The sequence below is a fragment of the Nocardioides turkmenicus genome, assembly GCF_011045035.1.
In the GTDB taxonomy this organism is placed as follows: domain Bacteria; phylum Actinomycetota; class Actinomycetes; order Propionibacteriales; family Nocardioidaceae; genus Nocardioides; species Nocardioides turkmenicus.
Genome location: NZ_JAALAA010000009.1, coordinates 56,761 through 112,533, shown reverse-complemented (window position 1 = coordinate 112,533; position 55,773 = coordinate 56,761). Strand labels below are relative to the sequence as shown.

The 55,773-nt window shown below is 69.3% G+C and carries 55 protein-coding genes and 1 tRNA gene (2 of these 56 cut by a window edge); 27 read left to right on the top strand and 29 right to left on the bottom strand.

The genetic code is table 11. The features are described 5' to 3' along the window. From G5C66_RS12410 to G5C66_RS12375, 8 genes are all read left to right on the top strand, one after another. Positions 1-139 carry the end of a dihydrofolate reductase family protein gene (locus G5C66_RS12410; protein WP_206444049.1) on the top strand. The gene continues 527 nt to the left of window position 1, outside the view, so 139 of the gene's 666 nt are visible here — the last part of the coding sequence; its start codon lies beyond the left edge, outside the window; the stop codon is at positions 137-139. Positions 140-236: 97 nt separating this feature from the next. Then, the gene (locus tag G5C66_RS12405; RefSeq protein ID WP_165111278.1) at positions 237-1,151 is read left to right on the top strand and encodes a carbohydrate ABC transporter permease; all 915 of its coding nucleotides are present in this window, start codon (positions 237-239) and stop codon (positions 1,149-1,151) included. Next, positions 1,148-2,002: a carbohydrate ABC transporter permease gene (locus G5C66_RS12400; protein ID WP_165111277.1), complete on the top strand. Its 855-nt coding sequence runs from the start codon at positions 1,148-1,150 to the stop codon at positions 2,000-2,002. Before G5C66_RS12405 ends, G5C66_RS12400 begins: the two co-directional genes overlap by 4 nt. 30 nt (positions 2,003-2,032) lie before the next feature. Continuing rightward, positions 2,033-3,409: an ABC transporter substrate-binding protein gene (locus G5C66_RS12395; RefSeq protein WP_165111276.1), complete on the top strand. Its 1,377-nt coding sequence runs from the start codon at positions 2,033-2,035 to the stop codon at positions 3,407-3,409. A 48-nt stretch (positions 3,410-3,457) separates the two neighbouring features. Next, positions 3,458-4,216, top strand: a complete 759-nt coding sequence (locus G5C66_RS12390; RefSeq protein ID WP_165111275.1) for an enoyl-CoA hydratase-related protein — start codon at positions 3,458-3,460, stop codon at positions 4,214-4,216. A 49-nt stretch (positions 4,217-4,265) separates the two neighbouring features. Further along, positions 4,266-5,024: a DinB family protein gene (locus G5C66_RS12385; RefSeq protein ID WP_165111274.1), complete on the top strand. Its 759-nt coding sequence runs from the start codon at positions 4,266-4,268 to the stop codon at positions 5,022-5,024. Between the two features lie 79 nt (positions 5,025-5,103). Further along, positions 5,104-6,486: a cytochrome ubiquinol oxidase subunit I gene (locus G5C66_RS12380; protein WP_165111273.1), complete on the top strand. Its 1,383-nt coding sequence runs from the start codon at positions 5,104-5,106 to the stop codon at positions 6,484-6,486. Beyond that, entirely contained in the window at positions 6,486-7,484 is a 999-nt protein-coding gene (locus G5C66_RS12375; RefSeq protein ID WP_165111272.1) for a cytochrome d ubiquinol oxidase subunit II, read from the top strand. The genes G5C66_RS12380 and G5C66_RS12375 overlap by 1 nt, the downstream gene beginning before the upstream one ends. Here the strand turns inward: G5C66_RS12375 and G5C66_RS12370 are convergent. The 12 genes from G5C66_RS12370 to typA form a co-directional block, all read right to left on the bottom strand. After that, positions 7,460-8,200, bottom strand: coding sequence for a helical backbone metal receptor (locus tag G5C66_RS12370; RefSeq protein ID WP_420901740.1), 741 nt, complete (start codon positions 8,198-8,200; stop codon positions 7,460-7,462). The genes G5C66_RS12375 and G5C66_RS12370 overlap by 25 nt on opposite strands. 29 nt (positions 8,201-8,229) lie before the next feature. Continuing rightward, positions 8,230-11,346, bottom strand: a complete 3,117-nt coding sequence (gene icmF / locus G5C66_RS12365) for a fused isobutyryl-CoA mutase/GTPase IcmF (RefSeq protein WP_165111270.1) — start codon at positions 11,344-11,346, stop codon at positions 8,230-8,232. Positions 11,347-11,435: 89 nt separating this feature from the next. Then, positions 11,436-11,918, bottom strand: a complete 483-nt coding sequence (locus G5C66_RS12360) for a MarR family winged helix-turn-helix transcriptional regulator (protein WP_206444013.1) — start codon at positions 11,916-11,918, stop codon at positions 11,436-11,438. 35 nt (positions 11,919-11,953) lie between these two features. Continuing rightward, on the bottom strand, positions 11,954-12,505 hold the full coding sequence (locus G5C66_RS12355; protein ID WP_165111268.1) for a hypothetical protein: 552 nt from the start codon (positions 12,503-12,505) through the stop codon (positions 11,954-11,956). A gap of 37 nt (positions 12,506-12,542) precedes the next feature. After that, positions 12,543-12,872 carry a DUF4333 domain-containing protein gene (locus tag G5C66_RS12350; RefSeq protein ID WP_165111267.1) on the bottom strand — a complete coding sequence of 110 codons (330 nt, stop codon included), beginning with the start codon at positions 12,870-12,872 and terminating at the stop codon, positions 12,543-12,545. A 26-nt stretch (positions 12,873-12,898) separates the two neighbouring features. Beyond that, entirely contained in the window at positions 12,899-13,897 is a 999-nt protein-coding gene (locus G5C66_RS12345; protein ID WP_165111396.1) for a LacI family DNA-binding transcriptional regulator, read from the bottom strand. 2 nt (positions 13,898-13,899) lie between these two features. After that, positions 13,900-15,357, bottom strand: a complete 1,458-nt coding sequence (locus G5C66_RS12340) for a GH1 family beta-glucosidase (RefSeq protein WP_165111266.1) — start codon at positions 15,355-15,357, stop codon at positions 13,900-13,902. After that, positions 15,354-16,184, bottom strand: coding sequence for a carbohydrate ABC transporter permease (locus G5C66_RS12335; protein WP_165111265.1), 831 nt, complete (start codon positions 16,182-16,184; stop codon positions 15,354-15,356). Before G5C66_RS12335 ends, G5C66_RS12340 begins: the two co-directional genes overlap by 4 nt. Continuing rightward, positions 16,181-17,173: a carbohydrate ABC transporter permease gene (locus tag G5C66_RS12330; protein ID WP_165111264.1), complete on the bottom strand. Its 993-nt coding sequence runs from the start codon at positions 17,171-17,173 to the stop codon at positions 16,181-16,183. The genes G5C66_RS12335 and G5C66_RS12330 overlap by 4 nt, the downstream gene beginning before the upstream one ends. Before the next feature lie 3 nt (positions 17,174-17,176). Beyond that, positions 17,177-18,481 carry an extracellular solute-binding protein gene (locus tag G5C66_RS12325; protein WP_165111263.1) on the bottom strand — a complete coding sequence of 435 codons (1,305 nt, stop codon included), beginning with the start codon at positions 18,479-18,481 and terminating at the stop codon, positions 17,177-17,179. Positions 18,482-18,617: 136 nt separating this feature from the next. Next, positions 18,618-19,478, bottom strand: coding sequence for a ketose-bisphosphate aldolase (locus G5C66_RS12320; protein ID WP_165111262.1), 861 nt, complete (start codon positions 19,476-19,478; stop codon positions 18,618-18,620). 134 nt (positions 19,479-19,612) lie between these two features. Continuing rightward, positions 19,613-21,502, bottom strand: coding sequence for a translational GTPase TypA (typA, locus tag G5C66_RS12315; protein WP_165111261.1), 1,890 nt, complete (start codon positions 21,500-21,502; stop codon positions 19,613-19,615). A 98-nt stretch (positions 21,503-21,600) separates the two neighbouring features. Between typA and G5C66_RS12310 the strand changes: the two genes are divergently transcribed. Then, complete coding sequence (locus G5C66_RS12310; RefSeq protein WP_165111260.1) at positions 21,601-22,902, top strand: protealysin inhibitor emfourin; 1,302 nt, start codon at positions 21,601-21,603, stop codon at positions 22,900-22,902. Positions 22,903-23,031: 129 nt separating this feature from the next. Here G5C66_RS12310 and G5C66_RS12305 read toward each other — a convergent pair whose 3' ends face one another. Together G5C66_RS12305 and G5C66_RS12300 are read right to left on the bottom strand one after the other, a co-directional pair. Further along, positions 23,032-23,721, bottom strand: coding sequence for an amino acid racemase (locus tag G5C66_RS12305; RefSeq protein ID WP_165111259.1), 690 nt, complete (start codon positions 23,719-23,721; stop codon positions 23,032-23,034). A gap of 92 nt (positions 23,722-23,813) precedes the next feature. Then, positions 23,814-24,557 carry an SDR family NAD(P)-dependent oxidoreductase gene (locus G5C66_RS12300; protein WP_165111258.1) on the bottom strand — a complete coding sequence of 248 codons (744 nt, stop codon included), beginning with the start codon at positions 24,555-24,557 and terminating at the stop codon, positions 23,814-23,816. A 138-nt stretch (positions 24,558-24,695) separates the two neighbouring features. Here G5C66_RS12300 and mshA point away from each other — a divergent pair, with 138 nt between their 5' ends. Further along, positions 24,696-25,952 (top strand): D-inositol-3-phosphate glycosyltransferase, encoded by a 1,257-nt coding sequence (gene mshA, locus G5C66_RS12295; RefSeq protein ID WP_165111257.1) that lies wholly within the window; start codon positions 24,696-24,698, stop codon positions 25,950-25,952. After that, positions 25,949-26,479, top strand: coding sequence for a type III secretion system chaperone family protein (locus tag G5C66_RS12290; RefSeq protein ID WP_165111256.1), 531 nt, complete (start codon positions 25,949-25,951; stop codon positions 26,477-26,479). Before mshA ends, G5C66_RS12290 begins: the two co-directional genes overlap by 4 nt. Here G5C66_RS12290 and G5C66_RS12285 read toward each other — a convergent pair. Beyond that, positions 26,476-27,378: an EamA family transporter gene (locus G5C66_RS12285; RefSeq protein WP_165111255.1), complete on the bottom strand. Its 903-nt coding sequence runs from the start codon at positions 27,376-27,378 to the stop codon at positions 26,476-26,478. The genes G5C66_RS12290 and G5C66_RS12285 overlap by 4 nt on opposite strands. Positions 27,379-27,549: 171 nt before the next feature. Continuing rightward, positions 27,550-28,539 (bottom strand): GlxA family transcriptional regulator, encoded by a 990-nt coding sequence (locus G5C66_RS12280; RefSeq protein WP_165111254.1) that lies wholly within the window; start codon positions 28,537-28,539, stop codon positions 27,550-27,552. Positions 28,540-28,610: 71 nt separating this feature from the next. Here G5C66_RS12280 and G5C66_RS12275 point away from each other — a divergent pair, with 71 nt between their 5' ends. Continuing rightward, the gene (locus tag G5C66_RS12275) at positions 28,611-29,948 is read left to right on the top strand and encodes an MFS transporter (RefSeq protein ID WP_165111253.1); all 1,338 of its coding nucleotides are present in this window, start codon (positions 28,611-28,613) and stop codon (positions 29,946-29,948) included. 68 nt (positions 29,949-30,016) lie between these two features. On the opposite strand, the gene G5C66_RS12270 is transcribed toward G5C66_RS12275, so the two are convergent. Together G5C66_RS12270 and G5C66_RS12265 are read right to left on the bottom strand one after the other, a co-directional pair. Beyond that, the gene (locus tag G5C66_RS12270) at positions 30,017-30,694 is read right to left on the bottom strand and encodes a response regulator transcription factor (protein ID WP_008360778.1); all 678 of its coding nucleotides are present in this window, start codon (positions 30,692-30,694) and stop codon (positions 30,017-30,019) included. Next, the gene (locus G5C66_RS12265; protein ID WP_165111252.1) at positions 30,691-31,848 is read right to left on the bottom strand and encodes an ATP-binding protein; all 1,158 of its coding nucleotides are present in this window, start codon (positions 31,846-31,848) and stop codon (positions 30,691-30,693) included. The genes G5C66_RS12270 and G5C66_RS12265 overlap by 4 nt, the downstream gene beginning before the upstream one ends. Positions 31,849-31,968: 120 nt before the next feature. Between G5C66_RS12265 and phoU the strand changes: the two genes are divergently transcribed. Continuing rightward, on the top strand, positions 31,969-32,619 hold the full coding sequence (phoU, locus tag G5C66_RS12260) for a phosphate signaling complex protein PhoU (RefSeq protein ID WP_165111251.1): 651 nt from the start codon (positions 31,969-31,971) through the stop codon (positions 32,617-32,619). A gap of 79 nt (positions 32,620-32,698) precedes the next feature. Here phoU and G5C66_RS12255 read toward each other — a convergent pair whose 3' ends face one another. Genes G5C66_RS12255 through G5C66_RS12245 form a run of 3 tightly spaced genes read right to left on the bottom strand, consistent with a single transcriptional unit; the run spans position 32,699 to position 35,140 of the window. Then, positions 32,699-33,439, bottom strand: coding sequence for a phosphoglyceromutase (locus G5C66_RS12255; protein ID WP_165111250.1), 741 nt, complete (start codon positions 33,437-33,439; stop codon positions 32,699-32,701). After that, positions 33,439-34,251 (bottom strand): prolipoprotein diacylglyceryl transferase, encoded by an 813-nt coding sequence (locus G5C66_RS12250; protein WP_165111249.1) that lies wholly within the window; start codon positions 34,249-34,251, stop codon positions 33,439-33,441. The genes G5C66_RS12255 and G5C66_RS12250 overlap by 1 nt, the downstream gene beginning before the upstream one ends. Positions 34,252-34,294: 43 nt before the next feature. Continuing rightward, positions 34,295-35,140, bottom strand: coding sequence for a UbiA family prenyltransferase (locus tag G5C66_RS12245; protein ID WP_165111248.1), 846 nt, complete (start codon positions 35,138-35,140; stop codon positions 34,295-34,297). 235 nt (positions 35,141-35,375) lie between these two features. Here G5C66_RS12245 and G5C66_RS12240 point away from each other — a divergent pair, with 235 nt between their 5' ends. Together G5C66_RS12240 and G5C66_RS12235 are read left to right on the top strand one after the other, a co-directional pair. Then, positions 35,376-35,861 (top strand): CarD family transcriptional regulator, encoded by a 486-nt coding sequence (locus tag G5C66_RS12240; protein WP_008360791.1) that lies wholly within the window; start codon positions 35,376-35,378, stop codon positions 35,859-35,861. A gap of 79 nt (positions 35,862-35,940) precedes the next feature. After that, entirely contained in the window at positions 35,941-36,540 is a 600-nt protein-coding gene (locus G5C66_RS12235; RefSeq protein WP_206444012.1) for a glycosyltransferase family protein, read from the top strand. Positions 36,541-36,544: 4 nt separating this feature from the next. On the opposite strand, the gene G5C66_RS12230 is transcribed toward G5C66_RS12235, so the two are convergent. After that, positions 36,545-37,237, bottom strand: a complete 693-nt coding sequence (locus tag G5C66_RS12230; RefSeq protein ID WP_165111246.1) for a 2-C-methyl-D-erythritol 4-phosphate cytidylyltransferase — start codon at positions 37,235-37,237, stop codon at positions 36,545-36,547. 169 nt (positions 37,238-37,406) lie between these two features. On the opposite strand from G5C66_RS12230, the gene nirD reads away from it, so the two are divergent. Genes nirD through G5C66_RS12205 form a run of 5 tightly spaced genes read left to right on the top strand, consistent with a single transcriptional unit; the run spans position 37,407 to position 42,228 of the window. Further along, positions 37,407-37,769 (top strand): nitrite reductase small subunit NirD, encoded by a 363-nt coding sequence (gene nirD / locus G5C66_RS12225; RefSeq protein WP_165111245.1) that lies wholly within the window; start codon positions 37,407-37,409, stop codon positions 37,767-37,769. Between the two features lie 24 nt (positions 37,770-37,793). After that, the gene (ispF, locus tag G5C66_RS12220; RefSeq protein WP_165111244.1) at positions 37,794-38,276 is read left to right on the top strand and encodes a 2-C-methyl-D-erythritol 2,4-cyclodiphosphate synthase; all 483 of its coding nucleotides are present in this window, start codon (positions 37,794-37,796) and stop codon (positions 38,274-38,276) included. Between the two features lie 30 nt (positions 38,277-38,306). Then, positions 38,307-39,695 (top strand): cysteine--tRNA ligase, encoded by a 1,389-nt coding sequence (gene cysS / locus G5C66_RS12215; protein WP_165111243.1) that lies wholly within the window; start codon positions 38,307-38,309, stop codon positions 39,693-39,695. Next, complete coding sequence (rlmB, locus tag G5C66_RS12210; protein WP_165111242.1) at positions 39,695-40,651, top strand: 23S rRNA (guanosine(2251)-2'-O)-methyltransferase RlmB; 957 nt, start codon at positions 39,695-39,697, stop codon at positions 40,649-40,651. Before cysS ends, rlmB begins: the two co-directional genes overlap by 1 nt. A 50-nt stretch (positions 40,652-40,701) precedes the next feature. Beyond that, positions 40,702-42,228: a metallophosphoesterase gene (locus G5C66_RS12205; protein ID WP_165111241.1), complete on the top strand. Its 1,527-nt coding sequence runs from the start codon at positions 40,702-40,704 to the stop codon at positions 42,226-42,228. A 3-nt stretch (positions 42,229-42,231) separates the two neighbouring features. Here the strand turns inward: G5C66_RS12205 and G5C66_RS12200 are convergent, their stop codons facing one another. Then, positions 42,232-43,749, bottom strand: a complete 1,518-nt coding sequence (locus tag G5C66_RS12200) for an alanine/glycine:cation symporter family protein (RefSeq protein WP_206444011.1) — start codon at positions 43,747-43,749, stop codon at positions 42,232-42,234. A gap of 186 nt (positions 43,750-43,935) precedes the next feature. Between G5C66_RS12200 and G5C66_RS12195 the strand changes: the two genes are divergently transcribed. Further along, positions 43,936-44,011: transfer RNA gene (locus tag G5C66_RS12195), tRNA-Thr, on the top strand. A gap of 13 nt (positions 44,012-44,024) precedes the next feature. Here G5C66_RS12195 and pdxY read toward each other — a convergent pair. Genes pdxY through G5C66_RS12175 form a run of 4 tightly spaced genes read right to left on the bottom strand, consistent with a single transcriptional unit; the run spans position 44,025 to position 46,832 of the window. After that, entirely contained in the window at positions 44,025-44,873 is an 849-nt protein-coding gene (pdxY, locus tag G5C66_RS12190) for a pyridoxal kinase PdxY (protein ID WP_165111239.1), read from the bottom strand. 23 nt (positions 44,874-44,896) lie between these two features. Continuing rightward, positions 44,897-45,514, bottom strand: coding sequence for a rhomboid family intramembrane serine protease (locus tag G5C66_RS12185; protein ID WP_165111238.1), 618 nt, complete (start codon positions 45,512-45,514; stop codon positions 44,897-44,899). Between the two features lie 14 nt (positions 45,515-45,528). After that, positions 45,529-46,101, bottom strand: a complete 573-nt coding sequence (locus G5C66_RS26820) for a hypothetical protein (RefSeq protein WP_165111237.1) — start codon at positions 46,099-46,101, stop codon at positions 45,529-45,531. Positions 46,102-46,142: 41 nt separating this feature from the next. After that, positions 46,143-46,832, bottom strand: a complete 690-nt coding sequence (locus G5C66_RS12175; RefSeq protein WP_165111236.1) for a uracil-DNA glycosylase — start codon at positions 46,830-46,832, stop codon at positions 46,143-46,145. A gap of 54 nt (positions 46,833-46,886) precedes the next feature. Between G5C66_RS12175 and G5C66_RS12170 the strand changes: the two genes are divergently transcribed. Both G5C66_RS12170 and G5C66_RS12165 read left to right on the top strand, forming a co-directional pair. Then, positions 46,887-47,882: an LLM class F420-dependent oxidoreductase gene (locus tag G5C66_RS12170; RefSeq protein WP_165111235.1), complete on the top strand. Its 996-nt coding sequence runs from the start codon at positions 46,887-46,889 to the stop codon at positions 47,880-47,882. Between the two features lie 64 nt (positions 47,883-47,946). After that, entirely contained in the window at positions 47,947-49,497 is a 1,551-nt protein-coding gene (locus G5C66_RS12165) for an FMN-binding glutamate synthase family protein (RefSeq protein WP_165111234.1), read from the top strand. 3 nt (positions 49,498-49,500) lie between these two features. Here G5C66_RS12165 and G5C66_RS12160 read toward each other — a convergent pair whose 3' ends face one another. Further along, positions 49,501-50,523: a Gfo/Idh/MocA family oxidoreductase gene (locus G5C66_RS12160; protein WP_165111233.1), complete on the bottom strand. Its 1,023-nt coding sequence runs from the start codon at positions 50,521-50,523 to the stop codon at positions 49,501-49,503. A gap of 28 nt (positions 50,524-50,551) precedes the next feature. Further along, the gene (locus G5C66_RS12155; RefSeq protein ID WP_165111395.1) at positions 50,552-51,994 is read right to left on the bottom strand and encodes a trehalose-6-phosphate synthase; all 1,443 of its coding nucleotides are present in this window, start codon (positions 51,992-51,994) and stop codon (positions 50,552-50,554) included. Positions 51,995-52,149: 155 nt separating this feature from the next. On the opposite strand from G5C66_RS12155, the gene G5C66_RS12150 reads away from it, so the two are divergent. The 4 genes from G5C66_RS12150 to lon all read left to right on the top strand — a co-directional run. Then, positions 52,150-52,446 carry a DUF3263 domain-containing protein gene (locus tag G5C66_RS12150; protein WP_091046051.1) on the top strand — a complete coding sequence of 99 codons (297 nt, stop codon included), beginning with the start codon at positions 52,150-52,152 and terminating at the stop codon, positions 52,444-52,446. Continuing rightward, positions 52,447-52,965 (top strand): LytR C-terminal domain-containing protein, encoded by a 519-nt coding sequence (locus tag G5C66_RS12145; protein WP_165111232.1) that lies wholly within the window; start codon positions 52,447-52,449, stop codon positions 52,963-52,965. It abuts the gene before it with no gap. A 92-nt stretch (positions 52,966-53,057) separates the two neighbouring features. Then, complete coding sequence (otsB, locus tag G5C66_RS12140) at positions 53,058-53,912, top strand: trehalose-phosphatase (protein ID WP_165111231.1); 855 nt, start codon at positions 53,058-53,060, stop codon at positions 53,910-53,912. A 181-nt stretch (positions 53,913-54,093) separates the two neighbouring features. After that, positions 54,094-55,773: the 5' portion of an endopeptidase La gene (gene lon / locus G5C66_RS12135; RefSeq protein WP_165111230.1), read on the top strand. 645 nt of this gene lie beyond the right edge of the window; 1,680 of the gene's 2,325 nt are visible here — the first part of the coding sequence; its start codon is at positions 54,094-54,096; its stop codon lies beyond the right edge, outside the window.

Here is a 55,773-nt window from a genome sequence, read left to right as displayed (position 1 = left end):
CCACACGATCACGCCCAAGCTCCTCGCCGGCGACGGCCGGCGGATCGTGACCGGGCCGCCCATCGACGTACCGGTGTCTCTGGCGTCGCTCATCGAGCACGACGGCACGTTGCTCGGGCGTTGGCTCGTCAGCACCTGATGTTCACGGTCAGTTTCCGGTAACGAAATCTTGAGACCAAGAGTTTTACTCTTGACGGGGTCCGACCCAGCCGCTTGACTCACCGGTCGTGCCAGGTATGACGGCAGTCACCACCAAGCGACCACGTCAGGCACTCTCGGGAAGACGCGTACGGGAGTGGCTGATCTTTCTGGCGTTCGTCCTCCCCAACGTCGCGCTGATCGCGGTCTTCATCTACCGGCCGCTCTTCCAGAACATCTACTACTCGACGCTCAACTGGACGCTGGGCTCGAAGTTCGCGACCCCGGTCGGGCTGGGCAACTACCGCGACTTCTTCACCTCCGGTGAGGCCGGCAAGGTCCTGACGACCACCGGCATCTTCACGGTCGCCACCGTCGGGCTCACCCTCGCGCTCGGCCTCGGCGTCGCGCTGGCGCTCAACCGCAGGCTCCCGGGCGCCGGTTTCGCGCAGGCCACGGTCTTCGCGCCCTACATCCTCTCCGGCTACGGCGTCGGGCTCGCCTGGCTCTACATCTTCGACCCCAACATCGGCGCGCTCTCCGCGATCCTGCGCGACATCGGGCTGAACAGCCCGGAGTGGATCAACTCGCCACCATGGACGCTGACGATGGTGATCATCGTCTACGTCTGGAAGAACCTCGGCTACGCCGCGGTCGTCTACCTCGCCGGTCTGCAGGCCGTGCCAGGCGACCTGCTGGAGGCCGCCGACCTCGACGGCGCCGGGCCGGTGCGGCGGTTCTTCACGGTGACGCTGCCGCTGCTGTCGCCGACCACGTTCTTCCTGATGGTCACCACGATCCTCAACAGCCTGCAGGCCTTCGACCTGCTGATCGCGATGGACAAGCTCGGCCGCGGCGCCCGCACGCTGATCTTCGACGCCTACCTGACGGGCTTCAAGGAGCAGAGCCAGGCCGGCTACTCCGCGATGCTCTCCACGGTGCTCTTCGCGATCCTCGTGGTCCTCACGCTCGTCCAGCTGATCGTCGTGGAGAGGCGGGTCCACTACCGATGAGCGCCACTGCTCCCTCCCGCAGAGTGCGGCTGACGCCGCTGACCGTACGTGACTACCTGGTGCTGCTGCTCGCGGTGCTCGTCGTCGTGCTGCCGCTCGGCTACATGATCCTGGCCTCCTTCAAGGGCCCGGGGGATCTGGCGACCACCGACCTCGTCGTCTTCCCCGAGGTCTGGCAGCCGGAGAACTACTCCGAGGCCGCGCAGAAGGTCCCCTTCGGGCGGCTCTTCCTCAACTCCGGCATCGTCACGGTCGTCGGCGCCGGACTGAAGGTGCTGCTCGCGATCCTGACGGCGTACGGGCTGGTCTTCTGCGAGTTCCCCGGCAAGAAGTACGTCTTCTGGGGCGTGCTCGCCACGATGATGGTGCCTCCCCAGGTGACCGCGCTGCCCAACTACGTCTTCATCAGCAGCCTCGGCGGCGAGAACACCTACTGGGGCCTCATCCTGCCCGGCCTCGGCACCGGCTTCGGTACGTTCCTCCTCCGCCAGGCATTCCTGCAGCTGCCCTACGAGGTGATCGAGGCGGCCCACCTCGACGGCGCCGGCCACTGGCGGCGGCTGTGGCACTGCGTGGTCCCGATGGCCCTGCCGAGCATCGCGACCGTGGCGCTGGTCAACGTGGTCTACGAGTGGAACGACTACCTGTGGCCGCTGATCATCATCACCGACCCCGAGATGATGACCCTGCCGCGCGGTCTGACGCTGCTGCAGAACAGCGAGTCCGCGGCCAGCTCGTTCGGAGTCCTGATGGCCGGCACGGTGATGGTGCTGCTGCCGATCCTCGTCGTCTTCGCGCTCCTTCAGCGCCACATCGTCAACGGCTTCACCCAAGGCGGCGTCAAAGGCTGACGTCTTGCCACGACAGGGAAGGGATGCTCCATGAACACCTCGTCCAACCTGCATCGCTCGGGCCTGATCCTGGACCGACGGCGGTTCCTCGGCCTCAGCGCCCTGGGCATCTCCGCGGCGGCGCTCTCCGCCTGCGGCGGCGGCCCCTCGACCAGCGGCGGCGGAGGCGGCGCGAGCGCCGTCGAGCAGATCGACTTCACCGGGGTGAAGCCGGCCAAGGAGATCACCTTCTGGACCTCCAACCCCGGTGACTCGATCAAGGTCAGCACGGAGATCGTCAACGCCTTCAACGCCTCGCAGCCCGACATCACCGTCAAGCTCGTCACGGCCGGCGCCGACTACGAGGAGATCGCGCAGAAGTTCCAGACCGCGCAGACCGGCGGAGACCTGCCCGACATCATCAACCTGTCGGACGTGTGGTGGTTCCGCTACAAGATGAACGACCAGATCATCCCGCTCGACTCCCTCTTCGAGGCGCTCGAGTTCGACACCGACGACTACGTCGACTCGCTGCTGGGCGACTACCTCTACGACGACGCCCACTGGGCGGTGCCGTGGGCCCGCTCGACGCCGCTCTTCTACTACAACAAGGACCACTGGAAGAAGGCCGGACTTCCCGAGCAGGGTCCGGAGTCCTGGGAGGAGTTCGGCGAGTGGAAGACCAAGCTCGCCCAGGCCAGCGGCGCGAAGTTCGCCTTCCAGTTCCCGGCCCTGGCGGGCTACGCCGGGTGGACCCTGCAGAACAACCTGTGGGGCTGGGGTGGCGGCTGGTCGAAGGAGGAGTCCTTCGACATCACCTGCAACTCGGCCGAGTCGGTCGAGGCGCTCTCCTTCCTCAAGGACTGGGTCTACAAGGACAAGGTCGCCGGGGTCGCGGGCGTCGACCAGATCCAGGACTTCGCGGCGGGCGTCGCCAGCGCCACCGTGGGCTCCACCGGTGACCTGATCACCGCGATCACCTCGGCGAAGTTCGACGTCGGCGTCGCTCCGCTGCCCGCCGGGCCGGTGGAGACCGAGAAGATCTGCCCGACCGGTGGCTCGGGAGTCGGGATCCCGAAGGACATCAGTCCCGAGCGGCAGCTCGCGGCCGGCACCTTCATCAAGTTCCTCACCGAGCCCGAGCAGGCCATCAAGTTCTCCGAGGCGACCGGCTACGTGCCGATCCGCAAGTCGGCGGATCCGGCGGCGATCCTGAAGAAGACGCCCCAGGCCCAGGTCGCGATCGACCAGCTCCCCAACACCCGCTCGCAGGACTACGCCCGCGTCTTCCTGCCCGGCGGCGACCTGGAGATGGCCAACCACATGGCCTCGATCCTCACCGAGAACAAGGACGTCCAGACCGAGATGGACAGCTTGAAGACGGCTCTGGAGAAGATCTACACCGACCAGGTGAAGCCGCACGTGTGACGAACGCCACCGTAGGGCACCCGTGGGGGTGCCCTACGCTCGGTTCCCGTGAGCGAGGACTTGGTAGTGGAGCGGCGCCCCGGCGTCGTGCAGGTGACCTTCAACCGCCCCCAGAAGCACAACGCCTTCACCGCAGAGATGTACGGCGCGCTGCACGATCTGTGCGACGAGCTCGCGACTGACGAGTCGGTGAAGGTACTGGTGCTGACCGGGACCGGCGGGCGGGCGTTCGCGGCCGGCAACGAGATCTCCGACTTCCTCTCCCGCGACGCGGTGGACTACGAGGACTGGATCCGCTCGCTGCTCGAGAAGCTCTTCGCCCTCCCGCAGGTCACCATCGCCGCGGTCGACGGGGTCTGCGTCGGGGGCGGGCTCGCGGTCGCCACCCACTGCGACCTGCGGGTCGCGACGCCCCATTCCCGCTTCGGCTACCCGATCGCGAAGACGCTCGGCAACGCGCTCGCGGCCTCCATCGTCTACCGCGCGGCCGCCGTCTTCGGCGAACCGGTCGTGCGGGAGATGCTCCTCGCCGCCCGCCTGATCACCGCCGACCGCGCCTACGCCACCGGTGCCCTGACCGCCGTCACCGACTCGCTGAGTGACGAGGTCGACGCCCTGGTCGAGGGCATCCTGCCGCTGTCCGGCGTCACCGTGCGCGCCACCAAGAGCCAGCTCGCGACGTACGCCGCCCGCACCGAGGCCTCGCCGGACGGTGACGAGGACCTGCTGCGCGAGGTCTACACCGGCGCCGACTTCAAGGAGGGCGTCCGCGCCTTCCTGGCCAAGGAGAAGCCCGCCTTCCGGTAGGCCCGTTTTAGTCCGTTGACGGGTCGGCCCGGTCGGCCGACGATGGCGTATGCCTTCCGAGCCGACCAGGACGTACGCCGAGACCGACCGGTTCCGCGACGCGTTGATCCATCAGAGCGACCTCAGCGGCCTGGAGATCCGCGACTGCTGGTTCGAGGAGCGGCTGAAGATCGTCGACTGCTGGGGCCGAGACGTCTATCTCGCCGGTGACTTCGGCCGGGTGGTGGTCAACGACGTCGACGTGACGGCGTACGTCCAGTCCGAGCTCGACCGCATCCACCCGTCGCGCCGCCTCGCGCGTGAGGCGGAGACCGCCGACGAGATCCGCTCGGTCTGGAATCTGCTCGAGAAGGAATGGGCGGCAACGGTCGAGCGGGTCCGGGCGATGCCGGAGGAGAAGCAGCACGAGCGCGTCGACGGCGAGTGGTCGTTCGTGGAGACGCTTCGACACCTGCTCTTCGCCAGTGACAAGTGGTTCGGCAACTGTGTGCTCGAGGAGGACTCGCCCTACCACCCGCTCGGCTACGGGCCCGCGGGGTCTGACGAAGGCACCGGGATCGACACCAGCGTCGAGGCGGGCCTCGACGAGGTGCTGGAGGCCCGGCTCGCACGGATGGCGACGATCCGTGGCTACGTCGCGGGCCTCACCGACGAGGACCTCGACCGGCTCTGCGAGCGGCGCCCGGTCGGCGGCTACACCGACGCCGAGTTCTCCGTACGCCGCTGCCTCAAGGTCGTCCTCGACGAGGAGGCCGAGCACCACCGCTATGCCGTGCGTGACCTGGCGGTTCTCGCGTCGCGCGACTGAGACCGTCGCACTGCGCGGCGCCCAACCTGCCGGACACACGGTTGGTGACTGTTTGGTCCGGTGTGCTTAGGCTCGGACCGTGATCGCCGAAGCGCTTGCGCTTGCTGCCGAGGAGCCGGCCGGGCTCCTGCCGGCGCGACAGCAGATGGCCTTCTCGCTCGGGTGGCACATCATCCTGGCCTGCTTCGGCGTCGCCTTCCCGAGCATGATCTTCGTCGTCCACCTCCTCGGCCTCCGTGGCAACGAGGTGGCGCTCGTCCTGGCGAAACGGTGGGCGAAGGTCTCTGCGGTGCTCTTCGCGATCGGCGCGGTCTCCGGCACCGTGCTCAGCTTCGAGATGGGGCTGCTCTGGCCGGGGCTGATGGAGAAGTTCGGTGACGTCCTCGGTCTGCCGTTCGCGTTCGAGGGGCTGTCGTTCTTCACCGAGGCGATCTTCCTGGGCCTGTACCTCTACGGCTGGGGCCGGATGTCACCGCGCCTGCACCTGCTCTGCCTGGTGCCGATGGCCGCCGCCGGGATCTTCGGGACCTTCTGCGTCATCTCGGTCAACGCCTGGATGAACATGCCCACCGGCTTCCGGATCGACGCCGCAGGTGAGGTGGTCGACGTCGAACCGTGGCAGGCGATGTTCAACCAGGGCGCGCTGCTGCAGTTCCTGCACATGTGGCTGGCCGCGTTCATGGTCGCGGGCTTCGTGGTGTCGGCGGTGTACGCCGCCGGTGCCCTGCGAGGACGGCGCGACCGCCATCACCGGCTCGGCTTCACGGTGCCGTTCGTCTTCGCGTCGGTGGCGGCTGTGCTCCAGCCGGTCGTCGGTCACGTCCTCGGCATCCGGCTCGGCGAGACCCAGCCGGCGAAATTGGCTGCGTTCGAGCTGGCCGAGACCACCGAGCAGCCGGCGCCGCTACGCCTGGGCGGGCTGATGATCGACGGCGAACCCCGCTACTTCGTCGAGATCCCCAACTGGGGTTCCTTCATCGCCCGGGGCAGCTTCGACCTGCCCGTGCGCGGGCTCGACACCTTCCCTGCCTCCGACGTCCCGCCGGTCAACATCACCCATCTCGCGTTCCAGACGATGATCGGCATCGGATCGCTGCTGATGCTGGCCGTCATCGGCTACTGGCTGTTGCGCTGGCGCGGTCGCGACCTGCTCGAGACCCGATGGTTCTGCTGGTTCGCGGTCGCCGCCGGTCCGCTGGCCGTGGTCGCGCTCGAGGCCGGCTGGGTCGCCACCGAGGTCGGGCGCCAGCCCTGGGTGGTCTACGACGTGATGCGCACCGTCGACGCCGCCGGGGACAACCCGGGTCTGTGGTGGGTCTTCGGCACGATGCTGGTGGTCTACACGCTGTTGACGATCGGTGCCGTCCTGGTGCTGCGCTCGATGGCGCGCCGGTGGCGCGAGGGCGGCGAGGACCTGCCCAGCCCGTACGGCCCGGCGGCGATCTCGGAAGAGGCCCGGTGATGAGCCTGGAGGTGGCCGTCGCGGCGGCGCTGTTCGTCGGTGTCCTGGCGTACGCGCTGTTCGGCGGAGCCGACTTCGGGTCCGGCTTCTTCGACCTCACGGCCGGCGGGGCACGTCGGGGTGCGGAGCTCCGGACGCTCATCGACCACAGCATCGGGCCGGTGTGGGAGGTCAACCATGTATGGCTGATCTACTGCCTGGTGGTGTGGTGGACGGCGTTCCCGGAGTCGTTCGCCGCCGTGATGACGACCTTGATCGTGCCGTTGCTGCTGGCACTGCTCGGCATCGTGCTCCGTGGTGCCTCCTTCGCCTTCCGGAAGTACTCCGCGACGCTGTCCCAGGCTCGTACGTTCGGTGTCGTCTTCGCGACGTCCTCGATCATCACGCCGTTCTTCCTGGGGACCGTCGCCGGGGCGATCGCCTCCGGCCGGGTGCCTGCCGGGGGCTACGGCGACCGCTGGTCGTCCTGGCTGAACCCGACCTCGGTCTTCGGCGGGATCATCGCGGTCGGCACCTGCGCCTTTCTGGCCGGTGTGTTCCTCTGCGCCGACGCCGTACGTGGCGGAAAGCCCGCCCTGGCCTCGGCTCTCCGGGTCCGGACCATCGGCGTTGGGCTGGCCACCGGACTGGTCGTCTTCATCGCGCTGATCCCGATCGAGATCGACGCCCCCACGCTGGCCGACGGCCTGGAGCGACAGGCGGCGCCGCTGATCGTCTGCTCGTTCCTGGCCGGGCTGGCCACCTTGTGGCTGCTCTGGAAGGAGCGCTTCGCCCTCGCCCGGCTGCCGGCCCTGATCGCGGTGGCCACCGTGATCTCCGGTTGGGGCGTCGGGCAGTATCCGTGGCTCCTCGTCGACGAGGTCCGTCTCGCCGACGCAGGCGGTGCCGAGGCGACCTTGCAGGCCCTGCTCGTCGCCGTCGCGATCGCGGGCGTCGTGGTCGTGCCCCCGCTCGCTCTGCTGTTCCGCCTCACTCAGACCGAGCGATGGAGTCGGTGAGCCTCGAGGAGACTCGGGCCGTACCAGGTGATCAGCCGACCGCTGACCAGCTCGGTCGGAGTCCGCGCGAAGGCCTCCGGGCCGTCCTCGGCGGTGAAGACGTACGGCTCGTCGGGGAGCAGCACGGCATCGGCTCCGGAGTCGTCGATCTCTGCTAGGTCGACGTGGGGGTAGCGCTCCGCATGAGCGCCGTAGACGTTCTCCCACCCCAGCCGCCGCAGCAGGTCGCCGGTGAACGTCCGTGAGCCCACCACCATCCACGGGTCGCGCCAGATCGGCACCGCGACCCGGCGGCTGACCCGGGGGAGCGGCCCGCACCACAGCCGACGCGCCTCGGTGAGCCAGTCGGGACGGTCCCAGCCGAGACCGTCGAGGAGGCTCTCCATCGAGGAGACTGCCTGAGGGACGGTCTCGATGTCGGTCACCCAGACCCGGATGCCACGCTCCCGCAGGCGGCGGACGTCCAGCTCCCGGTTCTCCTCCTTGTTGGCGACCACCACATCAGGGGCCAGCTCCGCGATCGCGGCGAGGTCCGGGTTCTTGGTGCCGCGTACGCGTGGCACGTCCAGTTCCGCCGGATGTGTGCACCAGTCGGTGGCACCCACCAGCCGGTCCGCCGCGACCGAAGCGAGCGCCTCGGTCAGCGAGGGAACCAGCGAGACCACCCGCGTCGCGGGCCTCGGGCCGTCGTAGGTGGTTCCGAGATCGTCCATCAGCCCTCCGGCGGCTCGATCAGCGGTGCAGGTCATACATTCCTGCGGTACTGGCCCCCCACCTCGAAGAACGCCTCGGTGACCTGACCGAGCGAGCAGACCCGAGCGGCGTCCATGAGCGCCGCGAAGATGTTCTCGTCGGAGGTGGCGGCCTGCTTGAGACGTACGATCGCGGCTTCTGCCTCTGCTCGATGGGCGTCCTGGAAGGCGTGGACGCGGTCGAGCTGGGACTTCTTCTCGGCCTCGGTCGCCCGGGCGAGCTCGACGGGGCCGGCGGGGGTGCCGTTGGTGTCGCGTACGAACGTGTTGACGCCGACGATCGGCAGGGTGCCGTCGTGCTTGCGGTGCTCGTAGAGCATCGACTCGTCCTGGATCTTGCCGCGCTGGTAGCCGGTCTCCATCGCGCCGAGCACGCCGCCGCGCTCGGAGATCCGGTCGAACTCCTTGAGCACGGCCTCCTCGACCAGGTCGGTGAGCTCGTCGATGATGAAGGAGCCCTGCAGCGGGTTCTCGTTGAAGGCCATGCCCCACTCGCGGTTGATGATCAGCTGGATCGCCAGCGCGCGTCGCACCGACTCCTCCGACGGGGTGGTGACGGCCTCGTCGAAGGCGTTGGTGTGCAGCGACTGGGCGTTGTCGTAGATCGCGATCAGGGCCTGCAGTGTGGTGCGGATGTCGTTGAAGTCCATCTCCTGCGCGTGCAGGGACCGACCGCTCGTCTGGATGTGGTACTTGAGCTTCTGCGAGCGCTCCGAGGCGCCGTAGCGCTCCCGCATCGCGATCGCCCAGATCCGTCGGGCGACGCGCCCGATCACCGAGTACTCCGGGTCCATGCCGTTGGAGAAGAAGAACGACAGGTTGGGCGCGAAGTCGTCGATGTCCATGCCGCGTGCCAGGTAGGACTCGACGTAGGTGAACCCGTTGGCCAGCGTGAAGGCGAGCTGGGAGATGGGGTTCGCCCCGGCCTCGGCGATGTGGTAGCCGGAGATGCTCACCGAGTAGAAGTTGCGCACCCCCTTCTCGATGAACCACTCCTGGATGTCGGCCATGCAGCGCAGAGAGAACTCGGTGGAGAACAGGCAGGTGTTCTGGCCCTGGTCCTCCTTGAGGATGTCGGCCTGCACCGTGCCGCGGACCGTCTGCAGCGCCTTCGCCGGGTCGACGCCGCGCTCGCGCGCCTGGTCGATCACGGTGTTGAGGAAGAACGCCAGGATCGTCGGCGCCGGTCCGTTGATCGTCATCGAGACGCTCGTCGTCGGCGCCAGCAGGTCGAAGCCGTCGTAGAGCGCCTTCATGTCGTCCAGCGTGGCCACCGAGACACCCGAGGTGCCGACCTTGCCGTAGATGTCGGGACGTACGTCGGGGTCACGGCCATAGAGCGTCACCGAGTCGAACGCGGTCGAGAGCCGCGTCGCCGGCTGGCCCTCGGAGAGCAGCTTGAAGCGGCGGTTGGTGCGGAACGGGTCGCCCTCGCCGGCGAACATCCGGGCGGGGTCCTCTCCCTGCCGCTTGTAGGGGAAGACGCCCGCGGTGAACGGGAAGAAGCCGGGCAGGTTCTCGTTGCGCAGGAACCGGGTCAGCTCGCCGCGGTCGGTGTAGCCCGGGGTCGCCACGCGCGGGATGTAGTTGCCCGACAGCGAGGTGCGGCCGCGGTCGTCGGCGGCGTACGTCTCCTTGGTCTCCTGCCACGAGTCCAGCTGCTTGCGCAGGTCCTCGGGGAGCTCGGAGGCAGGGACCTCGAGCTCGGGGTGGTCGGCAGCGACGATCTCGTACGCCTGCTCCTTGCGCGCCGCGGCGACGAGCTCGCTCGTGTGCGCGTGGTAGTCGCGTACGTCGCCGGCGATCTCGGCCAGGTAGCGCACCCGCTTCTCGGGGATGATCGGGTGCAGACCGGTGGAGTGGCGGGTGTCGACGCGACGGAGTGTGCCCTCGCTCAGCGGCAGGCCGGCCTCGACGAGGAGGCCCTTGATGTGCTGGTAGAGCGCGGTGACGCCGTCGTCGTCGAAGGCCGCGGCCGAGGTGCCGAAGACCGGCATGTCATCGGGGGAGGAGGTGAACGCCTCCCGGTTGCGGACGAGCTGGCGGGAGACGTCGCGCAGCGCGTCCTCGGCCCCGCGCCGCTCGAACTTGTTGATCGCCACGACGTCGGCGAAGTCGAGCATGTCGATCTTCTCGAGCTGGCTCGCGGCGCCGAACTCGGGCGTCATGACGTAGAGCGACACGTCGACGAAGTCGCTGATGCCGGTGTCACCCTGGCCGATGCCGGGCGTCTCGACGATGACGAGGTCGACGGCGGCCTTCATCACGGCGAGCACCTCGGCGAAGTGCTCGGGCACCTCGTGGCCGCCGCGCGTGGCCAGCGAGCGGTAGAAGGTCGTCGAGCCGCCGTCGTGCATCGCGGCCAGCGAGTTCATCCGGATCCGGTCGCCCAGCAGCGCGCCGCCACCGCGACGCCTGGTCGGGTCGATGGCGAGCACGCCGATGCGGATCTTGTCCTCCTGGTCGGTACGCAGCCGCCGGACCAGCTCGTCGGTGAGCGAGGACTTGCCGGAGCCGCCGGTGCCGGTGATGCCGAGGACGACTGCCTGGTCGGCCTCACCCAGTTGCGCCAGGAAGTCGTCGGGCAGCCGGCCCTGCTCAGCGCCGGTGATGGCGCGCCCGATGGAGAGTCCGTAGCCCTCGATCACGCCGCAGGGGGTGATGTTGAAGGTGGGCCACAGGTCGCGGTCGATGTCGCGTACGACCGAGTTGATCATCCCCGGCAGGCCCAGCCGCTGACCGTCCTCGGGGGAGAAGATCTTGACGCCGGAGTTGGCCAGCCGCTCGATCTCGTAGGGAACGATGACGCCGCCGCCACCGCCCACGACCTTCACGTGGCCGGCGCCGCGCTCCTTGAGCGCGCTGACCAGGTATTCGAAGAACTCCACGTGGCCGCCCTGGTAGGACGAGACCGCGACGCAGTGGGCGTCCTCCTGGACGGCGGCGTCGGCGATCTCGGTCACCGAGCGGTTGTGACCGAGGTGGATCACCTCGCACCCCTGCGCCTGGAAGATCCGGCGCATGATGTTGATCGCCGCGTCGTGGCCGTCGAAGAGGCTGCTCGCGGTCACGATCCGCACGTGGTGCTGGGGGATGTGGAGGTCGGACATGGGCGGTGCTCCCAGGGAATAGTTGGACGTCCAAGTATTTCCAGGATAGGTCGTGGAACCCATACTCGCCAGTACGCGATGCCGACGTCTCAGCCGACGGTGTCCCCGGCAGCCGCCCGGAGCTGGCTGAGCAGCGCGGTCAGACCGGGTACGTCCTCGATCCCCGGCTTCTCGAAGACCTCGGTGTTGAGCGAGACAGTGGCCGCCTCGACCACCTCGCGCCCGGCGTCGGTGATGGCGGCGAGGACCACGCGCCCGTCGGCGTCGGAGCGGCTGCGGCGTACGAAGCCCTGCTTCTCCAGCCGGGCGACGGCGCTGGTCACCGAGGCGGGATGGACCTGGAGGCGGGAGCCGAGCTTGGCCATCGGGAGCTGGCCGTCCTGGGTGAAGGAGAGGAGCCGGAGCACCTCGTAGCGGGCGAAGGAGAGGTCGTGGGGCCGCAGCGCGGCGTCGACGCGTTCCATGACGAGCTGGTGCACGCGCACGAGCGAGGTCACCAGCGCCATCCCGTCGGCGGCGTCGGCCCAGCCGTGCGCGACCCACTGCCGTTGCGCCTCACGGATCGGATCCATGCGGGCCAGCATCACACAGATTTTTTACGACGTGATCACGACGGCGAGCCGAAGGTGCCCATCAGGTTGAGGATCACGGCCACGCCGATGGCGGTCGCGATCACCGAGAGCGTCACGACCAGGCCCACCGCGACGGAGAAGCCGGGCCCTTCGTGCCGCGCGCCGCGCTGCTGCAGCGCGTAGAGCCGGGCGACGCTGGTGATCAGCGTGCGGCCCTCCTCGGCGTCGAAACGGTACTGGTCGAGGTCGGGCACGGAGGCGGGGTCGTGCACGTGCCACACGCCCTGGTCGGTCTGGTCGTCGTCGGCCTCGATGCGGCGTACGCCGGTCTTCTGGGTGTGGGGCACGTCACCGAACCAGACCAGGCTGCGGGTGTCCTCGATGATCGCGTAGGAGTTCCGGGTCGGCATCGACACGTGGTAGGTGAAGACCCAGTGGAGCTTGGCGGCCATCAGCGTCGGGTGCCAGCGCTCATCGGCCAGGTCGAGCTCCACATCGAACCCGCGCGCTGTCTCGGTCGCCTTGTAGGGGGTGCCGTCGCACACGCGCGCGACGTGGTCGAAGAAGGGCCTCGTATGAGGGGACACGACTCAACAGGTTATCGGTTCCGGGGACTCTTCGCGCTCACTCCGTGGCGTTGGGCGGCACGTCGATCTGGAAGTGGACCCGGCCACCGTCGACCTCGTCGACGGTGATGATCGCGTCGTACTTCTCACCCTCGGAGGTGAGGACGCAGGTCATCTCGGTGCCGACCTTGCCCTCGAGGTCGCCGGGGCAGTCGAGGTCCTCGGGCGTGACGCCGATGGCGTTGGTGAGCTGCTCGGTGGCGATCCGCTCGACCGTCCGTTCCTGCACGAAGTCCTTGTCCGAGCTGCCGCAGGCCGTCAGGGCGAGCGGCATCGCCAGCAGAGCCGCGCCGGTCATGGCGCCCGAGAAGGCGCGGATGCGTGTCATGGGCTCAGACTAGAGGTAGCCGCCGGTCAGGCAGACGTACGCCGCACCAGCTCGGGCGCGAAGACGACCCGCCGCGGGATGGTGGTGCCACCGTCGAGCTGGGCGAGGAGGAGACGGACGGCCTCCCTCGCCATGTCTCCTATCGGGTTCTTGACGGTGGTGAGCGGGGGAGTGGTGCGCTCGGCGATGCCGAGGTCGTCGTAGCCGACGACGGCGATGTCGTCGGGCACCCGGCGGCCGGCCCGGTCGAGCACACGGAGGGCGCCGGCGGCCATCAGGTCGGAGGCGACCATCAGGCCGTCGATGTCGGGGTGGTCGCGCAGCAGGATCTCGCAGGCTGCCTCGCCACCGTCCTCGGTGAAGTCGCCCTCGACGACCGCGTCGGTGGCGAGCCCGGCAGCGTCGAGAGCGGACCGCCATCCGGCGGCGCGGTCGGTGCCGGCGCTCATGTCGACGGGACCGGTGATGGTGCCGATGCGGCGGCAGCCGCGCTCGATCAGGATGTTGGTGACCTCGCGGGCCCCGGCGATGTTGTCGGGGTCGGTGTAGAAGACCTTCTCCGCGCCGGTCAACGGCCGGCCGATGAACGCGGCCGGCAGCCCGATGGCCGCGAGGTGGTCGGCGAGGGCGTCGTTGCGGTGATGGGAGACGACGATCGCGCCGTCGACGTGCCCGCCGCGCAGGTAGCGCAGCGTACGTTGCATCTCGTCGCCCGGCTGGGCGATCAGCAGCACGACCTGCAGGTCGCGCTGGGCGAGGGCCTGGGTGACGACGTGCAGCGTGCGGGCGAAGAACGGGTCGGCGAAGACGCGCTCGTCCGACTCCGGCACGACCATCGCGACGGTCTCGGTCTTGCGCGTCACCAGGGAGCGGGCGGCCGGGTTGGGGACGTAGCCCAGCGTCCGTACGGCCTCGGCGACGGCCTCCGCGGCCTTCGCCGAGACGCGTGAGCCGCCGTTGATGGCACGCGACGCGGTCGCCCGGCTGACACCAGCCAGCCGGGCGACCTCGTCGAGCGTGGGCATGTTCACGGGCGGGCCGGCACCCGGTTGTTGGCGGCGACGTCGGCGAACCAGAGGCCGCTGTCCTTCAGGGTGCGCTCCTGGGTCTCGAAGTCCACGTGCACGATCCCGAACCGGTGCGCGTAGCCGTAGCTCCACTCGAAGTTGTCGAGCAGGGACCACGCGAAGTAGCCGCGCACGTCGACGCCCTGCTCGATCGCGTCGAGCGTCGCGCGCAGGTGCTGGTCGATGTAGTCGAGGCGCGCGGTGTCGTGCACTGCCCCGTCCTCGACCACGTCGTCATAGTAGGCGCCGTTCTCGGTGATGTAGATCGGCGGGGCACCGTATTCGTCCCTGAGCCGGGTCAGCAGCCGGGTCAGCCAGACCGGGTCGATCTCCCAGTCGCGTGCGGTCGTGGCGCGACCGGTGCGCGGGGTCACGAACCCGGCACCGGGGTAGGGGTTGCCGCGCGGCAGGTCGGAGTGCACGAGCCGGCTGCCCAGCACCTGGTCGGGCTCGATCTCGAACGGCTTCGCGGCGATGGCGTTGCCGAAGTAGAAGTTGATCCCGAGCACGTCGAGCGGCGCCGAGATGACCTCCAGGTCGCCCTCGAGCACCCAGTCCTGCCAGGGTCGGCTCTGGAAGGTCAGCCCCTCGGTGTCGGTGGTCAGGTCGTCGGCGTACTTGCCTCGGAACAGGGGCTCGAAGAACACCCGGTTGTGCAGACCGTCGATCCGCCGGGTCATGTCGACGTCCTCGGGGCGGTCGGCGTCGTAGGGGTCGACGACCGTCGGGTTGAGGGTGATGCCGAGCGATTTCCCGTTCTCCGGCGTCGCGCCGCGGCTGCGCAGCTCGTTGACCACGAGGCCGTGCCCGAGCATCAGGTGGTGGGCCGCGACGATGCCGGCCACGCCCTCCTGGCGGCCCGGCGCGTGCTGCCCGCCGGAGTAGCCGAGGAACGCCGAGCACCACGGCTCGTTCAGCGTCGTCCAGTTGTCGACCCGGTCGGAGAGCGCGTCGTATACGGTCGTGGCGTACTCCACGAACCGGTAGGCGGTGTCGCGGCTGGTCCAACCGCCCTGCTCCTCCAGCGCCTGCGGCAGATCCCAGTGGTAGAGCGTGATCCACGGCGCGATCTCGGCCTCGAGCAGCTCGTCGACGAGCCGGCTGTAGAAGTCGAGCCCCGCCTGGTTGACCTTCCCGCCGTCGGGCCGGATCCGCGGCCAGGCCGTCGAGAAGCGGTACGAGGCCAGGTTGAGCCGCTTCATCAGCGCGACGTCCTCGGGCATGCGGTGGTAGTGGTCGCAGGCCACGTCGCCGTTGTCGCCGTTGAGGATCGCACCGGGGACCCTGGAGAAGGTGTCCCAGTTGCTCGGCGTACGTCCGTCCTCGTCGACCGCTCCCTCGATCTGGTAGGACGCGGTGGCCGCGCCCCAGAGGAAGTTCTCGGGGAAGGTGCGGCTCTGCTGGGTCGAGGTGGTCATCCTTTGACGGCTCCTTGCATGATGCCGGACACGAGGTGGCGCCCGGTGGCGATGAACAACAGAAGTAGGGGTACGGTCGCGAGGATCGTTCCGGCCTGGACCAGCGCCATGTCGGACTGTCCCTGACCCGGGGCGACCTTGAGCGCGTCGAGCGCGGTCTGCAGCGTCTGCACGTCGGATCCCTGCAGCACGATCAGCGGCCACATGAAGTCGGTCCACACCTGCATGAAGGTGAACAGTCCGAGGATCGCCATCGCCGGTCGCGCGGCGGGGATCGCGACGGTCCAGAACGTACGGATCATGGACGCGCCGTCGACGCGGGCCGCGTCGATGAGCTCGTCGGGGATCGCGTCGACGAGGTACTGCCTCATGAAGAAGACGCCGAACGCGGTCACCACCCACGGCAGGATCACGGCCGCGTGGGTGCCGGTCAGGCCGAGGTTGGAGAACTGCTTGAGCATCGGCACCAGGGCCAGCTGGGTCGGCACCGCCAGGGTCGCGACGACGAAGACCATCCCCGCGTTGGCGCCGCGGAAGCGGAGCTTGGCGAAGGAGTAGCCCGCCAGGGTCGAGAAGAGCACGACCGAGGCTGCCGAGATCCCGGAGATGATGACCGAGTTGAGCAGTGCCGACCAGAAGTCGATCCGGTCGAAGACCCGCGCGGCGTTCTCGAAGAAGTGCCCGCCGGGGACCAGCGGCGGAGGCGACTGGATCGCCCGTTGCCGGGTGACGGACCCGATGACGAAGGACCAGTAGAGCGGGAACGCCGAGCCCAGCAGGAAGGCCGTGAGCAGCCCGTAGACGAGGAATCCAGGTCGTCTGCTCATCGCAGGCTCCTTCGCTGGACGGCCCGGGTGACCAGGAAGTTGACCAGCGCGATCCCGACGATGATCAGGAACAGGATCCAGGCGGCGGCAGCCGCCCGCGGGTACGGGTTGGTCGAGGTCTGGGCGGTGTTGAAGACGTACATCGTCAGGGTCTGGTACTGGAAGTCGGAGCCGCCCTGGTGGCGCAGGTTGGTGTCGAAGAGTCGCGGCTCGGTGAAGATCTGCAGGCCGCCGATCGTCGAGGTGACGATGACGAAGATCATGGTCGGGCGGATCGAGGGCAGCGTGACGTGGAAGAACTGCTTCACCTTCGAGGCACCGTCGATCTCGGCGGCCTCGTAGAGGTCCCGCGGGATCGCCTGCATCGCGGCGAGGACGATCAGCGCGTTGTAGCCGGTCCAGCGCCAGTTGACCATCGTCGCGATGGCCGACCAGGAGGCGAAGCGGTCGGCGTGCCAGGGCACCGTCGGAAGACCGATGCCGGCGAGGGTCTGGTTGAGCAGCCCGGTCTTGTCGGCGAAGATCGCGCCGAAGATCAGCGCGGAGGCCGCGGGCGCGACCACGAACGGGAGCAGGATGCTCATCCGCCACCAGGTCCGGCCCTTGAGCTGGGTGTCGAGCAGCGCGGCGAGGATCGTCGCCACGATGATCTGCGGCACCGAGGAGAGCAGGAACATCCCGATGGTGTTCCAGAAGGCCTTCCGGAAGACCGAGTCGCCGAGGACGTGGGCGTAGTTCTCCCAGCCGACCCACGGACCACGGTCGGCGCCGTAGGCGGGCCAGGAGAAGAAGGACAGGTAGCCGGTGTAGAGCATCGGGTAGAGCCCGATGAGGATGAACACCAGGAAGAACGGCGCGACGTAGAGGTACGGCGAGAGCTTCAGGTCCCACCGGGAGAGCCGGTCACGCCAGGTCTGGCGGCGGGGGGACGCCCCGGTCGAGGTCGCCGTGGTGGCGTTCTCGACCGGGGCGGATGTGGTCGTCGGCATGGATCAGGACATTCCTTCGACGCCCTCGGTGAACGTCGCCCACGACTTCTCGGGGTCGGTGCCCTCGTCGACGCGACGGATCGCCTGCTGGAAGAGGCCGAGGATGTCGGAGTACTTGTCACCCTTGAACGGGACGCCCGCCGGCACGGCCTCCGCACGGTTGGCGAGGATCTGCGAGGTCGGGGCGTTGTTGAAGTACGGGTCCGTGGCGTTCTCCTCGGCCAGGACCGACTGGGCCTCCAGGTTGGCCGGGAAGTTGCCGGCCACCTTGGACGCGGCCACCTGCGACTCCGCGTTGGTCAGGTAGTTGGCGAACTCCTTGGCCTCCTCCTGGTGCTGCGACTGCGTCGGGACGGCCAGGTAGGAGCCACCCCAGTTGCCGCCACCGCCCGGGAAGGCGTCGACGATGTCCCAGCCCTTCACGTCAGGGGCGGAGTCCTTGATGTTGGCGAACATCCAGCCGGGGCACGGCATGGTGGCGAAGCCGTTGTTGGTGAAGCCGGCCTGCCAGTCCTCCTTCCACTGCTCGACCTGGGTGGAGAGGGTGGGGGCGTACTTCGCGACCGAGTCGTAGACCGCCCGGAGCTCCGGGTTGTCGACGTCGATCTTCTGGTCCTTGGTCTGGAACGGGAACTCGACCTGGTTGAGCATCGCCTGAGCGATCGAGCCGCTGGAGTCGTACCACTTGGTCTCGGGCACCTTCGCGACGAACTTCTCGCCGGTGGCGAAGTAGGTGTCCCAGTCCTTGAAGAGGGCCTTCACGGACTCGCGGTCGGAGGGGAGACCGGCCTTCTCGAAGAGGTCGGCGCGGTAGCAGAACGCCTCGGGGCCGGCGTCGGTCGGGTAGCCGATCTGCTTGCCGTCGGCGGTCTGGCCCTCGAGGTACTTCGACTCCATCCAGCGGCTGTCGAGCTCCTTGTCGGTGAGGTCGACGAACTGCTCGGAGGCGCCCTCGGCGACGAGCGCGGGCATCATGTCGCCCTCGATGGCGACGATGTCGGTGAGACCCTCGCCCGACTGCAGGCCGGTGGTGAGGCTCTGCTTCCAGGTGTCCCACTCGGCGACCACGGTCTGCTTCACCTTGAAGGGGCGCTCAGGGTCGGCGTTCCATTCCTCGATGAGGTCGCCGTAGCCGAATTCGCTGAACGTCGTGATGGTCAGAGTGTCGTCCTTGCCGAGCTTGGCCTGCTCGTCGTCGCCGTCACCACCGCCGCCGCAGGCGGTCAGGCCGGCGACGAGGGAGGCGACCGCGCACGCGGCGAGGGCGGTCCGTGGCGTACGGCGCCATGACTTGGAGATCTTGGACACGGGGGTGCTCCTGCACGTCTGTGTGGGGAGTGAGAGCGCTTCCACTCTCGGGACTAGGGAGAGTGTGAGTGTGCTCACAAGGCCGTGTCAAGAGGAGCGTGAGTAACGATTTTGTTGTGGTGGGAGCGCTTCCACTCTATTGGTGAGAAATCACCGTCAGGAGGCGTGCTGTCTCCGCCGCCATCGCGTCCCGGCCGGCGCCGAGATAGCGGCGCTGGTCGACCAGATCGGGGTCGGCGCCGAGGGTCTCGCGCACTGCGGCAGTGAACGCCTTGTTGAGCTGGGTGGCGACGTTGATCTTCGTCATCCCGGCCGCGATGGCGGCCCGGAGCCCCTCGTCGCTGACCCCGGAGGAGCCGTGCAGGACCAGCGGTACGTCGACGGCGCGCCGGATCTCCGCGATCAGCACCTCGTCGAGGGCCGCGTCGCGGGTGGTCATCTTGTGGCTCGAGCCCACGGCGACGGCGAGGGCGTCGACCCCGGTGCTGGCGACGAAGGCGGCCGCCTGCTGAGGGTCGGTGCGTACGCCGGGCGCGTGGGCGCCCTGATCTCGACAAGCTCGATCCATCGCCTTCCCGCCGACCTCGCCCAGCTCGGCCTCGACGTGGGCGCCACGGTCGTGGCAGCGGTGGGTGACGGCGGCGGTGCGGGTGAGGTTCTCCGAGTAGGACAGCTGGGAGGCGTCGTACATCACCGACGAGAAGCCGAGGTCGACCGCGATCCCGACCAGGCGCTCGTCGGTCGCGTGGTCCAGGTGGAGCGAGATCGGGATCGTGGAGCTGGACGCGACGGCGATCGCGGCCTGGGCCAGCGGCGCCAGCCCGCCGTGATAGCGCACCGCGTTCTCGCTGATCTGCACGATGACCGGCAGGTTCGCCGCCTCCGCCCCGGCGGTGATCGCCTCGACGGTCTCCAGGTTGATCGCGTTGAAGGCGGCGACCCCGCGGCCCTCCTGGTAGGCCGCGTTGACGAGGGCGGCGGTGGTCGTGAGGGTCACTCAGCTCTCCTTGGACGGTGACGGGGTCGCGATCGCGGCCTCCACAGGCGTACGCGTCATGGTGGAAGTGTCTCAGGCTGAACGCAACGAAACGGCCGCCGACCCAAGGGATCGGCGGCCGTCGTAGAGCTTCGTTACTTGTTGGCCTTACGAGCCCGTGACGCGATCTTCGCCCGCTCGTTCTGGTCGAGGATGACCTTGCGGATGCGGATCTGGTCCGGGGTGATCTCGACGCACTCGTCCTCGCGGCAGAACTCCAGGCACTGCTCGAGGGAGAGCTTCTTCGGCGGGATGAGCTTCTCGAAGTTGTCGGAGGTGGCGGACCGGATGTTGGTCTGCTGCTTCTCCTTGGTGATGTTGACGTCCATGTCGTCCTGGCGGGAGTTCTCGCCGACGATCATGCCCTCGTAGACCTCGGTGCTGGGCTCGACGAAGAGGACGCCGCGCTCCTGGAGCGAGGTCATCGCGTAGGCCGAGGCAGCGCCGGCGCGGTCGGCGACCAGCGAGCCGTTGTTGCGCGAACGGATCTCGCCGGCCCACGGGAAGTAGCCCTCCGAGATGTGGTGGGCGATGCCGGTGCCGCGGGTCTCGGTGAGGAAGTCGGTGCGGAAGCCGATCAGGCCGCGGGAGGGGACGATGAACTCCATCCGGACCCAGCCGGTGCCGTGGTTGGTCATGCCCTCCATGCGGCCCTTGCGGTTGGCGAGCAGCTCGGTGATCGTGCCGAGGAACTCCTCCGGGGCGTCGATGGTGAGGCGCTCGAACGGCTCGTGGAGCTTGCCGTCGACCTCGCGGGTGACCACCTGCGGCTTGCCGACGGTCAGCTCGTAGCCCTCGCGACGCATCTGCTCGACCAGGATCGCCAGCGCCAGCTCACCGCGGCCCTGGACCTCCCACGCGTCGGGACGGTCGGTCGGCAGCACGCGCAGCGACACGTTGCCGATCAGCTCCTGGTCGAGGCGGTCCTTGACCATCCGCGCGGTCACCTTGGACCCCTTGACCTTGCCCACCAGCGGGGAGGTGTTGGTGCCGATGGTCATCGAGATGGCCGGGTCGTCGACGTGGATCAGCGGCAGCGCGACCGGGTTCTCCGGGTCGGCCAGGGTCTCGCCGATCATGATGTCGGGGATGCCCGCGACGGCGACGATGTCACCGGGGCCGGCCTCCTCGCCGGGCTTGCGCTCGAGGCCGTCGGTGATGAGCAGCTCGGTGATGCGTACGTTCTTGGTCTCGCCGTTGCGCTGCATCCAGGCGACGTTCTGGCCCTTCTTCAGGGTGCCCTGGTGGATGCGGACCAGCGCGAGGCGGCCGAGGAACGGGGAGGCGTCGAGGTTGGTGACGTGGGCCTGCAGCGGCGCGCCGGCCTCGTAGGTCGGGGCCGGGATGGTCTCCAGGATGGTGGAGAAGAGCGGCTCGAGGTCCTTGGAGTCGGGCAGCTCACCGTTGGCCGGCTGCTCCAGCGAGGCGACACCGGCCTTGCCGGAGGCGTAGATCACCGGGAAGTCGAGTGCGTCCTGGCTGTGGGAGTCGTCGAGCAGATCCATGAAGAGCTCGTACGTCTCGTCGACGACCTCCTCGATGCGGGCGTCGGGGCGGTCGACCTTGTTGACCACCAGCACGACCGGCATGTCGGCGTTGAGCGCCTTGCGCAGCACGAACCGGGTCTGCGGGAGCGGGCCCTCGGAGGCGTCCACCAGCAGCACGATGCCGTCGACCATCGACAGGCCGCGCTCGACCTCGCCACCGAAGTCGGCGTGGCCGGGGGTGTCGATGATGTTGATCGTCATCCCCTCGGGCGCGCTCGGCCCGGTGTAGTGGATGGCGGTGTTCTTCGCGAGGATGGTGATGCCCTTCTCGCGCTCCAGGTCGCCGGAGTCCATGACGCGGTCCTCGACCGACTCCATGGCGTGCTCGGAGAAGGCACCGGCCTGCTTCAGCATGGCGTCGACCAGCGTGGTCTTGCCGTGGTCGACGTGCGCAACGATGGCGACGTTGCGGAGATTGGCCTTGAGGGTCTCGGACATGTGCGAAGCGGCTCGATTTCTGGCGCGGGACGGGACGACTGATCTTATCCGCCGCGACCTCCTTGACCCGCATCCGGAGATGACGGTTGGCTGAACCCATGACCTCTCGGAAACACGTCTGCCACATCGTTCCCCCCTACCTGATGCAGCGGCTCGATCCCGGTCGCCTCGACCAGGACCAAGGTTTCCGTGCCGCTCGGTCGGAGCACCTGACCAGGGTGCTCACCCAGCGCCCTGCCCCCGAGGCGGGCAGCACCGCCGCCGAGGCGGGCGACTGGACCGTCTACACCGCCGGCAACGGCACCGACCTCCCCGGCGAGAAGGTCCGCGCCGCGGGGGAGCCGGAGTCGGGCGACGAGACCGTCGACGAGGCCGCGGCCGGCATCACCGGCTCGCTCGCACTCTTCGAGGAGGTCTACGGCCGCGACTCCTACGACGGTCAGGGCATCGAGGTCGTGATGACCGTCCACTACGACCGCAACTACGCCAACGCCTTCTGGGACGGCACCCAGCTGGTCTTCGGCGACGGTGACGGCGAGGTCTTCCAGCGCTTCACCAAGGCCGTCGACGTGATCGGCCACGAGCTCTCCCATGCGGTCACCGAGCACACCGCCGGGCTCGTCTACCAGGGTCAGCCCGGCGCGCTCAACGAGCACATCTCCGACGTCTACGGCTCCTGCATCAAGCAGCGCCTTCTCGGCCAGAGCGCCGACGAGGCCGACTGGATCATCGGCGCCGGCCTCTTCACCGAGTCGGTCCAGGGCGTCGGGCTGCGCCACATGCTCGAGCCCGGGACCGCCTACGACGACCCCAACCTGGGCAAGGACCCGCAGCCGGCCCACATGGACGACATCTACGAAGGTCCCGACGACAACGGCGGCGTCCACATCAACTCCGGCATCCCCAACCGCGCCTTCGCCCTCGCCGCCAAGGCGATCGGCGGCAACTCCTGGGACGGCGCCGGCAAGATCTGGTACGCCGCGCTGACCAACGGCGCGGTCACCACCGACACCGACTTCGCCGGGTTCGCGGCGGCCACCATCGCCGAGGCCGGCGAGCACGTCGACGCGGTCACCACGGCCTGGTCCGAGGTCGGCGTCACCCCGGCCTCCGGTGCGCCTGGAGCGCCCGGGCCCGACGGTGAGTCGCCGACCGTGGTGAGGGTGCGCCGCAGCGGCGGGTTCCTGGGACGTACGTCGGAAGGGTCCGTCGAGCTCGCGCCCGGCGACTCGCAGGCGGCCACGGTGCGTGACCTGCTGGCCAACGCGGGCCCGTCGAAGCCGAAGGGCGCCGACCGCTACATCTACGAGTTCGAGGTGGACGGGCAGCGGACGGTCGTGCACGAGGGCGACCTGAGCCCCGAGCTGCGCGAGCTCGCGAACCGGATGCTCGAGCAGTAGCAGACCGCCGCTGGTCGAGCCGCCGGAGCCGCTAGGCGGAGGCGTGTCGAGACCAACACAGTCCTATCGAGCGCCGAGAGGATTGTGTTGGTCTCGACACGCTCGCTGGCGCTCGCGGCTCGACCAGCGTCAGCTGAGGGCTAGGTTGAGGGCCGCTTCGACGTGCACGGTGATGGCGTCGAGGATGGGTACGTCGACGTCGCTCGGCCGCACCAGGAGACTGAGCTCGGAGGCACCGAGGATGACGCCGTCGGAGCCGGCGTCCCACAGCTCGTGGACGACCTCGAGGACCCGCTTGCGCGAGCCGGGCACGACGGTCCGGTGGACGAGCTCCTCGTAGATGATCGAGTCGAGGAGCTCCACGTGGAGGGTGTCGGGCAGGTTCACGTCGACGCCGTGGTCGGAGATCCGCTGGGCGAAGAAGTCGTTCTCCACGGTGTAGCGGGTGGCGAGGAAGCCGGCCTTGGTGATGCCGAGCTCCTTGGACTTCTCGGCGAGCACGTCGGCCAGGTGCAGCACCGGCACGTCGACGGCGGCCGCCACCTCGTCGTAGACCTTGTGGAAGGTCGTGGTGCACAGCAGGATGAAGTCGGCACCGCCGGCCACGACGCTGCGCGCAGCAGCGACCAGGATCTCGGCGACCTGGTCCCAGGCCTCCTTCTCCTGCAGCTCCGTCAGCTCGGCCAGGTCGACGGAGGCCAGCACGATCTTGGCGGAGTGAAGACCGCCGAGCCGCTCCTGGACACCCTTGTTGAGTCCCTCGTAGTAAGCGGCTGTGCTTTCCCAGCTCATGCCGCCGATGAGTCCGATCGTCTGCACGTCATCGAGTGTGACACCGTCGGCTGCTGCGTACTGAATCCTCGGCACCCCTCCGAGCCGGACCAGACCAGGTCAGAGGCCGGAAAGCGCGGTCAGCTCTCGCGGTGCACCTTGTGCGGTGCGGCCTGGGCGCGCGGCTTGATGACCAGCTCGTCGATGTTGACGTGAGCCGGGCGGGTGGCCATCCAGACGATCGCGTCGGCGATGTCCTCGGCCACGAGCGGGTCCGCGACGCCCTGGTAGACCTTGTCGGCCGCCGCCTGGTCGCCGCCGAGGCGGACCAGCGAGAACTCCTCGGTGTGGACCATGCCGGGTGCGATCTCCATGATCCGCACCGGCTTGTCGACGATCTCCAGGCGCAGCGCCTCGGTGACCGCGCGGGTGCCGAACTTGGCGGCGTTGTAGCCGGCGCCGCCCTCGTAGGCGCGGCGGCCGGCGATCGAGCCGACGTTGACGACGGCGCCCGCGCCGGAGGCGATCAGGGCCGGGAGCAGCGCCTGGGTCACCCGGGTCAGGCCGATCACGTTGGCCTCGAACATGGCCTGCCACTTCGTCAGGTCGGCCTCGGCCACCTGGTCGACGCCGAACGCGCCGCCGGCGTTGTTGACCAGCAGATCGAGACGGTCTCCGACCGCCTCGGCGAGCGCGGCGACGGAGTCGTCGGAGGTGACGTCGGTCGCGACCGCGGTGCCGCCGATCTCCGCGGCCAGCGCCTCGATCCGGTCGGCCCGGCGGGCGGCCAGGAAGACGTGGTAGCCCTCCTTGGCGAGTCGGCGGGCGGTGGCGGCCCCGATCCCGCTCGAGGCGCCGGTCACGACAGCGTTCTTGGACGACATGGATCCATTCTCTCGTTGTCCGCTCGACATTGGGTACCGGGTCCCACGATCGAAGATGATTCGTGCCGCCGGGAATGATGGCCGACATCCGCTTGTTGAGAGACGGGACCACAGGCGTACACACACAAAGGGGCAGGCATGATCCACCGCGTGGCGATGGTCAGTCTGCACACCTCTCCGCTCGACCAGCCCGGCACCGGCGACGCCGGCGGCATGAACGTCTACGTCCTCGAGCTCTCCCGGCGGCTGGCCACCCAGGGCATCGCGGTGGACATCTTCACCCGCGCGACCTCCTCGCGCCTGCCGCAGGTCGTCGAGGCGTACGACGGGGTGGCGGTCCACCACGTCCACGCCGGTCCGTTCGAGGGCCTGTCCAAGGGTGATCTTCCCGGGCAGCTGTGCACGTTCGCGCGCGAGGTGCTCCGCGCCGAGGCGTCCAACCCGCCGGGCTACTTCGACGCCGTGCATTCCCACTACTGGCTCTCCGGCCAGGTCGGCGCGCTCTCCCGCGACCGCTGGGGCGTGCCGCTGGTCCACTCCATGCACACCATGGCCAAGGTGAAGAACGAGGCGCTCGCCGAGGGCGACACCCCCGAGCCCGAGGCCCGCGTGATCGGCGAGGAGCAGGTCGTCGAGGCGGCCGACATGCTGATCGCCAACACCGACCTCGAGGCCAAGCAGCTGATCAACATGTACGACGCGGAGCCCGGTCGCGTCGCCGTCGTGCATCCCGGGGTCGATCTGCGGGTCTTCCGTCCGCGCGGGCGGGCCGCCGCGCGGGCCGCGCTCGGACTGCCGGCCCGCGCCCACGTGCTCCTCTTCGCCGGCCGGATCCAGCCGCTCAAGGCTCCTGACGTACTCCTGCGGGCGGCCGCCGTCATGCTCGCCCGCGACCCGTCGCTGCGCCGGTCGTTGGTGGTGCCGATCGTCGGTGGCCCCTCCGGCTCCGGCCTGGAGCACCCGACCGGGCTCGCCGACCTCGCGCACGAGCTGGGGATCTCCGACGTGGTCCGGTTCGTCCCGCCGGTGCGCCAGGACGAGCTCGCGCTCTGGTACTCCGCTGCCTCCGTCGTCGCCGTCCCCTCCTACAACGAGTCCTTCGGCCTGGTCGCCGTCGAGGCGCAGGCCTGTGGCACCCCGGTCGTCGCGGCCGCGGTCGGCGGCCTGACCACCGCGGTGCGCCACGGCCGCAGCGGGCTCCTGGTCGACGGGCACGACCCGGCCCAGTGGGCCGACGCGCTCACCAACGCCGTCGCCTCCCACCCGCGCTGGTCCGCGCTGGCCGAAGGCGCCCGCGAACACGCCCAGGACTTCTCCTGGGATCTCACCGCACGCAATACGCTCGAGGTCTATGAGGAGGCCAAGATGCTGATGCGTGAGGAGCTGACGGCATGAGTGATGTCGATTCGCGGGCCGATCAGGACGAGGTCGTACGCGGCTGGCTGAAGTCCAACGACCTGACCTGGGACGAGGCGTCACTGCCGTCGGGCGACCTGGCGTTCTCGTTCTCGCTCCCGGGGGAGCGCAAGCTGCAGACGCCGGTCCGCCTCGACCTCGGGCAGCACGCGTTGGGTGTGCACGCCTTCGTCTGCCGCCGCCCCGACGAGAACTTCGAGACCGTCTACCGCTGGCTGCTCGAGCGCAACCTGCGGCTCTACGGCGTGGCCTTCGGGCTCGACCGGCTCGGCGACATCTATCTCGACGGCCGGCTGCCGCTGGCGATGGTCACGCCTGACGAGCTCGATCGCCTGCTCGGCTCGGTCCTGACGTACGCGGACGAGTCCTTCAACACCATCCTCGAGCTCGGCTTCGCCTCCTCGATCCGCAAGGAGTGGGAGTGGCGCAAGCTGCGCGGTGAGTCGACGGCGAACCTCGAGGCGTTTCGCGGTTGGCTCGAGAGGGAAGACGAGCCGAAGGGCTAGCGCGGCTGGCGACGGGTGATCAGCACACCCGCGATGCACATCGCGCCACCGACGAAGGCGAGCGCGGGCGGCACCTCGCCGAGCACCAGCCACGCCATCAGCGCGGTGATGAACGGCACCAGGAACGTCGACTGCGCGAACTTGCCGGCATCGGAGTGGGAGAGCGCGTAGGCCCAGGTCACGAAGGCCAGGGCGCTCGGGAAGAGGCCGAGGTAGACGATCCAGCCGAGGTTGGCGACGCTGATGTCGGGGATCGTGGCGACCAGCTCGCCCGACCAGGGCAGGCAGACGACGAGGCCGGCGACGGCGTACCAGAACGTCAGCAGCAGCGCGCTCATCGTCGGCAGCAGCTTCTTCTGGGAGAGCACTCCGACAGCGAAGGTCAGCGCCGCGACCAGGGAGAGGACGACGCCGATCCAGTCGCCGGTGTCGCCGTTGGCCGAGGCGCGCCCGATCAGCACGACGCCCGCGAACCCGACGCCGGTGCCGATCAGGATCCAGCGGTGGATCCGCTCCTTGAGGACCAGCCCGGCCAAGAGCGCGACCACGATCGGTCCGACCTGGATGATCAGGGCGGCGGTGGCGGCGTCGATACGCCGCTCCGACTCGTTGAGCGCAAGGTTGTAGATGCCCAGCCACGATGCGCCGCCGAGCGCGATCAACGGCCACTCCTTCTTGGTCGGCAGCCGGAACCCGCCCTTCAGCGCGAGGTACGCACCGAGTGCCGCGACCATCACGATCAGCCGGCCCAGCGACAGGCTCCCCGGAGGGACGGTGTCGCCCAGGTAGCGGATCCCGACGAACGCCGACGCCCACAGCACCAGCGTGACCCCACAGGCGACGAGTGGCTTCCAGAGCGGCGTGGTCGTGGTGGGGGTGGGGTCGATGGTCGTCGTCACAGTAAAAGGCTAGGGACCAGTACGCGATCGGGCGAGCGGATAACGGTCAACCATGTTGGACATCCCGCCATCTCGCCCCCGCCGAATCTGTAGTTCTGTCGCGCGAGTCGGTAGTTGTGGGCGACGAAAGTCTACTTTCGTCGCCCACAACTACCGACTCGGCCTCGAGGCTCAGGAACCACCGCGGAAGGTGCGGCGGTACGCGGTGGGGGTGATGCCGAGGGCGCCCTGGAAGTGGAGGCGGAGGGACTGAGCAGTGTTGAAGCCGCAGCGGGCGGCCACCTGCTCCATGCTCAGGTCGGTGGTCTCGAGGAGGGTGCGGGCGAGCTCGATGCGCTGGCGCTGCAGCCAACGGCCGGGGGAGTCGCCGGTCTCGTCGCGGAACCGGCGGGTGAAGGTACGCACCGACATCGAGACCTGGGCCGCCATCGCCTCCAGGGTGAGAGGCTGGTCGAGATGGGCGAGGGCCCACGCGGTCGCCGCCGAGATGCCGGCGTCGCCCGGGGCAGGTGCCTGGTGCCGGATGAACTGGGCCTGGCCGCCGTCGCGGTGGGGCGGGACGACCGTCACCCGGGCGACGCGGTTGGCGACCGCGGCGCCGTGGTCGCGGCGTACGACATGCAGGCAGAGGTCCACGCCGGAGGCCACGCCGGCGGAGGTGAGGATGTCGCCGTCGTCGACGAAGAGTACGTCCGGGTCCAGCCTGACCTGCGGAAACAGCGTCCGGAAGTCGTCGGTGTGCGCCCAGTGGGTGGTCGCCGGACGGCCGTCGAGGAGGCCGGCGGCAGCGAGGGCGAAGGCGCCGGTGCAGATCGACATGATCCGGGTGCCGGGCCGGATCATGTCGAGCGCCTCCTTGAGCGGCGCCGTCAGCACACCGTCGGAGACCGTCGGGTAGTCGCGGCCGAACTTCGGGATCACCACGGTGTCGGCCTTCGCGAGCGCCTCGGGCCCGTGCGGCGCGAGGACGACCACGTCGGAGTCCGACTGCACCGGTCCGGGGCCGCCGGTGGTGCAGGTGACGACCTCGTAGAGCAGCCGGTCCTGGCTGTCGCGGGCCTTGCCGAAGATCCGGTGCGGGATGCCGATCTCGAACGGGATGAACCCGTCCTGGATCAGCACCGCGACCCGGTGCGGAGAAGGAACCCGTACGTCACCCATGGCTGGATCTTATCGATAGATGTCAATCAGGCCACTGTCCGTCCGGGCGAGCAACGGGAAGGATGCGTCTCATGACCCTTCGACAGGCTCAGGACACCGCCCAGACGACGACCCCGCCGCCTGCCGGCCGCACCTCCGCCCGCCGACCCCGCATCCACCCCGCCTGGTGGGTGGCCGGCATCGCCTTCGTGACCATCGTCGGAGCCGCCGCGTTCACCGCGGCACCGGGCCTGCTGGTCGGCCCGCTGCACGAGGAGTTCGGCTGGTCGCGCGGCACGATCGGGGCTGGGATCACGCTGCAGCTCGCGCTCTACGGCCTGACCGCCCCGTTCGCGGCCGCCCTGATGGACCGCTTCGGCATCCGGCCGGTGGTGGCCGTCGCGCTCACCATGATCACCCTCGGCTCGCTCGGCACCGTCTGGATGAGCCAGTCGTGGCAGTTCGTCCTCGGCTGGGGCGTCCTCGTCGGCGGCGGCAGCGGCTGCATGGCACTCGCTTTCGGCGCCACGATCACCACCCGCTGGTTCGACAAGCGCCAGGGCCTGGTCAGCGGCCTGCTGACCGCCGGCGGCGCCTCGGGACAGCTGATCTTCCTGCCGGTGCTGGCGATCCTGATCGGGGAGTTCGGCTGGCGGGCCGCCTCGGTGACGATCGCACTGGTCGCCGCCGCGGTGATCCCGTTCGTGCTGCTGCTCCTTCGCGACTACCCGGCCGACGTCGGTCTCGCGCCCTACGGCTCCTCCCAGATCGTGCCGCGTCCCGCGCCCGCGACCGGCGCCGCGCTACGGACCGTGCGGGTGCTCGGGATGGCGATGCGTACGAAGGCGTTCTGGCTCCTCGCCGGTGCCTTCGCGATCTGCGGCATCACCACGAACGGGCTGATCAGGACCCACTTCGTGCCCGCCGCGCACGACCATGGGATGGCCACGGTCGCGGCCGCGTCGCTGCTCGCCGTGATCGGCATCTTCGACGTCGCCGGCACGATCTTCTCCGGCTGGCTCACCGACCGCTTCAACCCGGTCGTGCTGCTCGGCGTCTACTACTCGCTGCGCGGGATCTCGCTGATCTTCCTGCCGATGCTGCTGGCGCCCGAGGTGCACATCCCGATGGTGTTCTTCATCGTCTTCTACGGCCTCGACTGGGTTGCCACCGTGCCGCCCACGCTCGCGCTGTGCCGCGAGGTCTGGCCCGAGGACGCCCCGATCGTCTTCGGCTGGGTCCTCGCCTCCCACCAGGTCGGCGCGGGTCTGGTCGCGTGGGTCGGTGGCGTCGTACGCGACACCACCGGCTCCTACGACCTGGTCTGGTACGCCGCCGGCGCCCTGTGCGCGGCTGCCGCGCTGATGTCGCTGGTGATGCCGCGAGGCGCGTTGGATGCTGACCGAGGTAACTCGGTGGAGGCTCACTGACTTCGTGGAACTCCACGAAGGAAGCGCCCGCTCACCGAGATAACTCGGTCAGCGGGCGCAGGCGCACCTCAGAGGTCGAGCTTGTAGCCCAGCCCCCGCACGGTGACCAGGAACTTCGGCTCGGACGGGTCCGGCTCGAGCTTGGCCCGCAGGCGCTTGACGTGTACGTCGAGGGTCTTGGTGTCGCCGACGTAGTCGGAGCCCCAGACGCGGTCGATGAGCTGGCCGCGGGTCAGGACCCGGCCGGGGTTGCGCAGGAACATCTCGAGGAGCTCGAACTCCTTGAGGGGCAGGCGCTGCTCGTTGCCGTCGACGGTGACGACGTGGCGCTCCACGTCCATCCGGACCGGCCCGGCCTCCAACGTCGCGGGCGCGGCGTCGGGCTCGGTGCCGCGGCGGAGAACGGCGCGGATGCGGGCAACGAGCTCGCGCGGGGAGTAGGGCTTGGTGACGTAGTCGTCGGCACCGAGCTCGAGACCGACGACCTTGTCGACCTCGTCGTCCTTGGCGGTCACCATGATGACCGGGACGGACGAGGTGGCCCGGATCTGCCGGCACACCTCGGTGCCGGAGAGACCGGGAAGCATCAGGTCGAGCAGCACGATGTCTGCCCCGTTGCGGTCGAACTCCTTCAGAGCGTCGGTGCCGTCCTCGGCGACGGCGACCTCGAAGCCCTCCTTGCGGAGCATGTAGGACAGCGCCTCGCTGTAGCTGGCTTCATCTTCGACGACGAGTACCCGGGTCACGGGCGTTCCTCCTTGCTTGTGCCGGACTGCCCGGCAGTTGGTAGGTGCTGGGGCAGCGTGAGGGTGAAGGTGGAACCCTGACCCTCCTGCGACCAGACCTTGACCTCGCCACCATGCGTGGCGGCGACGTGCTTGACGATCGACAGGCCGAGCCCGGTGCCGCCGGTGGAGCGGTGGCGGGCGGGGTCGACCCGGTAGAAGCGCTCGAAGATCCGGTCGATCTCCGTGGACGGGATGCCGATGCCCTGGTCCACGACGGAGATCTCGACCGAGCCGTCGGTCGCGCGCGTGGAGACGGTCACGGTCGAGCCCGGGTCGGAGTAGGCGACCGCGTTGGAGACCAGGTTGGTCACCGCCGTCGAGACCTGCTCCTCGTTGCCGAAGACGTGCAGCCCGGCGGTGCCGGCGCTGACCACGTTGATGCTCTTGGCGTCGGCATCGACGGTCGAGCTGTCGATGGCGGACGCGATGACCTTGTCGACGTCGACCGCGACCGGGGCCTCCAGCGGCTCGTCGCCCTGGAGGCGGGAGAGCTCGATGATCTGCTGGACGAGCTCGGTCAGACGCTCGGACTCGGTGATCATCCGGTTGGAGAAGCGGCGTACGGCCTCGGGGTCGTCGGAGGCCTCGGTGACCGCGTCGGCGAGCACCCGGATCGCGCCGACCGGTGTCTTGAGCTCGTGGCTGACGTTGGCGACGAAGTCGCGGCGTACGGCCTCGACGCGGCGCTCGCGGGTGCGGTCCTCGACCAGGGCGAGGGTGAGGTGGGTGCCGAGCGGGGCGACCCGGGCGGTGACGTGGCGGGAGGCCCCGTTGGCGCGCGAGATCACCAGCTCGGTCTCGCGGATCTGGCCATCACGGCGCACGCCGTGGACGAGGTCGGAGAGCTCGGGGGAGACCAGCGAGGTGCCACGCACCAGCCCCAGGGCGTACGCCGGGGCGCTGGCCTTGAGGACCGTGTCGTCCTCGTCCACGACGACCGCGCTGCTGCGCAGGACCGAGAGGACGGCGGCCACCTCGGAGGGAACCTTCGGTGGCTCCACCTCCGGGATCCGCTGCCGCGAACGCTCGCTCATCGCCCACGCAAGCACCGCCGCTCCGGCGACGACAGCGCCGAGGAGCGCAGCAAGAAAGGCCTGCGTCGTCGAGTCCACACGATCAGGGTAATCCCATCAAACACCCTTTCTTCACCACTGGACGCCTCCGCGCCGAACGTTCACCATCGGTTCACTCGCGATGAAGATCAGTACATGTCGGGTGTCTAGGATCGGGACATGCGTGCTGCTTTCCATGACGACCTCGATGCCATCTTCACCGATCTCACCAATGTCTGTGAGCTGGTATCGGTGGCCGTACGCGACGCCACCATCGCTCTGCTCGAGGCCCGCAACGACCTCGCCGAGCAGGTGATCGACAAGGATGTCGAGATCGACGACGCCCGCGAGCGCATCGAGGAGAACGCCCTCGAGCTGCTCGGTCTGCAGTCCCCGGTGGCCGGCGACCTCCGCGTCGTCGTCGCCGCGTTGCGGATGATCTCCGACCTCGAGCGGATGGGCGACCTCTCCGTCCACATCGCCAAGATCGCCCGGCTGCGTACGCCGAACAAGGCTGTTCCCGAGATCGCCGAGCCGACCATCCAGAGGATGGCGGAGGTGGCCGAGCAGATGGTCGGGCGCACCTGCCAGATCCTCCGTGACCGCGATGTCTCCGCGGCTCAGGACCTGGTCGCCGACGACGACGAGATGGACCAGCTGCGACGCAAGTCGTTCGCCGAGCTGCTGGGCCAGGAGTGGACCGCCGGCGTCGAGCCGGCCGTCGACGTGGCTCTCCTGGGTCGCTACTACGAGCGCATCGCCGACCACGCCGTCACCGTGGCCAACCGGGTCGTCTTCGTGGTGACCGGGGAGACCCCGGCCGACTCCTGAGCCGCCGAGTCGGCTCCTTCTGACGCAAAAACCCGCCGAGTCGGCCCGTCAAGACGAGCCGACTCGGCGGGATTGCTGCTTACTGCTTGCCCTGGTTGGCGACAGCCTCAGCCGCGGCGGCCGCGGCCTCGGGGTCGAGGTAGGTGCCACCGGTGACGACCGGCTTCAGCGACTCGTCGAGCTCGTAGACCAGCGGCTGGGCCGTGGGGATGTTGAGCTTGGCGATGTCGGTGTCGGAGATGTTGTCGAGGTGCTTGACCAGCGCACGCAGGCTGTTGCCGTGGGCGGTGACCAGGACGGTCTTGCCGGCCTGGAGGTCCGGCACGATCGCCGACTCCCAGTAGGGGATCATCCGGGCGACGACGTCCTTGAGGCACTCGGTCGCCGGCACCTCGATGTCGGCGTAGCGAGCGTCGCCGGCCTGGGAGAACTCGGAGTCGGCCTCGATCGGCGGCGGCGGGACGTCGTAGGAACGACGCCACAGCTGGAACTGCTCCTCGCCGAACTTCTTCAGCGTCTCGGACTTGTTCTTGCCCTGCAGCGCGCCGTAGTGGCGCTCGTTGAGACGCCAGTCGCGGCGCACCGGGATCCAGTGACGCTCAGCGGTGTCGAGAGCGATGTTGGCGGTGTTGATCGCACGACGCAGCAGGCTGGTGTGGACCAGGTCGGGAAGGATTCCCGCCTCGGCCAGCAGCCGGCCGCCGTTGACGGCCTCGGCCCGGCCCTTGTCGGTCAGGTCGACGTCGACCCAGCCGGTGGAGAGGTTGAGCGCGTTCCACTCGCTCTCGCCGTGACGCAGAAGGACGAGCTTGTAGGTCATCAGTGAGCTTCCTCGGCGCCGGGGAGGGCGGCCGGCGGGAACTCGCACGAGTAGGGGTCCTCGGAGATGGTGCCCGTGGACTCGCCGTGCGCCTCGGTCTCGCCCTCGGCGGCGGACTCTGTCTCCGTGGCGTGCTCGCCCTCGGTGGCGTGCTCCTCCTCGGTCGCGTGCTCGTCCTCGGTCGCGGTCTCGGCCGGCAGGGTCGAGGCCTCCTCACCGGTGGCAGCAGCACCCTCGGACGCCTGGTCCTCGGCGTTCTTGCCCTTCTTCGCGGGCTTGGTGGCGGCCTCGTCGTCGGCGGCGACGACCTCGGCGTACGGACCGCACTGGGTCACGACCGGGACCGAGATGGTCCGCTCGTCACCGTCGGAGAAGGTGAAGGTCATCGGGATGCTGTCGCCGGGCTTGAAGTCGCCGGTGACCGCGATGCCGCCGGTGGCGGGGTCGGCCAGGTTGATGATGCCCGCGGTGGGCAGCTCGATCGGGGTGAACGACTCGGGCGTGACCGTCTTGCTGGCCTCGGGGCCCGTGGCGATCGAGGTGACCGACGGCAGCGCCTCGCCGGCGACGGCCGGGTTGATCGCCGGGTCGAGCGAGAAGGTGCCGACCAGGACGCCGGAGCCTTCCTGTGCGGTCACGATGCGAGCTGCGTTGATCCGGATGGCACCGTCGAGCGTCGAGCCGCCGTGGGTGATCTCGTTGGGCCGGTCGGTCGCGTAGTCGAAGCTGCTGCAGGCGGTGAGTGCGGGCAGGGCGAGGGCCACGAGGGCGCCCGTCACCGCGAGCCGCTTCTGCATAACCTTGGTCGTCACGCGCGACACTCTAGCCGCCCGATCCCCTGATCTCGGAAAAGGGTCACGCACGCAGTCCGACAGCGCTCGCGACGTACAGCATCCCGCCGACCACGAGCGCGATGTAGACGAGCGTGACGAGGAGGAGCTTCCCGGCGCCGAGCTTCAGCCCGGCCTTGAGCGGCAGGTACGTCCAGCCGTCCTGGTTGTCGGCGACCAGGCCCCATAGCGCGGTCAGGAAGTGCACCCCGACACCGAGCGCCGCGGCGAGCGCGACCATCGCCCAGTGGGGAGGGCCGCCGGCGGACTCGCCGGCCCAGCCGGCGTACGAGATGTATCCGGGGTAGCAGGCGAAGGCGGCCGCCCACAGGACCCAGGAGAAGAGGCCCTTGCGCAGCAGTACGTTGGCGAGCATCCCGATCACCAGGGAACCCAGGTAGAACAGGCCCGCGACGGTGCCCGAGGTGACCGAGAGCGGAATGACCAGGAGTACGCCGCAGCACAGCGCGAACCAGACGCCGCCGGCCTCGAGGCGGCCGTCGGAGATCGGCTTGCCCTCGCGCTCGTGACGACGGTCGACGGCCTGGTCGACGAGGTCGTTGTGCCACCCGAGGACAGCCTGGCCGACGAGCACGGTGACCGCGATCAGCGTGACCTCACGGGTCGTCAGCCCGGCGAGGACCGCGGCGACCGAGAGGCCGATGGCGGTCAGCACCGCCTGACGGGGGTGGGCGGAGCGGACGAGGAGGAACGGGGCCCAGTTGCCGATCCTGTCCATGACGCTCTGGCGGCCCGCCGGGGCGTCAGGAACGGCAGACGCGCTGGGCTGCGTCTCTTGCTGGTCCTGATCCTGGGCAGGCGGCGACACGGTGAAGATGGTCTTGGGGGCGCTCTGCGATGCATTCGCCATGGCGGCAGTATCGGGCACTGCGCCGACACGCGCAGGACAACAGGCTGGCTACGACGAGATTTCGGCCCCGTTTCGAAATCAGCCATGCTGCCACTCTTCACCGGCCTGCGCGCGCGGAACCACACAACTTGTCGATCTGTCAACCCCAGATTAATGCCCTGACCTGCAGAAACGCGGAATCCGAATTCTAAGATCCGTGGTAGACTTATGGTCCTAGGAAGGGGTACCTAAAAATATGACTTTCACCGTCGGCGAGACCGTCGTATACCCGAACCATGGCGCGGCCGTCATCGAAGACATCGAGATGCGCACCATCAAGGGCGAGGAGCGGCAGTATCTGGTCCTCCGCATCATCGCTCAGCAGGACCTCGTAGTGCGTGTTCCGGCCAACAACCTCGAGCTCGTCGGAGTTCGAGACGTCGTAGACAAGGACGGGCTTGATCGAGTCTTCGAGGTGCTTCGTGCGGAGCACGTCGAAGAGCCGACCAACTGGTCGCGTCGTTACAAGGCAAACCTGGAGAAGCTGCACAGCGGCGACGTCATGAAGGTCGCGGAGGTCGTGCGTGACCTGTGGCGTCGTGAGCGTGACCGTGGCCTCTCCGCCGGGGAGAAGCGCATGCTTGCGAAGGCACGCCAGATCCTCGTCTCGGAGCTCGCGCTGTGCGAGCACACCAACGAAGACAAGGCTGAAGTCCTCCTCGACGAGGTGCTGGCCAGCTGACGCTGGTTTCGGTCTGCGTTACAGGCTCCGGGTGATCCCGGGGCCTGTTTCGCGTTCTGGGGTGGCTACGGTGGCTCCCATGGAGGACCCCTACGCCGACTACGACGAGATCGACGAGACCGCCGAGGTTCCGCCGGCACTCGGCGCCGTCGCCGACGACGAGCGCGGCTCGCTGCCGTTCGCGCTGATCCACGGTGAGGCGCTGGTCGCCGCGGCCACCTGGTCCCTCGGTGAGTCCGGGGTGACCCCCGTCGACTTCACCACGTCCTGGGAGGGGATCGTGGCGGCCGAGGAGCCCCTGGTCCTGCACGACTCGCTGTGCCCGATGACCCCGCCGGCCTTCATCGCCCACTGCGTCAGGACCGCGGTCGCCCGCGGGGCGGTCGTCGTCGGCGTACGCCCGGTCACGGACACGGTCAAGAAGCTCACCGCCCAGGACGGAGTGCCGGTGCTCGGCGAGACCGTCGACCGTTCCGGGCTCGTCTCGGTCGCCTCGCCGATCGTCCTCCCGCCCGCCGTGGTCGACTCGCTCGACGCCTGGCCCTCCGGCGACTTCGCCCGGATCGCGGGTGACCTGGCGCGCCGGTTCCCGGTCGTCTCGGTCGAGGCGCCGCCGGTCGGCCGCCGGGTGACGTCGCAGGACGACGTACGTCTGCTCGAGGCGCTGTCGCGCAGCTGACCCGTCAGCCGAGCAGCGCCGAAGCCGCCCGCAGGTCGTCGGCGAAGGTCACCTTGAGGTTCAGCGGCGAGCTGGGCACGGCGACGATGCGTACGTCGGAGGCATAGCGTTCCAGCGTCGCGCCGGTGTCGGTGCCGTCGAAGCCGTCGGCCGCGGCCTGGGCATAGGCCGCGAGGAGCTCGGCGGCCCGGAACGCCTGCGGTGTCTGTACGCCGACGAGAGCACCACCCACCGGCTGGAGGTCGCGCGCCGAGAGGTGGGTGAGCGGCGCGGCCGGGATGGCGCCCCCGTGCTCGCGGGCGACGCCGATGACCGCGGTGTAGAGCTCGGGCGCGGCCAGCGGCCGGGCGGTGTCGTGGATCGCGACCACGTCGACCTCGCCGGCCTCGATGTCGGCGCGGAGCACCCCGAGCGCGGCCTGCTCGGAGGCGTGCCGGGTGGCCCCGCCGGTGACCATCGCGACCTCGCGCTCGCCCAGCAGGGGCTGTGCCACGGCCGCGACCGCCTCCTCGTCGCCGCTGCGTACGACCAGGACGAGGCGGTGGACGTCGGGCACCTCGAGGGCGGTCCGGAGCGAGAGGCCTAGAGCTGAGGAGGCCGGGTCCTCGGACCCGTCGAGCGGGAGCAGCACCTTGTTGGTGGCGGCTCCGACACGGGTGCCGGATCCGGCGGCCAGGAGTACGAGAGCAGCGGGCACCCCTGGAGGCTATCTGTTCGCCGGAGGCGACGGCCGAGCGGCCGGGCGCGGGTGTTTACGCACCCGTAACACAGCGAAACAGGAGCCGACCACGACGCCCCCTAGCGTTCAAATCCACCGAAGGGAGGACCCGACGAATGTCGACGAAGCGGCTCGGGCCGGCGACGTCATGAGTGCAGCGACGCAGCGGGACGACCACCGAGAGTGGCAGCCCGTCTGCCCGGTCGACGCGCTCGAGGTGAAGCGCGGCGCCACGGCACTGGTCCACGGGCAGGCCCTCGCGATCTTCCGGATGCCCGAGGACGTCGTCTACGCGCTCGGCAACCACGACCCGTTCGCGAAGGCGTCGGTGATCGCCAAGGGCATCGTCGGGGTCCGCGACGGGGTGCCGTTCGTGGCCTCGCCCGCGCACCGCCACGGGTTCGACCTGCGTACCGGGCAGTGCCTGGACGACCCGCACGTGTCCATCCCCGCCTACGAGGTGCGGGTCGTCGACGGGATCATCCACGTCGGGCACCGCAAGCTGCTCTGAGCCCTGTCTGGGAGACTGCGGAGCGTGCAGCTTCCTCTGGTCGGCATCGGCACCGACGTACACAGCCTTGCCGACGGTGTCCCGATGCATGTCGCCGGCCTCGCCTTCCCTGACGAGAAGCAGGGTCTCGCCGGGCACTCCGACGGCGACGTGGCCGCCCACGCGTGCTGCGACGCGCTCTTCTCCGCCGCCGGGCTCGGCGACCTCGGATCGAACTTCGGCACCTCCGAGCCCGAGTGGGCCGGGGCCGCTGGAGTGGTGCTGCTGGCCGAGGCCGCACGCCGGGTCCGCGAGGCCGGTTTCGAGATCGGGAACGTCGCGGTCCAGGTGATCGGCAACCGGCCCAAGATCGGTCCGCGGCGCGACGAGGCCAACCAGACGCTGTCCGCGGCTGCCGGTGCGCCGGTCACGGTGACCGCCACGACCTCTGACGGTCTCGGGCTCACCGGGCGAGGTGAAGGTGTCGCCGCCATCGCGACCGCTCTCGTCGTGCGTCGCGAATCCTGAACTCACCGGCTACGTCCCTAGACTTGGGGCATGGCACTCAGGCTCTACGACTCGGCGACCCGTGAAGTACGTGACTTCACCCCCTTGCAGCCCGGCAAGGCGTCGCTCTACGTCTGTGGTCTGACCGTGCAGAGCGAGCCGCACGTGGGGCACGTGCGGAGCGGAGTGAACTTCGACGTGCTGCAGCGCTGGCTGCGCGCGTCCGGCTACGAGACCACGTTCATCCGCAACGTCACCGACATCGACGACAAGATCCTGGCGAAGTCGGCCGACCAGGGACGCCCCTGGTACAACCTGGCCTACGACATGCACCGCGAGCTCGACGCCGCCTACGCCTCGCTCAACGTCGCCCGGCCGACCTACGAGCCACTGGCCACCGGCCACATCCCCGAGATCATCGCGCTGATCGAGGAGCTGATCGCGAAGGGCCACGCCTACGCCGCGGAGGACGGCTCGGCCGACGTGTACTTCGACGTGCGCTCCTGGCCCGCCTACGGCGAGCTGTCGGGGCAGAAGGTCGACGACATGGAGGCCGCCGCCGACGCCGACCCGCGGGGCAAGCGCGACCCGCGCGACTTCGCGCTGTGGAAGGGGCGGAAGGTCTCCGAGCCGGAGACCGCCTCCTGGCCCTCGCCCTGGGGCCTGGGACGTCCCGGGTGGCACATCGAGTGCTCGGCGATGGCCGGCAAATACCTCGGCCCCGCCTTCGACTTCCACGGTGGTGGCCTCGACCTGCGCTTCCCGCACCACGAGAACGAGCAGGCGCAGTCGCGCGCCGCCGGCCGGCCGTTCGCGAGCTACTGGCTCCACAACGCCTGGATCACCACCTCGGGCGAGAAGATGTCGAAGTCGCTGGGCAACTCGCTGGTGATCCCCGAGGTCCTGAAGAAGGTACGCGGCATCGAGCTGCGCTACTACCTGGTCGCGGCCCACTACCGGTCCCACGTCGAGTTCTCCTTCTCCGCCCTGGACGAGGCGGCGTCGGCGTTCCAGCGGATCGAGTCGTTCCTCGAGCGTGCGGGCTCGGCCGAGGCCGGCGAGGTCCCGGACGCGTTCCGCGAGGCGATGGACGACGACCTCGGCACCCCGGGGGCTGTCGCGGTCCTGCACGACACCGTGCGCGAGGGCAACCGCCGGCTCTCCGCCGGGGAGTCCGCGGCCGCCGAGGCGGCCGCCGTCCGCGGGATGCTGGACGTGCTCGGCCTCGACCCCGCCGACCCGGCATGGGGGTCGACGAAGGGCGACGACACGGCGCTGACCGAAGCACTCGACGTACTGGTCCGAGCGGTCCTGGACGAGCGCGCGGAGGCGCGTGCCGCCAAGGACTGGGCCCGGGCAGATTCCCTGCGAGACCGGCTCAAGGACGCCGGGATCGAGATCGAGGACACCCCTGAGGGTCCGAAATGGAGCGTTAACTGATGGCAGGCAACTCCCAGCGTCGCGGCGCGATCGCGAAGGGACGCAAGAAGGGTGCCCAGGTCGGGTCCGGCGGCAACCGCCGCCGCGGGCTCGAGGGCAAGGGCCCGACGCCGAAGGCGAAGGACCGGCCCTACCACAAGGCCCACAAGGCGGCCCAGGTCGCCGAGCAGCGGGCCAACAAGGGTCCGCGCAAGCGGGCCGCCGGTGACGCCGAGTGGATCATCGGACGCAACTCGGTGGTCGAGGCGCTGCGCGAGGACGTACCGGTCAACGGCATCTACGTCGCCGAGGGCGCCGAGCGCGACGGGCGGCTGCGCGAGGCGTTCCTCCTCGCCTCCGAGAAGGGCATCTCGCTGCTCGAGGTGACCAAGGTCGAGCTCGATCGGCTGACCGGTTTCAACGGCCACCAGGGTCTGGCGGCGCGCATCCCCGCCTACGAGTACGCCCACGCCGACGACCTGCTCGACCGCGCCGCCGAGACCGGCGAGAAGCCGCTGATCGTGGCCCTCGACCAGGTCACCGACCCGCGCAACCTCGGCGCCATCGTGCGCTCGGCCGCAGCCTTCGGGGCCCACGGCGTGGTGATCCCGGAGCGGCGCGCGGCCGGCATGACCGCCGCCGCCTGGAAGACCAGCGCCGGCGCCGCGGCCCGGATCCCGGTCGCCCAGACGGTCAACCTGACCCGGCAGCTCAAGGCCTACCAGGACGCCGGCTGCATGGTCGTCGGGCTCGACATGGAGGGCGACATCACGCTGCCCGAGCTGGGCGCTCCCGACGGGCTCGCCGACGGTCCGCTGGTGATCGTCGTCGGTGCCGAGGGTGACGGGCTCTCGCGCCTGGTCCAGGAGACCTGCGACCAGATAGTGTCGATCCCGATGGCCAACTCGGTGGAGTCCCTCAACGCCGGCGTCGCCGCGTCGGTCGTGCTCTACGCCGTCGCGGAGGCGCGCCGCTGACCTCCCGCCGCAGTCTGCTTCGTGGCCTCGCCGTCTGGGCGGGGCTGGGAGTGCTGTGGCTCGTGCTCGCCGTGGCGGTGAGCGCGTGGCTCTTCCTGTCCAGCGAACGCCAGGTGGTCCTGGCCGGTCACGACTCCGTCCTGCGCCCGACGCTGTCGGGGAAGGCGATCATCCACACCGGGCCGGTGCTTCCTGACGTACGTCTGGATGTCGGTGGCCCGGTCGGCGTCGACGTCACTCTCGGCAAGACCGAGCTGAGGTCGATGGACGAGCTCTTCGAGCGCTACGCGGTCCTGGGCTCGGCACCCGACGGGCAGCGTGCCGTCGTGGTGGAGCAGGTCGAGTCGATGCTCGGCGCGGCGGTGCTCCGCGGCGCCGCGGTCTCGTTGGCGATCGTCGCCGGGGGAGTGCTGATGTGGTGGCTGCCCGGCCCCGAACGCCGTGCCGACCTGAGGAGACGTACGGCAGACGCGGTCCGCACCCGGCACGGGCTCACCACCGCGGGCGTCGGTGTGGTCACGGTCGCGGTGCTCGCCGTCGCGATCTGGCAGCCATGGGGCGAGCCCGGAGCGCCCGCGGCCGACAAGGAGGCCGGACCGGTCGCCGGAGACTGGACCCCGCTGGCGGACTTCCTCGGCCCGGAGATCCCCGTGCCCGACGAGCTGAGCGGGGTCGAGGTGCGCGGCGACGCCTACGCGAACCAGACCCGGCGGCTGGTGGCCAGCGCCGTCGACACCTACAACTCCAGCCGCACCTTCTACGAGAAGGTGGTGGAGAAGGTGCCGGACCTGGAGCTGCGGGAGCCGGCGGAGGACGAGACCGTCGCAGCCCTCGTCTCCGACCGCCACGACAACGTCGGCATGGACGCGGTGGTCCGCGCGATCGCCGACGAGGGTGGTGCGACCGGCATCCTCGACGGCGGCGACGACACCTCGACCGGGTCGGACTGGGAGACCTTCTCCCTCGACTCGCTCACCGACGCGAGCGACGGCCTGGACAAGTGGGCGGTCACCGGTAACCACGACCACGGTCCGACGGTCGGAAGCTACCTGGCCAAGAAGGGCTGGACCGTCCTCGACGGCGAGGTCGTCGACGGTCCCGGCGGCTCCACGCTCCTCGGCGTCCCCGACCCGCGCACCAGCGGCCTCGGCAACTGGGTCGACGAGAAGGAGGTCAGCTTCGCCGAGGCCGGTTCGAAGCTGGCCGACATCGCCTGCGACTCGATGGAGGAGGGCAAGCCGGTCGCCACCCTCCTCGTCCACGACCCCTCTCTCGGGCGCGAGACCCTGCGCCGCGGCTGCGCCACCCTCGTCGTCGGAGGCCACCGCCACGTACACCTGGGACCGAGCGCGGTGACCGGCGAGAACGGCAACGTGGGCTGGACCTACACCAACGGCACCACGGGTGGTGCTGCGTACGCCTTCGCGATGGGGAAGATCCGCCGCACCGCCGAGGTCACCCTGATCACCTACGCCGACGGCGAGCCCGTCGGCCTCCAGTCGGTCGAGCTGGAGACCAACGGGGCTCTCACCGCCCACGAGTACGTCCCGCTGGACGCCCCGGCCAGCAGCGAGTGATCCCTAGACCCGCTCGCGCTCCGGCTCGTAGGTCTCCCAGTACGTGGCCCCGGTGATGCCGAGCGCCCGCGGGTCGAAGACCGGGTCGAGGCCCTGCTTCTTCTGTCGCTCGTAGTCCCGCAGCGCCGCGAACGCCGGCTGCTGGAGGACGAGGATCCCGAGGATGTTGATCCACGCCATCAGGCCGACGCCGATGTCACCGAGCGTCCAGGCGTCGCTGGCGGTCGACACGCACCCGTACGCCGAAGCGACCAAGATGACGGCCTGCAGGACCAGCGTGGTGACCCGCCCGATCGAGACGCCGCGCTGCCCGCCGATCCGGACGGTCGCGAAGCGGCCGACGATGAAGCGCAGGTTGGTCTCGGCCATGTAGTAGTAGGCGACCATCGTCGTGAAGCAGAAGAAGGCGAGCGAGATGGCGATGAAGGACGCGCCCACCCCGGGGAACACGGTGTCGAAGGCCGACTGCGTGTAGGCCGGACCGACCTCGGTGCCCGCAGCGAGCACACCACCGTCGGCGATCACGTCGCCGCTCTCGCTGCCGCCCTCGAAGACGCGGTAGGCGCCGGTGGACAGGATCAGGAAACCCGTCGCCGAGCAGACGAACAGGGTGTCGACGTACACGGCGAACGCCTGGACGAGGCCCTGCTTGGCCGGGTGCGAGACCTCAGCGGCCGCTGCGGCGTGCGGGCCGGTGCCCTGGCCGGCCTCGTTGGAGTAGACACCGCGCTTGACGCCCCACATCACGGCCAGGCCGAGTACGGCACCGAACGTTGAGTGGAGACCGAAGGCGCTCGAGACCACGTCGCTGATCACGCCGGGGATCTGGTCCGCGTTCACCACGACGACGACCATGGCGACGAGGACGTACGCGACCGCCATGAACGGCACCACCAGCGTCGCGAAGGAAGCGATGCGCTTGACGCCGCCGACCACGACGAATGCGAAGACGATGACCGTCGCGATCGCGACGACCCAGGCCGGAACACCCCACGCGTTGGTCATGCCGGATGTCATCGAGTTCGCCTGCACACCCGGAAGGAGTACGCCGCACGCGAGCACGGTCACGGCCGCGAAGACGAACCCGTAGACCGTGAAGAACTTGTTGGCACGCGTGTGCGCGAAGGCTCGGCTGAAGTAGTAGGCCGGACCGCCGCGGTACTCACCGGTGAGCGGGTCCCGGGTCTTGTAGACCTGACCGAGCGTGCTCTCCACGAACGAGGTCGAGGCGCCGAGGAACGCCACCGCCCACATCCAGAACATCGCCCCCGGACCGCCGAAGGCGATCGCCGTGGCGACACCCGCGATGTTGCCGGTCCCGACCCGTCCCGCCAGCGACATCGCCAGCGCTTGGAACGAGGAGACCCCGGAGGACGACTTCTCGCCGCGGACGAGGAGCCGGATCATCTCCGGGAAGTGCCGCACCTGGAGGAACCGTGACCGCACGGAGAAGTACACCCCCGCAGCAAGACACAGGTACACGAGCCAGTTGCTCCACACCACGGCGCTGACTGCGCTCAAGAAGTCCGTCATCCTTCTTCCCTTCATCTATCCGTCATTCGGATGAGGGGAACCCTCTCAGATTCTCGTCACTCGCGTGTTTTCGAGGGGTTGCTTCAGGGCTTCGCGGGCAGGGCGACACGCCGGATGCGCGCTCGGGCCGGTGACTGGCTACGATTGTCCCGCCGCTGCGGAGACGTACGGCATGCCGGTGTAGCTCAGTTGGTAGAGCGTTCGCCTTGTAAGCGAAATGTCGCGGGTTCGACTCCTGTCACCGGCTCCATCCACTACGTGCCTCAGCGGAGCTGAGTGACCTCGAAAGTCGTCGGCGGGTCGGCGATGTCGTCCTGGGAGGCGACGAGCTCGAGCTCGCGTCGGCCGGACTTCAGCGTCCGGTCGAGGATGGCGAAGAGGGTGTTCGCGGTGCGGCCGAGGGCGGCCGGGGTGGAGCCGGTCGAGAGCAGGTGGGAGAGGTAGACCGCCGCGGTGACGTCGCCGCCACCGTTGGGGGAGATCGGGAGCAGGGGAGTGGTGACCGACCAGGCGCCCTCGTCGGAGACCGCGACCAGGTCGAGGTGGGTCGGGTCCTTGGTGATCACCGAGGTCACCAGCACGTTCGAGGGGCCGGACTCGCGGACGATGTCGACCGCTGCGAGCACCTCCTGCAGCGTGTCGGTCGACTCGAGGCCGGCGAGGAAGTTGAGCTCGAAGTGGTTGGGCGTGATCACGTCGGCGGCGGGCACGACCTCGTCGCGCATGAACTCCGGGATGCCCTCACGGACGAACATCCCGCGCCCGACGTCGCCCATCACCGGGTCACAGCAGTAGAGGGCCCGCGGGTTGAGCGCCTTCACGCGGCGTACGGAGTCCAGGATGATCGCGCCGACCGCCGGGTCGCCCTGGTAGCCGGACAGCACCGCGGAGACGGTGGAGAGCCCGTCGCGCTCGGAGATCCCCTCGATGACCTCGGCCACCTGGTCGGCAGCCACGACCGGACCGCGCCACTCGCCGTAGCCGGTGTGGTTGGAGAAGTTGACCGTGAGGACCGGCCAGACCTCGTGACCGAGGCGCTGGATCGGGAAGACGGCCGCCGAGTTGCCGACGTAGCCGAACGCCACGTGCGACTGGATGGAGAGGATCTGCATGGGCCCAGTCTCCAACAGTCGGCTCAGGCGGCCTTCTTCTGGGCCTTGTTCGGCGCCTGCTTCTTGGGCGGGTCGTTGAGCAGCCAGGCCGCCAGCGCGCCACCGATGGCGCCGAAGAGGTGGCCCTGCCAGGAGACGCCGGTCTGCCCGGGGAGTACGCCGAGGAGGAGCCCGCCGTAGGCGAGGAACGCGAGGATGCCGATGACGATCTGCACCGCGCTGTGGCTGAACAGCCCGCGCATGATGACGTAGACCAGCCAGCCGAAGATCAGCATCGAGGTGCCGGCGGTGATGCTGCCCGGGGGCGACATCAGCCAGACGCCGACGCCCCCGACCACCCAGATGATGAGGGTGGCGACGATCCCGCGACCGATGCCCGAGGCGAGCACCAGGAAGCCGAGGACGAGCGCGGGCAGGGTGTTGCCGTAGAGGTGGGCCCAGCCGAAGTGGAGCACCGGGGCGAACACGATGCCGAGCAGGCCGGCGTCGGTGCGCGGCTGGATTCCGAGCGTGTCGAGCTGGTGGCCGCTGATGTAGTCGGTGGCCTCGAGCACCCACAGCAGGGCGACGAAGCAGAGCGACCAGATGCCGGCCCGAAGCCAGTTGGCGCGCTGGGGCCGCGTGGGGGAGTCCTGGCTCACGATCGAAATCCTACCTACCGGTCCACAGCGGCGAGCCGCTGCTCGAGGCTCTCGTAGAGGTGGGGGACGGCGGCCGGGTAGGGCCCGGTCTCGTAGAGCACGGTCGCCAGGGCGCGGGCCGGCTCCCCGGTGTGGTCCTCGGCCCAGGTGCCACCGCCGTCGGTGATCCGCCCGCCGTCGAGCGGGAGCACCGCCTCGGGTGCGAGCGCGACCCAACGCCCGTCGTCACCGCGGTCGTCACCGCCGCCGTCTAGCCAGGCGACCGGAACGGCGTACGACTCGCCGTCGGTCATTTCGGCCTCGACCGCGATCCGGCGGCCGATCGGATGGGCTCCCTGCCGGCTCCACAGGACGGTCGTGACCTCGAGCCGGTCCTCCTCCCCGGCTGTGCCGAGGACCAGATGGTCGGCGAAGGTCGACCAGTCGCGTACGTCGGTCGCGGGGTATTCCGGAGGGCCGGTCCGCTCGAGCAGGACCCGGACGCCGACGAGCGCCCCCCAGACGGCCAGCAGGACGACGACGATGGTGCCGGCGATCTTGAGCGGACGCGGCACGGAGAGTGTCGGTTCGGTCGTGTTCTCGCCCACGTGACCCCCGTTCACCGCGCCGATGGACCGCTGCCCAGATCCTAGTCGGGAAGCGACCAGTCGATCGGGGAACCGCCTTGTTCGACCAAGAGGGCGTTGGCGCGGGAGAACGGCCGGGAGCCGAAGAAGCCGCGGCGCGCGGAGAGCGGCGAGGGGTGCACGGACTTGATCGCGGGGACACCGTTGAGCCGGGGCTCGAGGTTCTGCGCGTGCCGGCCCCACAGGATCGCGACCAGCGGCCCGCCGCGGCGGCCGAGGACGTCGATCGCCCGTCCGGTGACCTCCTCCCAGCCCTTCTTCGAGTGTGAGGCGGGAGCACCGGGGCGCACCGTCAGCGAGGTGTTGAGCAGCATCACCCCGCGGTCGGCCCAGGCCGACAGGTCGCCGTGCTCGGGCATCTTCAGATCGAGGTCGGTGGCCAGCTCCGCGTAGATGTTCCGCAGCGACGCGGGCAGGGGACGTACGTCCTTCTCGACCGCGAAGCTGAGCCCGATCGGGTGCCCGATGGTCGGGTAGGGGTCCTGGCCGACGATCAGGACGCGTACGTCGCGCAGCGGGCGCCGGAAGGCGTTGAAGATCCGGTCGCCGTCGGGGAGGTAGGGGCGCCTGGCGGCCAGCTCCTCGCGCAGGAAGCGGCCCATCTGCTCGATCTGCGGCTCGGCCGGCGCCAGCGCCTCGGCCCAGTCGGCAGCCATCAGGCCCTTGTCCACGAGTCCTGCCAGTGCGCTCATGGTCCCTCAACATATCGTTCGCCACGGTCAGGGACGCTGGATAGGTTGTCGTGTATGAAGTTCGGACTCTTCATCCCGCAGGGATGGCGCTTTGACCTCGCCGGAATCGACCCGGCCGACCACTGGACCACGATGAAGGACCTGGCGCTCCACGCGGATTCGGGGAACGCGTGGGAGTCGGTCTGGGTCTACGACCACTTCCACACCACCCCGGTCCCGTCCGAGGAGGCCACCCACGAGGCCTGGAGCCTGATGGCCGGCCTGGGCGCGGTGACGTCCCGGGTGCGCCTCGGCCAGATGTGCTCGTGCATGTCCTACCGCAACCCCGCCTACCTGGCGAAGGTGGCCGCGACGGCCGACCACATCAGCGGCGGCCGGATCGAGATGGGCATCGGCGCGGGCTGGTACGAGCACGAGTGGCGGGCCTACGGCTACGGCTTCCCCGAGGCGCGTGACCGGCTCGGCATGCTCCGTGAGGGCGTCCAGATCTTCCAGCAGGCCTGGACCAAGGGGGTCTCGTCGCTGGACGGGAAGTACTACCAGGTCGACGGCGCCATCTGTCAGCCGCTGCCGATCCAGAAGGGCCGCTCCGGCATCCCGCTGTGGATCGCCGGCGGCGGCGAGAAGGTGACCCTGAAGATCGCCGCGCAGTACGCCGACTACACCAACTACTTCGGCGACGTCGACGAGTTCACGCGCAAGTCCGAGATCCTGCGCGGCCACTGCGAGACCGTCGGGCGTGACTTCGGCGAGATCACCCGGTCGGCCAACTTCAACGTCTTCATCGGGGAGACCGACGCCGAGGTCGAGGCCAAGCTCACCGACCACATCACGCGGATGACGCCTCACCTCGGAAAGGAGGGCGTCGAGAAGCAGGCCGCAGACCTCCGCAACGGCCCGCTCGTCGGCACCCCTGCCCAGGTCGTGGAGAACCTGAAGGCGTTCGAGGCGGTCGGGATGACGTACGCCATCACCTACTTCTCCGACGCCGCCTACGACCGCTCCTCGATCGAGCTCTTCGAGTCGCAGGTCATTCCCGAGTTCGCCTGAACGACGCCTGCCGACACCGCCACGGACGTTTACAACGCCGTGGCGGGCCGGTAGGAAGACGTACATGAAGATGACGACCCTCCTCGGGGGCGCGGCGGTCGCTGCCGGCGTGGTCGCCGCGCGCGACCTGACCCAGCGCAAGCACGCGATCCTGCGGAACTTCCCGGTGATCGGGCACGCGCGCTACCTGATGGAGAAGATCGGGCCGGAGCTGCGGCAGTACATCGTCACCGGAAACGACGAGGAGCGGCCGTTCAGCCGCGACCAGCGGCGTTGGGTGTACGCCTCGGCCAAGGAGGAGAACAACTACTTCGGCTTCGGCACCGACAACGACATCGAGCACACCCAGGGCCACATCCACATCAAGCACCGTACGTTCGCCGACAGTCTCCCCGACGACCACGACCCAGCCGCCAAGCTGCCGTCGGCGAAGGTGCTCGGGGGCCCGCGCGGGCGGGCGAAGGCGTTCCGTCCGGAGTCGGTCGTCAACGTCTCCGCGATGTCGTTCGGGTCGCTGTCCGGGCCGGCGATCACGGCGCTCAACCAGGGCGCGTTCAAGGCCGGCGCGATGCACAACACCGGCGAGGGCGGCATCTCGTCCTACCACCTCGAGGGTGGCGCCGACCTGGTGATGCAGATCGGCACGGCGTACTTCGGCTGCCGGAACGCCGACGGCAGCTTCTCGCTCGAGCGGCTGAAGGAGCGGGTGGCCACCGCCCCGGTCAAGGCGATCGAGATCAAGCTCTCCCAGGGCGCCAAGCCGGGCCTCGGCGGTCTGCTGCCCGCAGCCAAGGTGACCCCGGAGATCGCCGAGATCCGCGGCATCGAGGTCGGCAAGGACTGTGCCTCGCCGTCTCGGCACTCCGCCTTCACCGACGTCGACTCGATGCTCGACTTCGTCGAGATGATCGCCGCCGAGACCGGGCTGCCGGTCGGCATCAAGTCGGCGGTCGGGCAGATGGGGTTCTGGCAGGAGCTCGCCGGCAAGATGCGGTCGGGGGAGCGGGGCGTCGACTTCATCACCATCGACGGCGCCGAGGGCGGCACCGGCGCCGCGCCGCTGATCTTCTCCGACGCGGTCGCGATGCCCTACCGGATCGGCTTCTCGCGGGTCTACGGCACCTTCGCCGAGCTCGGCCTGACCGACTCGGTCACCTTCATCGGGTCGGCCAAGCTCGGTCTGCCGGAGAACGCCGCGGTCGCCTTCGCGCTCGGCGCCGACATGATCAACGTCGGCCGCGAGGCGATGATGTCGATCGGCTGCATCCAGGCGCAGAAGTGCCACGAGGACACCTGCCCGACGGGCGTCGCGACCCAGAGCAAGTGGCTCGCCGGCGGCCTCGACCCGCAGGACAAGGGCGAGCGCTGCGCCAACTACCTCCGTACCCTGCGCCGCGAGCTGACCAAGGTGTCCGCCGCCGTCGGCGTCGCCCACCCCGGCCTGATCACGCCCCACGACATCGAGGTCATGAACGGCGACTACGAGTCACGCACCCTCGCCGGCGTCTACGGCTACAAGGACCCCTGGGGTGCCCTGGGAGCCGACATCACCCGCGAGCTGCTCGACGTCGTGCACCCCCACCGCACCTTCAACGAGAAGCCGACGACCGCCTGAGCCTCAGGACTCGCCGGCGAAGCGGGCGCCGATGGACTCGCGGATCATGTCCATCTGGCGCATCAGGCTGAGCGTCTGGCTGTGGGGGACCAGCGGGGACTCCAGCAGCCCGTCGCGCAGGCACCGCTGCACCTCCACGATCTCGTTGCCGTACGCAGCGCCGATGACGGGCTCGTCGCCGACGATCTCGACGGGCTCGCTCCCGTCGGCGGGCTTGAAGACCGCCGAGGACGGGTGGTGGAAGTCGGTCAGCTCGATGCGGCCCTGGTCGGTGGCGATCGCGGCCGCGCGGGAGGAGTAGGAGGTGACCGAGCAGACCATCGTGGAGAGCTCGTTGCCGGCGTACTTCCCGGTCATCACCAGGTCGAGGTCGAAGGTGCCGCCGTCGGCGCCCGTGCCGATGTTGGCCTGAGCGGTCAGCGAGCGGGCCTCACCGGAGAGCAGGTGGGCGAAGGTGAGCGGGTAGATGCCCATGTCGAGCAGCGCGCTCGCGCCGAGGGCGGGGTCGAGGAGGCGCTGGTGCTTCTCCGGGTCGGCGACGAAGCCTAGCTCGGCGTGTACGTGGCGGGGGACCCCGAAGCGGCCCGACTTCACGTCGGCGACGAGGCGCCGGATGATCGGGTTGGTCGCCATCCACATGGCCTCCATGAGGAACAGCTTCTTGGAGGTGGCCAGGTCGACCATGGTCTGCGAGTCGGGGGCGTTGAGCGTCAGCGCCTTCTCGCACAGCACGTGCTTGCCGGCCTCGAGCACGAGGGTCGCGTGCTCGAGGTGGTGGGAGTGGGGGGAGGCGATGTAGACGACGTCGACCTCGGGGTCGGCGGCCAGCTCCTCATAGGAGCCGTGCGCGCGGACCGGGCCTTCGGCGGCGTACACCTTCGCGAACGTCTCTGCGGACTCCTTGCTCCGCGAGCCCACCGCGACGAGCTGCCCGTCGGGGACGAGCATCAGATCGGTGGCAAGGGAGTGGGCGATCCGGCCGGTGCCGAGAATTCCCCACCTGATCGGGTCAGAGTTGGTGGTCACGCGTCGACTCTAGCCACCTGGGTGACCCCTAGTGGCTGTTGGGCGGAAGCACGCTCTTCTTGTGCTTGCCGGGGACGGCCGCGAGCTCCTCGAGGAACGTGTCGGCCCAGTGGCGTACGTCCCTGGTCGCGACCTGCTTGCGCATCGCCTTCATCCGGCGGGTGCGCTCCTTCGGCTCGGCCTCGTAGGCCTCCAGCAGCGCCGCCTTCATGCCGTTGATGTCGTAGGGGTTGACCAGCCAGGCCTGGCGCAGTTCCTCGGCGGCGCCGGCGAACTCGGAGAGCACCAGGGCTCCGTCGTCCTCGTAGCGGCAGGCGACGTACTCCTTCGCGACGAGGTTCATGCCGTCGCGGTAGGGGGTCACGACCATGATGTCGGCGGCACGGTAGAGCGCGGCCATCTCGGCGCGGGGGAGGCTCGTGTGGAGGTAGGAGATCGCCGGGCGGCCGATGCGGCCCAGGTCGCCGTTGAGCCTGCCGACGAGGCGGTCGATGTCGTCGCGGAGCTTGCGGTACTGCTCGACCCGCTCGCGGGACGGCACCGCGACCTGGACGAAGATCACGTCCTCCACGTCGAGCTTGGTGTCGCGCAGCAGCTCGCCGAAGGCGCGCAGCCTGGCGTAGATGCCCTTGGTGTAGTCGAGCCGGTCGACGCCGAGCATGATCTTCTTCGGGTCGCCGAGCTGCTGGCGAATCTCCTTGGCGCGCTGGTTGATGCTCTCGTCGTGGGCCATCTCGTCGAAGCCGACGAAGTCGATCGAGATCGGGAACGCGGCCGCGTGCACGGTGCGTCCGTCGGGGAGATAGACCAGGTCACGGTGGGTCTTGTGGCCGACGCGCTGGCGCACCAGACGTACGAAGTTCTGGGCCGCCTGGGGAAGCTGGAAGCCGACCAGGTCGGCGCCGAGCAGGCCTTCCAGCAGCTGTCGTCGCCACGGGACCTGCTGGAAGAGCTCGGCCGGCGGGAACGGGATGTGCAGGTAGAAGCCGATGCGCAGGTCGGGGCGGAGCTCGCGCAGCATCTGCGGGACCAGCTGGAGCTGGTAGTCCTGGACCCAGACGGTGGCGCCCTTGGCGGCCACCTCGGCGCACTTCTCGGCGAATCTCTTGTTGACGCGCTGGTAGCCGTCCCACCACTCGCGGTGGAACTCAGGCTTGGCCACGACGTCGTGGTAGAGCGGCCACAGGGTGCCGTTGGAGAAGCCTTCGTAGTGCTCCTCGATGTCCTGGGCACTCATGGTCATCGGCAGCAGATGGAGCCCGTCGTCCTCGAACGGCTCGAGGTCCTCGTCGGTGCCGCCCGGCCAGCCGATCCAGACGCCGTCGTTGGCCCGCAGGACCGGTTCGAGGGCGCTGACCAGGCCTCCTGGAGAGCGTCGCCACGCCTTCGTGCCGTCCGGCATCTCCACGCGGTCGACGGGGAGCCGATTGGCCACGATTACCAGGTCAGCCTGCACATCCCCGACTCTAATGGACCGGGGCCAAGTTCTGGGCGGTGTCGTTCCACTCGTGATTCCGGGGCCCGATCATGAATACCTGTCGAGTAACACGCCGAAGGGTGAACCACAGCCGTGTAGTTCGGCGCGTTAGGGTGTCGTCAGATGCAGACGACACCGGGGGACGAGGAATGAGCGCTGTAAACGTGCAGGTCACAGGCCCAGGCGAGGACCCCGCGAGCCTCAGCGAACGCGACAAGCAGATTCTTGACTTCGAGCGCCAGTGGTGGAAGTACGCCGGGGCCAAGGAGGCCGCCGTGCGTGAGGCGTTCAACATGTCCGCCACCCGCTACTACCAGGTGCTCAACGCGCTGATCGACAAGCCGGAGGCCCTCGAGGCTGACCCGCTGCTCGTACGCCGCCTCCGACGGCTCCGCGCGGCCCGGCAGCGTCAGCGCTCGGCGAGACGGCTCGGTTTCGAGGTCTGAATGACCGGCAGCGTACGTCCTTCGAAGGGGGAGCGTGGCGTCGCGCTCCCGACACCCGTCATCGCGCTGAGCGTGGTGGCCGTCGTCGCCGCGGTGATCGTCTTCTGGGCCACCGGCGGTTCCGATGACGGGGACGAGAAGATCGCCCAGGCCGGGGCAAGTCCCTCGGCCTCGGCGTCGGTGAAGCCGAAACCGGCCAAGACGGAGGCGAAGAAGCCGGCCAAGGCCGAGCCCTCGCCCGTCGACCGTGCCAAGGTCAGCGTCGAGGTCTACAACCAGTCCAACATCGCCGGCCTCGCCGGCGACGTCGCGGCGAAGGCGACCACGGTCGGCTGGAACGTCGTCGGTGAGGACAACTGGATGGGCTCCGTGCCGGAGAACACCGTCTACTTCCCGCAGGGGATGAAGCGCGAGGGCCAGCAGCTGGCCGACGACCTCGGCATCAAACGCACCCATCTGTCGGTGGAGGGCTCGATGAAGGGCGACCGGCTGACGGTCGTGCTGACCGGCGCCCTCTGAGGATCTCCGGCCGCTACCGGCGGTGTGTGATCTGGCGCACGGCCCGGGATTCTCGGTCGGCCCGGAGGTGGTTGCCGTGTCACAGTTGAGGCATGGCCGAACTCCAGCCCGATGCCGTCGCCGGTGAGCAGAAGTACGCCGAGGTGGCCGCCGCTGCCGCCGACACCCTCGTCGGTCTCGACTTCGACGGGACGCTCTCGCCGATCGTCGAGGACCCTGCCGCAGCCAGGATCCATCCGGACGCCGCCTCGGTCCTGATCGCACTCGCGTCCCGGGTGAAGGCGCTGGCCGTCGTCACCGGACGCCCGGCCGGACAGGTCGTCGAGCTCGGCGGGCTCTCCGCGATCGCCGATGCCCTCGCCGAGATGGGCAAGGAGCTGTACGTCTTCGGGCAGTACGGCAACGAGCGCTGGAGCGGCTCGGACCGCGTCGTCGCCGGACCGCCGCCGCCCGAGGGCCTCGGCGCCTTCGAGGCGGCGTTGCCCGCTGTGCTCGCGGAGCACGGGGCCCAGGACGCCTACATCGAGGAGAAGGGCCTCGCCGTCGGGGTGCACACCCGCAAGTTCTCCGACCCCGACGGTCTCGCCGCGCGCCTGCTCCCGCCGCTGACGTCCCTGGCGGCCGAGCACGGGCTGATGATCGAGCCCGGCAAGCAGGTCATCGAGGTACGCGCCCCGGGCATGCACAAGGGACACGCGATCTCCACGTTGATCGATGAGGTCGACCCCGGCGCGATCCTGTTCGGCGGCGACGACCTGGGGGACATCGAGGCCTTCGAGGCCGTCAAGGCGTGGGGCAAGACCACCGGGTCGCCCACGCTGCTCGTCTACTCCCACGCCGGTTCCGACCGCGGCCCGCTCGCCGGGCTGGCCGACCTCGAGGTGGATGGGCCGGAGGGTGTCCTGGAGCTGCTGGGCCGCCTGGCGGCCGACGCGGCTGCGGTGTAGGCGGCGCGCGTGTAACACGTCGTTCGTTGCACTATCCGGTCGTTCTGAACGACCGGATAGTCGGTGTAACAGCGTGTTACAGCTCGCGCCGTCCGCTCACAGCGAACACGCTAACCGGAGGGAACATCCGGTTGCTCTCGGAAGTTGAGCCAGTATCACTCAACTTTCTAGGAGGGTCCGCATGGACAAGCTTCCTGTGCTGTTCGTCTCGGACGCCGTGGTCCTGCCGGGGATGGTCGTGCCGATCGAGCTCGACGAGGCCTCGCAGGCGGCGATCGACGCCGCCCGGGCCGGCTCGGACAGCCGGCTGCTGGTCGCGCCGCGGCTGGGGGACCGGTACGCCACGTACGGTGCCGTCGCCACGATCGAGCGGGTCGGCCGCTTCCGCGGTGGTGAGCCCGCGGCGGTGCTGCGGGCCGTCGGCCGGGCGAAGATCGGCTCCGGCGTGACCGGGCCCGGTGCCGCGCTCTGGGTCGAGGTCGAGCCCGCCACCGAGACGACCACCGAGCACGCGAAGGAGCTGGCCGAGGAGTACAAGCGGCTGGTCGTCGCCGTTCTGCAGCGTCGCGAGGCCTGGCCGGTCATCGACCAGGTCAACCGGCTGACCGATCCGTCCGAGATCGCCGACACCGCCGGCTACGCGCCCTACCTCGACGACGAGGCCAAGCGCGAGCTGCTGGAGACGCCGGACGTCACCGAGCGGCTCGAGAAGGTGATCGCCTGGGCCAAGGACCACATCGCCGAGTCCGAGGTCAGCGACAAGATCGCCGAGGACGTACGCGAGGGCATGGAGAAGACGCAGCGGGAGTTCCTGCTGCGCCAGCAGCTCGCCGCGATCCGCAAGGAGCTCGGCGAGGGCGAGCCCGAGGGCTCCGACGACTACCGGGCCCGGGTCGAGGCCGCCGACCTCCCCGAGGCCGTACGCGAGGCCGCGCTCCGCGAGGTCGACAAGCTCGAGCGTGGCTCCGAGCAGAACCCCGAGACCGCCTGGATCCGCACCTGGCTCGACACGGTGCTGGAGCTGCCCTGGGGTGTGGTCACGGAGGACTCGACCGACGTGACTGCCGCCCGCGAGGTGCTCGACGCCGACCACCACGGCCTCGAGGAGGTCAAGGACCGGATCGTCGAGTATCTCGCCGTCCGCGCTCGCCGCGCAGAGCGGGGCCTGCAGGTCATCGGCGGCCGTGGCTCCGGCGCCGTCGTGCTGCTCGCCGGACCGCCAGGAGTCGGCAAGACCTCGCTCGGTGAGTCGGTCGCGCGCTCGCTCGGACGGAAGTTCGTCCGGGTCGCGCTGGGTGGCGTCCGCGACGAGGCCGAGATCCGCGGTCACCGGCGCACCTACGTCGGCGCGCTGCCGGGCCGGATCGTGCGGGCCATCAAGGAGGCCGGCTCGATGAACCCGGTCGTGCTCCTCGACGAGGTCGACAAGGTCGGCTCCGACTACCGGGGCGACCCGGCGGCGGCGCTGCTCGAGGTGCTCGACCCGGCGCAGAACCACACCTTCCGCGACCACTACCTCGAGCTCGACCTGGACCTCTCCGACGTGCTCTTCATCGCCACGGCCAACGTCGTGGAGCAGATCCCGAGCGCGCTGCTGGACCGGATGGAGCTGGTCACGATCGACGGCTACACCGAGGACGACAAGGTCGCCATCGCCCGCGACTTCCTGCTGCCCCGGCAGCTCGAGCGCGCCGCGGTGACCGCCGAGGAGGTCACAGTCTCCGACGACGCCCTTCGTGAGCTGGCGGCGAACTACACCCGCGAGGCGGGTGTACGCCAGCTCGAGCGGCTCATCGCCAAGGCGCTGCGCAAGGCGGCGACGAAGCTCGCCACCGGCACGGAGCACGTCGAGGTCGACCTG

Excerpts from the sequence above, each read along its gene's own strand:
- G5C66_RS12145 (WP_165111232.1), top strand. The coding sequence starts at position 52,447 with ATGACCGGCAGCGTACGTCCTTCGAAGGGGGAGCGTGGCGTCGCGCTC.
- G5C66_RS12290 (WP_165111256.1), top strand. The coding sequence starts at position 25,949 with ATGAGTGATGTCGATTCGCGGGCCGATCAGGACGAGGTCGTACGCGGC.
- G5C66_RS12240 (WP_008360791.1), top strand. The coding sequence starts at position 35,376 with ATGACTTTCACCGTCGGCGAGACCGTCGTATACCCGAACCATGGCGCG.
- G5C66_RS12335 (WP_165111265.1), bottom strand. The coding sequence starts at position 16,184 with ATGAGCAGACGACCTGGATTCCTCGTCTACGGGCTGCTCACGGCCTTC.
- otsB (WP_165111231.1), top strand. The coding sequence starts at position 53,058 with ATGGCCGAACTCCAGCCCGATGCCGTCGCCGGTGAGCAGAAGTACGCC.
- G5C66_RS12170 (WP_165111235.1), top strand. The coding sequence starts at position 46,887 with ATGAAGTTCGGACTCTTCATCCCGCAGGGATGGCGCTTTGACCTCGCC.
- G5C66_RS12255 (WP_165111250.1), bottom strand. The coding sequence starts at position 33,439 with ATGACCTACAAGCTCGTCCTTCTGCGTCACGGCGAGAGCGAGTGGAAC.
- icmF (WP_165111270.1), bottom strand. The coding sequence starts at position 11,346 with ATGTCCGACCTCCACATCCCCCAGCACCACGTGCGGATCGTGACCGCG.
- G5C66_RS12385 (WP_165111274.1), top strand. The coding sequence starts at position 4,266 with ATGCCTTCCGAGCCGACCAGGACGTACGCCGAGACCGACCGGTTCCGC.
- typA (WP_165111261.1), bottom strand. The coding sequence starts at position 21,502 with ATGTCCGAGACCCTCAAGGCCAATCTCCGCAACGTCGCCATCGTTGCG.
- G5C66_RS12375 (WP_165111272.1), top strand. The coding sequence starts at position 6,486 with ATGAGCCTGGAGGTGGCCGTCGCGGCGGCGCTGTTCGTCGGTGTCCTG.
- G5C66_RS12280 (WP_165111254.1), bottom strand. The coding sequence starts at position 28,539 with ATGGGTGACGTACGGGTTCCTTCTCCGCACCGGGTCGCGGTGCTGATC.
- G5C66_RS12310 (WP_165111260.1), top strand. The coding sequence starts at position 21,601 with ATGACCTCTCGGAAACACGTCTGCCACATCGTTCCCCCCTACCTGATG.
- G5C66_RS12150 (WP_091046051.1), top strand. The coding sequence starts at position 52,150 with ATGAGCGCTGTAAACGTGCAGGTCACAGGCCCAGGCGAGGACCCCGCG.
- G5C66_RS12175 (WP_165111236.1), bottom strand. The coding sequence starts at position 46,832 with ATGAGCGCACTGGCAGGACTCGTGGACAAGGGCCTGATGGCTGCCGAC.
- G5C66_RS12360 (WP_206444013.1), bottom strand. The coding sequence starts at position 11,918 with ATGGATCCGATCCGTGAGGCGCAACGGCAGTGGGTCGCGCACGGCTGG.
- G5C66_RS12275 (WP_165111253.1), top strand. The coding sequence starts at position 28,611 with ATGACCCTTCGACAGGCTCAGGACACCGCCCAGACGACGACCCCGCCG.
- G5C66_RS12235 (WP_206444012.1), top strand. The coding sequence starts at position 35,941 with ATGGAGGACCCCTACGCCGACTACGACGAGATCGACGAGACCGCCGAG.
- G5C66_RS12300 (WP_165111258.1), bottom strand. The coding sequence starts at position 24,557 with ATGTCGTCCAAGAACGCTGTCGTGACCGGCGCCTCGAGCGGGATCGGG.
- G5C66_RS12330 (WP_165111264.1), bottom strand. The coding sequence starts at position 17,173 with ATGCCGACGACCACATCCGCCCCGGTCGAGAACGCCACCACGGCGACC.
- pdxY (WP_165111239.1), bottom strand. The coding sequence starts at position 44,873 with ATGCAGATCCTCTCCATCCAGTCGCACGTGGCGTTCGGCTACGTCGGC.
- G5C66_RS12165 (WP_165111234.1), top strand. The coding sequence starts at position 47,947 with ATGAAGATGACGACCCTCCTCGGGGGCGCGGCGGTCGCTGCCGGCGTG.
- G5C66_RS12405 (WP_165111278.1), top strand. The coding sequence starts at position 237 with ATGACGGCAGTCACCACCAAGCGACCACGTCAGGCACTCTCGGGAAGA.
- G5C66_RS12345 (WP_165111396.1), bottom strand. The coding sequence starts at position 13,897 with ATGCCCACGCTCGACGAGGTCGCCCGGCTGGCTGGTGTCAGCCGGGCG.
- G5C66_RS12340 (WP_165111266.1), bottom strand. The coding sequence starts at position 15,357 with ATGACCACCTCGACCCAGCAGAGCCGCACCTTCCCCGAGAACTTCCTC.
- cysS (WP_165111243.1), top strand. The coding sequence starts at position 38,307 with ATGGCACTCAGGCTCTACGACTCGGCGACCCGTGAAGTACGTGACTTC.
- G5C66_RS12245 (WP_165111248.1), bottom strand. The coding sequence starts at position 35,140 with ATGGCGAATGCATCGCAGAGCGCCCCCAAGACCATCTTCACCGTGTCG.
- mshA (WP_165111257.1), top strand. The coding sequence starts at position 24,696 with ATGATCCACCGCGTGGCGATGGTCAGTCTGCACACCTCTCCGCTCGAC.
- G5C66_RS12350 (WP_165111267.1), bottom strand. The coding sequence starts at position 12,872 with ATGACACGCATCCGCGCCTTCTCGGGCGCCATGACCGGCGCGGCTCTG.
- nirD (WP_165111245.1), top strand. The coding sequence starts at position 37,407 with ATGAGTGCAGCGACGCAGCGGGACGACCACCGAGAGTGGCAGCCCGTC.
- phoU (WP_165111251.1), top strand. The coding sequence starts at position 31,969 with ATGCGTGCTGCTTTCCATGACGACCTCGATGCCATCTTCACCGATCTC.
- rlmB (WP_165111242.1), top strand. The coding sequence starts at position 39,695 with ATGGCAGGCAACTCCCAGCGTCGCGGCGCGATCGCGAAGGGACGCAAG.
- G5C66_RS12400 (WP_165111277.1), top strand. The coding sequence starts at position 1,148 with ATGAGCGCCACTGCTCCCTCCCGCAGAGTGCGGCTGACGCCGCTGACC.
- G5C66_RS12395 (WP_165111276.1), top strand. The coding sequence starts at position 2,033 with ATGAACACCTCGTCCAACCTGCATCGCTCGGGCCTGATCCTGGACCGA.